Here is a 56,858-nt window from a genome sequence, read left to right on the forward strand (position 1 = left end):
CCCGACGACCTGCAGTTCTCGCTCGTCGAGCCCCTGCGCACGCTGTTCAAGGACGAGGTCCGTGCCGTCGGGCTCGAGCTCGGCGTCCCCGAGGAGATCGTCTGGCGCCAGCCGTTCCCCGGCCCCGGGCTCGGCATCCGCATCGTCGGCGAGGTCACGGGCGACCGGCTCGAGACCCTGCGCGCCGCCGACGCCATCGCGCGCGAGGAGCTCACCAAGGCCGGCCTCGACCGCGAGATCTGGCAGTGCCCCGTCGTGCTGCTCGCCGACGTCCGCTCCGTCGGCGTCCAGGGCGACGGCCGCACCTACGGGCACCCGATCGTGCTGCGCCCGGTGTCGTCCGAGGACGCCATGACCGCCGACTGGACGCGCCTGCCCTACGACGTGCTGTCCGTCATCTCCACGCGTATCACCAACGAGGTCGCCGACGTGAACCGCGTCGTCCTCGACGTGACGAGCAAGCCGCCGGGCACGATCGAGTGGGAGTGAGCACCAGGCTCGGGTGACATCCGGCTCGGGCAGCGTGTCGGGCGGCGCGGGGTCGGGGGACGCCGCCGCGGCTACCATCCGCGCCGCTCGTTCCTCGCGTCGCTCCCGCCAGGCCCGCCACGCCGCGGCGTCGTCCCCCGACCCCGCGCCTTCGCGGTCGGCCCCACCTCGTGGAGGCGGTCACCGGGCCCCGCGGTGGGTTGGTGGTCAGCGGGTGCGGGCTGTGGTGAGCGTGGACGCTCGGGCGTAGGCGGCCTCGACGTCCGCGAGGACGCGGGGCCAGCCTGCGGAGGACGGGACGTCGCGGTTGTGGGCGACGATCTCGTCCAGCAGGCCAGGTTCGGTCGCGAGGCGGACGAGCGCGTCGGTGAGGCCGGCGTCGTCGTCGGCGAGGAGCGCGTCGACGCCGTCGGTGAGGCGCTCGGCGACGCCCGACTGCGAGCGGGTCACGACGGCGAGGCCCGCCGCCTGGCCCTCGAGGGCCGCGATGCCGAACGCCTCCTCCACGGCCGGTGCGGCGAACACGTCGGCGCGCGCGTAGAGGCGCTTCAGGCCGGTCGCGTCGAGGCGCCCCGGCAGCGAGACGACGCTGCCCAGGCCGTGCTCGGTGACGAACCGGCGTGCCGCGGCGAGCTCGGGGCCGTCCCCGGCCAGGGTGACGTGGAGTGCGCCCTCGGGAAGGCGCGCGACGGCGTCGCGCACGACCTCGAGCAGCGGGAGCACGCGCTTGCGCGGCGCGAACCGTGTCGCCGCGACGACGTGCACGGCGGGGCCCTCCATGCGGTCCGCGCGCTCGGTGCGCGGCACGCGCCACGCGTCCAGGTCGAGGCCGTTGTGCAGCACCACGACCTCGCCCCGGTCGCCGACGATGCGGCGCAGGGGGGCGGCCGTCAGCTCGCTCACGGCCGACCACAGCACGGGCCAGCGCGACCACCGCACGACGCGGTCGAGCGCGGCGAACGCGCGGTCGGCGCCGCCCCACACGCTGTGCACCGTGAGCACGGCGGGCAGCCCTGCACGCACCACCGTGCGCAGCGACGCCTGGGTCGAGGGCGTGAGCACACCCATGTGCAGGTGCACGACGTCGGGGCGCGCGTCGCGCAGGATCCTCGCCACGTGGTGCGGGGCGCGCGGGTGGACGGGGTAGCCGCCCGGGACACGCGCGGCGATCCGGTGGACCGTGACCACGCCGTCCTGCTCGGTGGTGACGCCGTGCGCCCCTGGACGCGCCGGTGTCGTGCAGACCACCGAGACGTCGTGCCCCGCGTCCGCCTGCTGCTGCGCGAGCCGCGCGACCTGGGTCTCGATCCCGCCGAGCAGGGGCAGGTAGCAGTCGGTCAGGTGGGTGATGCGCACGGACGGCATCCTCCCATCCCGGGGCGCTCGCGCCGCCGTCGGCCTCCCTGTGGTGCGCGTTCGCCGCGCGCAGGCAGGCCGTCGTCGCTACCGTGGTCCCGAATGGGTGGTTCGACCGTCCTGAGGAGGGGTACCGCGCCGAGCGGGCCGGAGCCGGGACGGCTCAGGTGGGTCCTGACGAAGGGGAGAACGCGCCATGTCGAGCACCGTCACCGTCACACCGGCCAAGGGGGCGCGCGGCATCGGCCTCGTGTCGATCATCGCCGGCATCATCCTCATCCTCGCGGGCATCGGGACGTGGATCGTCGTGTCGAACCAGCTCTCGGCCGAGGAGATCACCGTCTCGGACGACGCGGCGTTCATGGCCGGGCGCCATGTGAACGGCCCGCTGACCGCGTACGCGCAGGCGGAGGTCATCAACAAGCACGCGCTCGAGGCGAGCGACGGCCAGACCTACGCCCAGCTCGACCAGGACGACCCGACGCGCCAGACCGTCATGACGGCCTCCTTCCTCCGCGCCTCCCTTTTCACCTCGGTGGTCGCGTTCGGGGTCGCGGCGCTCGTCGTGGGGCTGGGCGTCCTGTTCGTCCTCGTGGGCATCGCGCTCCGTCGGCTCGCGGGTGGCCCGAGCGTCGCCGTCGAGACGCCCGCCGCGTACACCTCGTCGGGGGACCTGTCGGACGCCGGGCGGCACGTCGCCCCGCCGCACGCCGCTCCCACCACACCGCCCGTGCGGCCCGAGCCGACGCCTCCGGCCGAGTCGCCCCGCCGCACGTCCTCGCTCTCCACACCGGGTGCCGAGGCTCGCGCCGCCGCGGCGGGCGCATCCCCGGGCACGGCGCGCGCAGCCACCACGGAGCCGACCGGAGCACCGGAGACCGGCACCCCGACGGCTCCGGGTGCCTCCCCCGGGACCGCGGCCGGTACGGCTCCGACGACCGAGACGTCGTCCAGCGCCGTGCCGCCGACCAGCCCTGGACCGACGACCTCGCCCGAGCGGCGGGACGACGGACCGACCCCCTGATCTCTCCGGCCGCCCGTCCGGGCGCCGATGACCCGCTCTCGTCGGGTCGCACCGCAGAGAGCGTGCGGGACGGCGTCGCTCGGGCACACCGAAGGGCCGTGACACGAACGTCACGGCCCTTCGGCGTTGTCCGGGACCCTCCGGTCGGAACCCGGTTCTGCAGGTCCGGCGAGGCGCGCGTCAGCCGCGACGGCGGCGTGCGCCCGAGACGATCGAGCCGACGACGAGCGTGACGCCCGCGACGGCGAGCACGAGGATCGCCGCGAGGCCCATGTCGACGCGAGCACCCATCGCCGCGGCGAGCACCACCGCGCCGAACGCGATGATCACGAACCCCCACACGATCGTCGCGACCCGCGGGCCGCGCCGAACCGGGGGTGGCTCGGGGGTCCCGAGCGGGCCGGGCGTCGTTCCCGTCGTCGGCGCCTGGGGCGTCCCGACGGGCGTCACGTCGAGGGGTTGGTCGAGCGGCACCGTCCGATCGGGCGTCGACGGCAACGGCTCGGTCGCCCGGTCGCCGGGCTCGGTCGCCCGGTCGTCGAACAGCTCGTCGCCCAGCGGACGGGTCTCGTCGTCTGCGGCATGCTCACGGTTCATGGGGTCGCTCATCAGTTCTCCTCGATCGTGACCTGGCCGGCGCCGACGACGACCTCCAGGACGAGCAGCGGGTCGGCTCCGGCATCCACCTCGTCGTTCTCGAACGTCACCGGCTGCGTGCTGACGCCGCCGACCTCGCGGAAGTCACCGTCCACCTGCCAGCGGGCGCTGCCCGCGAGCACCTGGACGTCCGCTCGGACGGGCACGCCGTCCGGCACGATCACCCGGACGTCGCCGGCACCGAGCTGGACCGGGACCTCGACCGGGGAGTCGTCGGTCGCGTCCGACAGGTCGAGGTCGGAGAGGTCGATCGTCGGGTCGCCCCAGCGCACCCCGAACCCCTCCTCGGCGACCTCGGGATCGGTCACCCGGTGCAACCCGTCCTCGACCGTCCGCGTGCCGTCGAAGGTGAGGAGCTCCGGCTCCGAGCGCCAGGCTGCGGCCGGCAGGGCGACGACGAGGGCCAGCACCGCGAGCGCCCCGAGGCCCCCGCTCGTGCGGCCGCGCAGGCCGCTCACGACGATGGCCAGACCCGCGAGCACGACCGACGCGCCCGCCCAGGTGAGGAACACCGGCCAGGCCAGGTCACCCTGCCGGTCGACCACGAGCAGCAGCGCGCCGAGCAGCAGGCTCATCCCGACGACGACCCCCGTCATGGCCGAGCCAGGCCCCTTCGGGCGGGGAGGACGGGGAGGCTTCGCCACGGGCGGTGGGACCGGAGCGACCGGCGGCACCGGGGGCCGCGGCGTGGCCGCGGACGGCTCCGAGAGGTACGGGGGGAGCGGTGCGGTCGCGGTCGGACCACCGGCCGCGTACGGCCCGGCCTGCGCGGCCCACGTCGCGTGGTCCTGCACGGGGGCCGGACCGGACGGCGTTCCCGGCGATCCCCACGGGGCGTCGACGGGCGCGGTCGGGGGGACCGGCGTCGGGCCCGTGGGTCCGTACCCGGGACCGCCCGGTCCCTGCCAGCCCGGGCCCTGAGGGCCGAGTGGCGGCGTGGGAGGCGTCGCCCGGCCGCGCGGGCCGCGCTGGGTGATCGCCGAGACCGCCACGACGGCGATCGTCACGATCGCGGCGACCCAGAACAGGCCGGTCAGCCAGCCGAGGTGGAGGGCGTCCCACCACGACCACCAGCCGCCGCTCCAGGAGAGGCCGACGACGACCGACGCGGCGGCACCGAGCAGCGCGACGTCCACGTTCCCGCGCAGGGCCTCCTGGAGATGGATGCGGCCGTCGCGACGCTCGGGGAGCAGCGCCCACGCCACGCCGTAGAGGACGAACCCGGCGCCCGCGAGGAAGAACGTCACGAAGAGGATGCCGCGCACGATGAGCGGGTCGATGCGGAAGCGCTCCGCCACCCCGGCGGCGACACCGCCGATCCAGCGGTCGTCGGACCGGTAGATGCCGACCCGGCGCACGGCGTCGAAGAAGCCGTCCGCACCGGGCGGCCGGGGCGCGCCCGTGCCTGCAGGCGGGGGAGCCGCAGGGCCGCCCTGCGGGCCGGGGCCCGGCTGGGCGCTCGCCGCGGGGTCCGCGGACGGCCCCGCCGCGTGGGCACCGGGCTGCGTGCCGGGATCGGGAAGGTCAGGAGTGCTCATGGCTCCATGCTGGTCCCCGGGCGGCGCCGGCGGTATCGGGTGCCACCCTGAGCCGACCCTGAACCCGTCCCGGGGCGACCCTGGTTTCCCTCCCCGGAGGCCCCGGTGAAGCGCACGACGTGTGACGATCGGGGGGTGACGACACCGGCCACCGCGCGCGACCTCCCGCTGCGCCGCCCCGAGCAGGGGCGGTGGATCGGTGGCGTGTGCGCGGGGCTCGCGGCGCACCTCAAGGTCCCCGTCGGCGCCGTGCGTCTCGCGATGGCGTTCCTCGGGCTCGCGGGCGGGGCCGGGCTGGTGCTCTACGTGTTCTGGTGGCTCACCGTCCCGTCGGGCGACCCCGCGGCGGCGCGCGACGAGCAGCGGCCGGCGTCGCTCTCGCGCCTCGCGCCGCGCCTGCGAGGTGACGTGCGCCGGCTCCCGGTGCGTGACGTCGCGATCGGCGTCGTGCTGCTCGGTGGTGCCGGCCTGCTGGTCGCGCTGCGGACAGGGGTCGACGTCGAGGTGTCGTGGGTCATCCCCGTCCTCATCGCGCTCGCGGGTGCCGCGCTCGCGTGGAGCCAGCTCGACGCGACCGAGCGGGGTCGTCTGCTCACCCGGGCGGGCGGGCGGACGCCGGTCGGCTTCCTGCGCATCGCCGGCGGGCTCGTGATCGTGCTCGTGGGGATCGTGCTGCTCGTCGGCCAGGACGCGCGGCCGTCGCAGATCGTCAGCGCGACCGTCGCCTCGGTCGCGGTGCTCGGCGGCGCCGCGCTCGTCCTCGCGCCGTGGTGGCTGCGCCTCGTGCGCGAGCTCGGGAACGAGCGCGCGGCCCGTGCCCGGGAGGCCGAGCGCGCCGACATCGCGGCCCACCTGCACGACTCCGTGCTCCAGACGCTCGCGCTCATCCGCGCACGGGCGGCGGACTCCGACACGGTGGCGCGCCTCGCGCGCGCCCAGGAGCGCGAGCTGCGCGAGTGGCTCTACGACGACCGGCCGTCGCCCGGGACGTCGCTCGCGGCCGAGCTGCGCGCTCTCGTCGCCGAGGTGGAGGACGGGCGCATCGGCCGGCGGGCTCAGACGATCGGGAGCCCCGACGGCGTGGACGCGGGACCGGTCGTGATCGACGTCGTCGTCGTGGGCGACTGCACCCCGACGCAGGGGACGGCGGCGCTGCTCCAGGCGACGCGCGAGGCGCTCGTCAACGCCGTCGCGCACGGCGGACCGCCCTACTCGGTCTATCTCGAGGTGAGCGACGACGCCGTCGAGGTGTTCGTCCGTGACCGCGGTGACGGGTTCGCGATGGACGACGTCGCGCCCGACCGGTTCGGCGTGCGTGAGTCGATCCTCGGTCGGGTGCAGCGCCGCGGCGGCAAGGCCGAGATCATCAGCCGCCCGGCGTGGGGCACCGAGGTACGGTTGCGCGTGCCGCGCGACGCCGCAGCCCCGCGACCGGAGCCCGCCCGTGCGCCGGACCAGAACCGCGCGCCGGACCAGACCCAGGAGGCCCCGTGACGACGATCCCCGGCCCGACGACGGAGGGCGCCGAGCGCCCCGGAGGCCCGGTCCCGGTGGTGCTCGTCGACGACCACCACATGTTCCGCGCGGGCGTCCGGGCGAGCCTCGACCCCGCGTACGTGACGGTCGTCGGGGAGGCGGACGACGTCGACTCCGCCGTGGCGCGCGTGCACGAGCTGCGGCCCCCTGTCGTGCTGCTCGACGTGCACCTGCCCGGCGGGAACGGCGGCGGCGGCGCGGAGGTCATCCAGCGCTGCGCGGACGTGCTCGCGGACGTGCGCTTCCTCGCCCTGTCGGTGTCCGACGCCGCGGAGGACGTCGTCGCGGTCATCCGCGCCGGCGCGCGGGGGTACGTGACGAAGGCGATCTCCGGGCCCGACCTGTCGGCCGCCGTCGGGCAGGTGGCCGGCGGCGACGCGGTGTTCTCCCCGCGCCTCGCCGGGTTCGTGCTCGACGCGTTCGGCACTGGGGCGGGCGACGTCGCGATGCACGACGACGAGCTCGACCGGCTCTCCGCGCGCGAGCAGGAGGTCATGCGCCTCATCGCGCGCGGCTACACCTACCGCGAGGTGGCGTCCGAGCTCTTCATCTCCATCAAGACGGTCGAGACGCACGTCTCCGCGGTCCTCCGCAAGCTCCAGCTCTCCTCGCGCCACGAGCTCACCCGCTGGGCGGCCCAGCGCCGCCTTCTCTAGCCGCCCAACTCAGCGGGGGGCGGGTCCGACCAGGCGGGGGAGAGGCGCACCACGTCGCCGACGACCGTGACGGCGGGCGGGCGGACGCCGGCCTCGCGCGCGCGGTCGGCGATCGTCGCGAGCGTGCCGACGGTCGTGCGCTGGCGGGGGCCGTAGCCGTCCTCCACGACCGCGACCGGCGTCTCGGGGGAGCGGCCCTGCGCGACGAGCGCGTCCGCGGTCTCACCGAGCCGCGAGACCCCCATGAGCAGGACGACCGTGTGGTCGCTCGCCGCGGGGACCTTGCCGACGTCCTCGTGCCCCGTGAGCACCGTGAACCCGCGCGAGACGCCGCGGTGCGTCACGGGGATTCCCGCGGCCGCGGGCACGGAGACGGCGCTCGTCACGCCCGGGACGACCTCGACGGGGATGCCGTGCGCGCGGCACGCGTCCAGCTCCTCGCCGCCGCGCCCGAAGACGTACGGGTCGCCGCCCTTGAGCCGCACGACCCGGCGCCCGACGAGCGCGTGGTGCACGAGGATCCGGTTGATCTCCGCCTGCGGCACCGGGTGGTTGCCGGGAGTCTTGCCGACGTCCACCACCTCGACGTCGTCATCGAGCTCCGCGAGGAGCCCCCGCGGTCCGAGCCGGTCCACGACGACGACGTCCGCCTCCGCGAGCAGGCGCCGACCACGCACGGAGATCAGGCCCAGGTCGCCGGGACCGCCACCGACGAGCGCGACCGATCCCACGGGCCGCACGAGCGGTGCGGTGATCGCGCCCGCGAGCGGCACGTCCGCCTCGGCGCCTGTCGACGCGGCGGGGGACCCCGACGAGGGTGCGGGCCGTACCGCGCGCAGCGGCAGCTCGCCGGCCTCGAGGAGCGCCGCGACGGCGTCGCGAACCCGCTGGGCGCGACGCGGGTCGCGGCCCGCGTTGACGGACACGGTGACCTCGGCGCCCACCCCCGACGACGGGACGCGCGTCCGCGCGACGGCGGGCACCCAGGCGCTCGCGAGGTCGGCGTCGCCCGCGGCGACGCAGAAGACGCGGTCGGCCTCGGCGTCCGCCGCGACCTGCGCGTCCACGGCCGGGTCGCCCGTGGCCGTGTGCACGAGCCACGCGCCGTCGAGGTCGCCCGTGAGGTAGTCACGGCGCACCCAGGAGAGGCGTGCCCCGCGGCCCGCGCGGTCGACGACGTGCGCCTGCGGTCCGTCGTCACCCGGCCCGAGGGCGACGACCAGGTCCGCGAGGTCCTCGCAGAGGAACGGCGCGACGACGCTCACCACGGCGCCCGCGTCGAGGAGGCCGCGCGTGCGGCGCGCGGCGACGGGCCCGCCGCCGACGACGACGGCGAGCCGACCCTCGAGGCGCAGCCCGAGCGGGTACGTCTCGTGCGCGGCGGAGCGCTGGGGCTCGCTGGTCGGCTCGCTGGTCGTCATGGAACGCCTCAGATCGTGTACGCGCCGGGGCGCTCGGCGGGGCGCCGGACGGCGGCGAGCGCGTCTCCGACCATACCTGCCGCGAGGGTGCCGCCGTCCTGGGCGTCGACGAGCAGGAACGCGCCCGTGCGCCGTGCGACGACGTACTCCTCCGCCGCGATCGGCGCGGCGAGGCGCAGGGTCACGCGCCCGATGTCGTTGAGCTCGAGCCGTTCGGCGGGCTCGAGCTCGGCGGTGTCGAGGTCGAGCCGCCCGACGACGTCGCGCACCACGGCCTGCACGGTCCGGGTCGTGTGCTTGACGAGCACGCGCGCCCCCGGCAGCAGCGGCCGGTCGCCGAGCCACGCGACCGTGCCCTCGACGTCCCGCGTGACCTCGGGGGCTTCCGCCGCGGCGGCGATCAGGTCGCCGCGGGCGATGTCGACGTCGTCCGCGAGGCGGATCGTCACGGACTGCGGGGCGAACGCCTCGGTGAGCGTCTCGCCCGCCGCGAGCGAGTCGGCGGTGTCGATGCCGGCGACCGTCGTACGGCGACCGGACGGCAGGACGACGACCTCGTCGCCGACCTGCACCACGCCCGACGCGACCTGCCCGGCGTACCCGCGGTAGTCGCGGAACCCCTCGGCGGCCGCGGCCTGGGGCCGGATGACGACCTGCACCGGGAAGCGGAACGACTCGGCCTCCGGGTCGTCGCCCGTGGGCAGCTCCTCGAGCAGCTCGAGCAGGCTGGGCCCGTCGTACCAGGGCGTGTTCTCGCTGCCGTGGTCCACGACGTTGTCGCCCACGAGCGCGGACACCGGGAGGGTGTGCACGTCGCCGACGCCGAGCGCCGTGGCGGCCGTGCGGATCTCGGCGGCCAGCTCCTCGTAGCGCTCGGCGGAGTAGCCGACGAGGTCGATCTTGTTCACCGCGACCACGACGTGCGGGACGCGCAGCAGGCTCGCGACGGCGAGGTGCCGGCGCGTCTGCTCGAGCAGGCCCTTGCGGGCGTCGATGAGCAGCACGACGACGTCCGCCGTCGACGCGCCCGTGACCGTGTTGCGCGTGTACTGCACGTGGCCCGGGCAGTCGGCGAGGATGAACGAGCGGCGGGCCGTCGCGAAGTAGCGGTACGCGACGTCGATCGTGATGCCCTGCTCGCGCTCGGCGCGCAGGCCGTCGGTGAGCAGCGCGAGGTCCGCCGTCTCGAGCCCGCGGTCGCGCGAGACGCGCTCGACGGCGTCGAGCTGGTCCGCGAGGACGGACTTGGAGTCGTAGAGCAGACGGCCCACGAGCGTGGACTTGCCGTCGTCGACGGACCCGGCGGTCGCGAGGCGCAGGAGCGTGCCGCGGCGCGAGTCGTCGAGCGGCAGCGCCTCGCCCCCGGTCCGGTCCGTGGCGGGGACGTCGGTCGTGTGGGCGCCCATCAGAAGTACCCCTCCTTCTTGCGGTCTTCCATGGCGGCCTCGGAGAGGCGGTCGTCGGCGCGGGTCGCGCCGCGCTCGGTGATGCGGGTGGCCGCGACCTCGGCGATGACGTCCTCGACGCCGGTCGCGTCCGAGCGCACGGCTCCCGTGCAGGACATGTCGCCCACGGTCCGGTACCGCACCGTCTCGGTCCGCAGCGACGCGGTCTCGGCGTCGGTGCGCGGCTGCGAGTACGGCCCGACGGCGAGCAGCATGCCGTCGCGGTCGAACACCTCGCGCTCGTGCGCGTAGTACAGCTCGGGCAGCTCGATGCGCTCACGGGCGATGTACCGCCACACGTCGAGTTCGGTCCAGTTCGACAGCGGGAACACGCGCACGTGCTCGCCGGGCCGGTGCCGCCCGTTGTAGAGGTTCCACAGCTCGGGCCGCTGGTTGCGCGGGTCCCACTGGCCGAACTCGTCGCGCAGGGAGAACACGCGCTCCTTGGCGCGCGCCTTCTCCTCGTCCCGGCGGCCACCGCCGAACACGGCGTCGAACTTGTGCCCGGTGATCGCGTCGAGCAGCGGCTGCGTCTGGAGGGGGTTGCGCGTGCCGTCGGCGCGCTCGCGCAGACGGCCGTCGTCGAGGTAGTCCTGCACGCTCGCGACCTCCAGGCGCAGGCGCAGGCGCTCGGCCGTCGCGTCGCGGTACGCGAGCACCTCGGGGAAGTTGTGGCCGGTGTCGACGTGCAGGACGGGGAACGGCACCGGGCCGGGCGCGAACGCCTTGACCGCGAGGTGCAGCATCACCACGGAGTCCTTGCCGCCGCTGAACAGCAGCACCGGGCGCTCGAACTCGGCCACCACCTCGCGGATGATGTGGATGCCCTCGCTCTCGAGCGCGTCGAGCTGCGTGAGGCGCCGTGCACCGGGCAGCGCTGCCCCGGCGGACGCGGAGGGCGCGCCGGCGTGCGCCGGTGCGTCGGTCGTCAGGTCGATGGTCGTCATGCCCGTCCTCATACGTGGAGTCCGCACTCTGTCTTGTCGAGCCCCGCCCAGCGGCCGGCCCTCGGGTCCTCGCCCGGCGCGACGCGCCGGGTGCACGGCAGGCAGCCGATCGAGGGGTACCCGTCGTTCAGCAGGGGGTTGAGGATCACCTGGTGCCGCGCGGCGTACGCGAGCAGGTCGTCGAACGACCACGCCGCGAGCGGGTTGATCTTCACGAGCCCGTTCTTCTCGTCGAACGTGACCAGCGGGGTGTTCGTGCGGGTCGGCGCCTCGTCACGACGCACACCCGTGACCCACACCTCGTAGCCGGCGAGCGTGCGGTGCAGCGGCTCGACCTTGCGCATCTGGCAGCACAGCGCCGGGTCACGCGAGAAGAGGTCCTTCCCGTGCGCGGCGTCCTGCTCGGCGACGGTGAGCTCGGGGTGGACGTCGACGATCGTCACGTCCATCTGCTGCTCGACGGCGTCGCGCGTCCCGACCGTCTCCGCGAAGTGGTAACCGGTGTCGAGGAACAGCACGTCGACCCAGGGGACCTGCTGCGCCACGACGTGGGGGAGCACGGCGTCGGCCATGGAGCACGCGACCGCGACGGACGTGCCGAACTCGCGCGCGGCCCACGCGATGACCTGCTCGGCGCTCGCCTCGTCGTCGGCGCCGATGCCCGAGCCCGCGAGCTCGGCCTCGCCGCGCCGCGCGATCTCGCGGAGCTCGTCGAGCGAGCGCTTCGTGCGGCCCGTCCGCTCGCGCTCGGCGTGGTGCGCCGCCTTCGCGGTCTCGCGCTGCTCGGCCTTGGCCCGCGCCGCGGCGCGCAGAGCGGCCAGCGGGTCGTGCGTCGTCTGCTCGGTCACTGCAGTGCCTCCTCGTCGGCCCGGTGCGCCCACTCGGCGAAGGTCTCGGTCCCGTCCTTGTCGGACTCGTAGCGGCGCACGACGCGCTCGACGTAGTCGGGCAGGTCCGTCGCAGTGACCTTGAGCCCGCGCACGGTGCGACCCATGCCGGCGACCTCGCGGTCGTCCGAGGCCAGCCCGCCGCCGAGGTGCACCTGGAACCCGGGGACCTGCTCGCCGGCGTCGTCCAGCACGAGCTGGCCCTTGAGGCCGATGTCCGCCGTCTGGATGCGTGCGCACGAGTTGGGGCAGCCGTTGACGTGCAGCGAGAGCGGCTTCATGCTCGACAGGTCGCCGAGACGCTTCTCGAGCTCGTCGATCGTCGCGGTCGCGGTGTCCTTGGTGTCGACGATCGCGAGCTTGCAGTACTCGATGCCCGTGCAGGCGATCGTGCTGCGGCGGAACGGGCTCGGGTTGGCGTCGAGGCCGTTGGCCTTGAGCGTCGAGACGACGTGCTCGACGTGCTCGTCCGGCACGTCGAGCACGAGCAGCTTCTGGTGCGGCGTGAGGCGCACCCGGTGCGACCCGACGGACTCGGCGAGGTCGGCGACGTTCGCGAGGATCGTGCCGGAGACCCGCCCGACGTACGGCGCCGCGCCGACGTAGCTGAGCCCGTCCTTCTGCTTGTGGACGCCCACGTGGTCGCCGGGCACCGGCGGCTTGGGCGCGGGCGGGCCGTCCGGGAGCCGGTACCCGAGGTACTCCGTCTCGAGCACCTCCCGGAACTTCTCCGGCCCCCAGTCCGCCAGGAGGAACTTCAGGCGCGCCTTGTTGCGCAGGCGGCGGTAGCCGTAGTCGCGGAAGATCTGCGCGACGCCGTGCCACACGTCGGGCACCTGCTCCTCGGTGCAGAACGCCCCGAGGCGCTCGCCGAGCCGGGGGTTCGCCGACAGCCCGCCGCCGACCCACACGTCGAACCCGACGCCGAGCTCGGGGTGGCGGTGCGCGACGAACGCGACGTCGTTGATCTCGTGGACCACGTCCTGGCTCGGGTGGCCGGTGAGCGCGGTCTTGAACTTGCGGGGGAGGTTCGCGAGCTCCGGGATGCCGATGTAGCGTCGCGTGATCTCGGCGATGGCGGCGCTCGGATCGATGAGCTCGTCGGCCGCGATCCCGGCGACGGGGCTGCCGAGCACGACACGCGGCACGTCGCCGCACGCCTCGGTCGTCTGCAGGCCGACCGCCTCGAGGCGGCGCCAGATCTCCGGGACGTTCTCGACCTCGACCCAGTGCAGCTGGATGTTCTGGCGGTCGGTGATGTCCGCGCTGTCGCGGCCGAAGTCCTTCGAGATGTCCGCGATGACGCGCAGCTGCTCGGTGGTCAGGGCGCCGCCGTCGATGCGGACGCGCAGCATGAAGAACTTGTCCTCGAGCTCGTGCGGCTCGAGCGTCGCCGTCTTGCCGCCGTCGATCCCGGGCTTGCGCTGGGTGTACAGACCCCACCAGCGGAACCGTCCGTGCAGGTCGTCGCCCGTGATGGAGTCGAACCCGTCGCGCGCGTAGATCGTCTCGATGCGCTCGCGGACGGACAGCCCGCCGTCCTCCTGCTTCCACTTCTCGTTGGCGTTCAGCGGTTCGGTCCCGTCGACCTTCCACTGCCCGTTCGGCCGGGCGGCGCGCGCCGGGCGCGCGGGACGTTCGTCCGCAGCGCGGGTGGGCCGCTCGGGGCGGGCCGGCACGTCTCCGGTCGCGTCCGGCACCGTCGTGACCTGCGTCATCGGCGTTCCTCGAGTCCTCGTTCGGGGGCGGGGACGCGCGACGGCGAGCGCTCAGCGAGGGTGCGAGTGGCTGAGGACCGACGGCGCGCGCCGGTTCTCAGGGGTTCTCCCGGGGGAGAGGGCGAGCAGGGCTCGCGCTGAGTTAGGCGCGGTTCAGCGACAACAGCTGAGACACGTGTGCGCGCACACCGGCATCCCGTGACGCGAGGTCACGAGGAGGGTGCGGGCTGCCGTGGTCATGCTCGGAACCATAGCCGCGGAGCGGACCTGTGGACACCCCTCGTCCGCATGGTGGGAAACCGGAAAGAGTAGACGAGATCGGTCAAGATTGTCTACCGCACCGAAGCGGGCGCAGATCACCTTGTGCAAAGTTTCACGACACAGGCGTCAGCAAATAGGATGACGGCATGGACTTCCTCTACAACGTCTTCGTCGCGCTGCACTTCATCGGCTGGGCCATCGTGCTCGGCGGCTACCTCGCGTCCCTCCGCTCGCCGGGGCTGTACAAGGGCGTCTTCCACGGTGCTCTCACCGCGCTCGTCGCGGGTATCGCCATGGTCGGGATCGGGGAGGCGTCGGTCTGGCCGGAGGATGGTGGGCCGGCCATGGCGAAGATCGGTGTCAAGCTCGTCGTCGCGCTCGTGATCGCGATCCTCGCGTACGTGGCGAAGCGGCAGGCGGCGAAGTCGTCCGACGGCGCGGTCGCGCCGGGTGTGAAGCACGCCATCGGCGGGCTCACCCTCGTCAACATCCTCGTCGCCGTCTTCTGGAACTGACGACCGAGAACTCCCCGGGGCCCGTCGACGGACGTCCGTCGACGGGCCCTTCTGCGTCGTGAACCGACGCGACGCGGAGCCCTTGACCTCGCACTAGGTGCATGGTCCACTAGTCGCATGGTCCTTCGATATCTCGTCCTCGGGCTTCTCACGATCCAGCCCATGACCGGCTACGACCTCAAGCGCGCGTTCGACTCCTCCGTCAACCACTTCTGGGCCGCCGACCGCTCGCAGCTCTACCGCACCCTCGCAGCGATCGTCGAGGCCGGCCTCGCGGAGGTCGAGGTCGTCCCTCAGGAGAACTACCCGGACCGTAAGGTCCACCGCATCACCGAGGAGGGACGCGCAGCGCTCCGCGACTGGATCGCCTCCCCGCTCGAGCCCGAGGACACCCGGGACCCGTTCCTGGGACGGGTCTTCTTCGGCGACCAGCTCGACGAGGAGGGGGTCGCCTCGCTCCTCGCCGCCCGCCGCGCGCAGGCCGAGGAGGCGGTCGCCGTCCTGACCGCAGAGGCATCCAGGGTCGAGGCGCTCACGGCGGAGGGCGGGCCCGACCCGTCCGGCGTGCGCGGCACCCGCGGCCTCGCGCTGCGCGTCGCCACGCTCCGCAACGGCCTCGCTCACGCGCAGGCGGAGCTCGCGTGGCTCGACGAGACCGAGCGCGAGGTGCTCTCGTGAGCACGCCGGCCGCCGTCGTGCACCACCCCGCCACGCGAGCGGGCGCGCCCGGCGCGGACCGGGCGTCCGTCGTCCTCCTCCACGGCGGGAGCGTCGCCTCGTGGATGTGGGAGCCGCAGGTCGACGCCCTCGACGACCTCGACCTGTGGACCCCCGACCTCCCCGGCTTCGGGTCGAGGGCCGCCGAGGACTGGGTGTCGCTCGACGCCGCGGCCGACGACGTCGCCGCGACCTTCGCCTACCTCGCCCCGGAGCGCGAGCTGCACCTCGTCGGGCTCTCCTTCGGCGGGATCGTCGCCCTGCGGGTCGCGGCTCGGCACCCGGGGCTCGTCACGTCCGTCGTCGCGTCCGGCGCCGTCCTCGACGGCGTCCCGGGCCTCATGGGTGCGTTCGGCCGGGCGCAGCTGCGCGTCTGGGACCGCCCCTGGTACTGGCGTGCCCAGGCGCGCGCCATAGGAATCCCGGCGGACGCGCGCGACCTGTTCGTGCGCTCGGGGCTCGCGATCCGTCGCGACAACGAGGAACGCCTCGTCGACGAGGTCTACGGCGGCTGCTGGCCCGAGGGGCTGGAGCGGTCGGGCGCCCGCATCCTCGCGGTCGCGGGGTCGCGCGACCTGGCAGCCGCGCGCGGGGCGCTGGGCACGGTCGCGCGTCGCGTGCCGGACGCGGTCGTACGCCTCGCGCCGGGGATGCACCACCAGTGGAGCGCCGAGGACCCGGGCCTGTTCAGCGCGATGGTCCGCGCGTGGGTGCTCGACGGCGTGGCGCACCCCCGGCTCGCACCGCTCCCGGGGCGTGCGCGTCGCGCGTGACGTGCGAGGGTTTCCCCCGTGAGCATCGGTGGAGAGGTCCTCGTCGGGCTGGCGATCCTGGTCGGGCTGGTCGGGATCGTCGTGCAGATCCTGCCCGGGAACGTGCTCGTGCTCGGCGCGATCCTCGTGTGGGCGATCGTCACGGGGGGTGCGGCGGCCTGGGTCGTCTTCGGCGTCGCGGCGCTCGTCGTCGTGGCGGCCGAGGTGGCGCAGTACGTCCTCGCGGGCCGGCACATGCGGCGCGCGGAGGTCCCGTGGTCGACGCTCGTGTGGGGTGGGATCGCGGGGATCGTCGGCTTCTTCGTGATCCCCGTGGTCGGGCTCTTCATCGGGTTCGTGCTCGCGGTCTTCGTCGCCGAGCTGCTGCGTCGCCGCGACCGTCGCGCCGCGTGGCGGGCGACCGTCGCCGCCATGCAGGCGACCGGCATCACGATCCTCGTCCAGCTCCTCGGCGGCCTGCTGGCGGCGGCGACCTGGGGAGTCGGGCTCGCGCTCACCTGAGCGCTGGCGCCACGTGGGCTCAGCCCGGCAGCTCCATGACGTACAGCGTGTTGCCGTCGGGGTCGCGCAGCGAGAACATCGGCGGCACGCCGTCCCAGCGCAGGAGCTCGCCGACGTCGGCGCCCGCCCCCGTGAGCGCGGCGTGGTCGCCGGCGGCGTCGGTCGTCGTGAACCGGACGCCCGTGTCGACGCCCGCGGGCTGCCCGTCCCCGGCGGCGACGAGGGAGACGGACGTGGGGGCGCCCGGAGGGGCGACCTCGATCCACCGGAACCCCTCCTGCAGCTCGCCGTCCATGCGGACCTCGAAGCCCAGGGTCCCGGTGTAGTACGCGAGGGCGCGGTCCTGGTCGACGACCGGGATCGCGACGGTGTGCACGCCCGTGAGGCTCGTTCTCGTCATGACGCTCCTCCTTGCTCAGGGCCGCACGCGCGGCCACCCTTCCGACGCCCGGGGGCGGACGAACTCATCGGCCCATCGTGCGTCCTCGGGCCCCGACCGGGCCCCCGGCACCGGTGGGCGTCGGGTGTGGGTGCGGGCGCCTAGGCTGGAGGGGCTATGGCTTCGCTCTTCGAGAACCTCCCGCTGCCCGGCCTCGACACGCTGTTCGACGGCCCGCGCGTCGACCACGGCGGCGAGTCCCGCCTGCCCCGGACCGCCCCGCGCTGGACCGACGACGCCGCCGTGCCCGACGGCACGGGCTCCGCCGTGCCGAGCGCCGAACCGGGCCGCCCTGAGGGCTCTGGCGACGGCGAGTCCTCGAGCGCGGCACCGGGACCGGGGGAGCGGCGCGGACGCTACGCGCACATCGACCCCGACGCGCTGCTCGACGGCATGAACCCGCAGCAGCGGGAGGCGGTCGTGCACGCGGGCGGCCCGCTGCTCATCGTCGCGGGCGCCGGGTCGGGCAAGACCCGCGTGCTCACGCACCGCATCGCGTTCCTGCTGGCGACGGGTCGGGCACGCTCGGGGCAGATCCTCGCCATCACGTTCACCAACAAGGCCGCGGCGGAGATGCGCGAGCGCGTCGAGACGCTCGTCGGGCCGGCCGCGCGGAACATGTGGGTCTCGACGTTCCACTCCGCGTGCGTTCGCATCCTGCGGCGCGAGGCGAAGACGCTCGGGCTGCGCTCGAGCTTCTCCATCTACGACGCCGCCGACTCCCAGCGACTCATCACGCTCGTCACGCGCGAGCTCGACCTGGACCCGAAGAAGTACCCGGCGCGCTCGCTCGCGAACAAGATCTCCGACCTCAAGAACGAGCTCATCGACCCGGAGACGTACGCGCGAGAGTCCGGCGCCTACGCGACGGACGAGGCACTCGCCGCCCGCGGCGCGAGCGTGCCCGAGTTCGACCAGGTGCTCGCCGACGTCTACACGCGGTACCAGGCGCGGCTCGTCGCGGCGAGCGCCCTCGACTTCGACGACATCATCATGACCACGGTCAACCTGCTCCAGGCGTTCCCCGCCGTCGCCGAGCACTACCGCCGCCGGTTCCGGCACGTGCTCGTCGACGAGTACCAGGACACCAACCACGCGCAGTACGTGCTCGTGCGGGAGCTGGCGGGCGTCGGCGAGGACAGCGCGGCGACGGACGCGGCCACGAGCGGGACGGGCGAGGCGCAGGTCCCCGCGCTCGACCCGGCCGAGCTCACGGTCGTCGGCGACGCGGACCAGTCGATCTACGCGTTCCGTGGCGCGACGATCCGCAACATCCTCGAGTTCGAGGCCGACTACCCCGACGCCCGGACGATCCTGCTCGAGCAGAACTACCGCTCGACCCAGAACATCCTGTCCGCCGCCAACGCCGTCATCGCGCGCAACCCCGACCGCAAGCCCAAGCGGCTGTGGACCGATTCGGGCGCGGGCGCGAAGGTCATCGGGTACGTCGCCGACAACGAGCACGAGGAGGCGCGGTTCGTCGCCGAGGAGATCGACCGGCTCGGTGACACCGACGGCGTGCGCCCCGGCGACGTCGCCGTGTTCTACCGGACCAACGCCCAGTCCCGTGCGCTGGAGGAGGTGCTCATCCGCGTCGGCCTGCCCTACAAGGTCGTCGGCGGCACGCGCTTCTACGAGCGGCGCGAGGTCAAGGACGCCGTCGCGTACCTGCGCGCGATCGACAACCTCGACGACGACGTCAACCTGCGCCGCGTGCTCAACACGCCCAAGCGCGGGCTGGGCGACCGCGCCGAGGGAGCGGTCGCGGCGCTCGCGGACCGCGAGCGCATCTCGTTCGGCGCCGCGCTGGCCCGCATCGACGAGATCCCCGGTCTGACGAACCGCACGCTCAACCCGCTGCGCGGTTTCGTCGAGCTCATGACCGGCCTGCGCGAGCTGGCGGACTCGGGCGCGACGCCGTCGGACGTCCTCGGCGCGGTCCTCGACCGCACCGGCTACCTCGCCGAGCTGCGCGCGAGCGACGACCCGCAGGACGCCACGCGCGTCGAGAACCTCGCCGAGCTCCACGCCGTCGCGACGGAGTTCACCGAGCTCGAGCCCGAGGGCACCCTGTCCGACTTCCTCGAGCGCGTGTCGCTCGTCGCCGACGCGGACCAGATCCCCGCGGACGACGCCGACGCCGACGACGACGGGGAGGAGAAGGTGGACCCGGGCGTCGTCACGCTCATGACGCTCCACACCGCCAAGGGCCTCGAGTTCCCCGTCGTGTTCCTCACCGGCATGGAGGACGGCACGTTCCCGCACATGCGGTCCCTGCACGACGACGCCGAGCTCGCCGAGGAGCGGCGCCTCGCCTACGTGGGCATCACCCGCGCGCGCGAGCGGCTCTACGTGTCGCGGTCTGCGGTGCGGTCGGCGTGGGGCATGGCGAACGAGTTCCCGCCCAGCCGGTTCCTCGAGGAGATCCCGGAGGAGCTGTGGGACTGGCGGCGGCGCGAGTCGTCGATGGCGACGTTGCGGGCCGGCGGGTCGGTCTGGGGCCGGGGGTCGGGGTCCGCGTCGTGGTCGGGATCGCGGTCCGGGGCCGGGTCGCGCTCCGAGGGGGTCGACGCCGGATCTACCATCCGGAGCCCTCGTTCCTCGGGCTCCCCCCGCCAGGCCCGCCACGATCCGGCGTCGACCCCCTCTGCGCGCTCTCCCTTCGGCTCCACCTCGGGCTCCGGCTCCGGCGGCGCGAAGTTCGGGTCGGCGACGCCGCGGTCCGACGGGGACGTGCCGAACCTCGCGGTCGGGGACAAGGTGACGCACGACGCCTACGGGCTCGGGACCGTCGTCGCCCTCGAGGGGGCGGGGCCGAACGCGGTCGCGAAGATCGACTTCGGCGCGGACGGGACGAAGAGGCTGCTGCTGCGCTACTCGCCGGTCACGAAGCTCTAGCGGCGCCGGTCCGAAGTGCGCGCCGGGGGCACCGGCGTCCGCTCGGCGTACGTTCAGCCGACGGTGCCGAGCGCGCGGTAGGCGAGGACGAACGCCGTCGCGACCGCCGCGGTGCCCGCGGCCGCCAGCGTGACCGGCAGCGCGCCGCGGACCCGCCGCGCGAGCATCGTGGCGAGCAGGACGAGGGCGACGATCCCGACGGCCACCCAGTAGGTCGCGCCCGTCGTCTCCACGACGGTCGTGAGGCCGTAGACGCTCTCCCCGAGGCCCACGCCGCCGAGCAGCGCGGTTCCCAGGGCGGCGCGCAGGCCCGTGAGACGCAGCCAGGCCGCCGCGACCCCGACGAACGGGCCGACGACGAGGCCGACGACGCCGAACAGGGTCGGGTCGTAGTAGAGGCCGCGCAGGTCGGCGGCGGCCGCATAGCCGAGGACGAGCAGGACGAAGCTCGCCGCACCGAGCGCGGCGGCGGGCCACGTCCGTGCACGCGCCCAGCCGACCAGGAGCGCGGTGAGCACCGTCCAGCCGCTCGCCGAGTTCGCGAACGGCGCCGCGGCGTCGGGCAAGAACCCCTGCGCGAACGACGTGAGGCCGCCGAGGAGGAAGCTCGCTGCCAGCACGGCGACGGCACGGCGCCACCCCGGTCGCGCGCCGTCGTCGCTCGCGCGTCCGGGCGGCTCCGGTGCCGGGCGACGGGCGGTGTGCAGCGCGCGCGACGGGTTCGGGTCTGTCATGCGGAGAACGGTAGGCAGCGCGCGCCGTGGGGTCGTCCGCCCGTGGTCCGACCGCGGAGCCCGCGCGGTCCGTCGCCGGTCGGACGGACGGGCCCCTGGCGCATATCGACTATCGATAGTATCGTCTGTCGATATCACCGATCGTCGGCTCGTGACGGTCCTGGCACTGGGAGGCCCTCGTGTCCACCGCGCCCCGCAAGAGGTTCTCGCTCGTCGAGCTCGACCGCTCCGACGTGGTCGTCACCGCGCTCGTCGCGGCGGCTGTCGTCGTCGGCGCGCTCGTCGTCGCCGTGCGCCGCGTCGCCGAGCTCGTCGGCGGCGGGCCGGTCCCCGTCCGGGTCGAGCTGACGGCCGACGAGGTCGTCCAGGCCCCGCTCGGCCCCGACGGCGCGGACGTCGCCGCGACGTCCGGCTCGGTCGTCGTCGAGGTGCCGCACCTGGCCGGGTTCGCCCGCGCGACCGCGCTCCTGGAGGCCGTGACGGTCCCCGGCGCCTACGCCGTGACCGCGGTGTGCCTCGCGCTGTTCTGCCGTCGGGTCGTGCGAGGGCTGACCTTCACGGCCGCGACGACGCGCCTCGTCCTCGTCGCGACCGTCGCCGTCCTGGTCGCCTGGCTCGTCCAGGTCGGCGCGTCGACGGTCGTCGGGAGCGCGGCGCGCAGCGCGCTCGGGGGAGGCGACGCCGACGCCGGGACGGTCTTCGTGACGTCATTCCCGCTCGGTCTGCTGCTCGTCGCCGTCGCGCTCGGCGCCGTCGCCGGGGCGATGCGCGTCGGCGAGCGCGTCCAGCGCGAGACGGAGGGTCTCGTCTGATGCCGCCCGAGGACGACGCCGGGCGGGTGCACTGCCGCCTCGACGAGCTGCTGGAGGAGCGAGGCATGACGCTCAGCCGGCTCGCCGAGCTCGTGGGGGTCACGGTCGTCAACCTGTCGGTGCTCAAGAACGACCGGGCGCGGGCGATCCGGTTCTCCACGCTCACCGCCGTCTGCGACGCGCTCGGGTGCGAGGTCGGGGACCTGCTGGTGCTCCGACCGCGGTAGCGCGCACCGGTTCGGGTCACCCCGCGGCGATCGAACCGTAGCCGGTGGAGCTGGCGAAGCCACCACCTGCGCCGAGGTTCAGCGTGAAGCCGATCAGGTCGAGCTCGTCCGACATGACGACCTGCACGAACGTCCCGACGCCCAGCAGCCCCGCGCCGAACTCGAACGTGCACGTGGAGCTGTTGAGGTGAGCCGTGTCGACCGCCAGCGCCCCGACGAGGAGGCCGGCCGTCACCTGCGCCCCGACGCCGAGCTTGAACTGACCGTACGTGACGGGGGCCGACACCTTCTGATCGACGACGTCGGACGCCACCCCGCTGCCGCCCCCTCCACCGAGGAGCCCGACCTGCGCCCCGGTGGACCATCCGACGAACATGGTGCGCAGCAGGGAGTCGGCCTTGACGGCGTCGATCGCCGGGCCGAACAGTCCGGAGTCGAGCACCTGGTCGGTGCTGGCGCTGCTCTTCGGGTCGGCCAGCACCGCCGCAACGATCGCCGGACCGCCCGGCGACGTGACCACCGCCTGTGCGCCGGCGGTGAGTGCCGACGCGACCCCGGAGACCTGGGCGAAGTAGCTGCCGCCCTTGCGCGCGATGTCCCACGGCCACTGGAAGGTCGCGCCGAGCGCGACCTGCTCAGCGGCCAACGCGGACCTCAGGGGAGCGAGACCCGGTGCGGCGGCGTCCGCTACCGAGGAGTCGGCCATCAGCCGAAGTTCCAGATGTGCCCGCCGAAGACCGTGGCGCCGCCGCCCAGGCCGACGCCGGCACCGATCGCGAACCCGAGGAGGTGGAGGTCGTTGCCGTACCAGAACGTCTGGAAGGACAGCGAGATCCCGAGGTCGATCGACACCTTGAGGCCGAACACGTCGAAGTTCGTCTGCGAGGGCAGCTGGTTCGTGACGAAGCACTGCACGTTCAGCTCGGCGGCGACCCGGAGACCGACCTCACCGGTGGCGTACCCGTAGCCGCGGGGTCCTTCCCGCTTCGCGATGTCCCACATGCAGCCCAGCCCCCCGGCCCCGCCCACGAAGAACTGGAGGTCCGCGCTGACGCCCAGGCCGATCGTGCTGAACAGCCGGTCGGCGTCGATGTCGTCGAGCGCCGGTTCGAACATGCCGCCCACGGCCGCAGTACTGCCGAAGATCGCGTCGGTGGTCGTCCGCTGCTCGTCCGTGCCGAGCTTCTGGTCCTTCCACCCGTAGCCGTTCATGGTGCTCACGAAGGTGGGCTGGCTCGTGGCTACCGACCTGGTGTTCTGCGTCGTCCCGTCGACGACGGCCGTGTGCGCGCTGTAGAAGGACTTCATCGCGTCGAGGATCTGCTGGTTCGACGGCGGACCCCCCGCGGTGGCGGCGACCGTGCGGAGCGACTCCTCCTGCCCCAGGTCGTCGACGGTCAACGCCTCGATCTGGTCACCGATGGTCGTCGTGGTCATGATGTGCTCCTCGCTGTCAGAACGTCCGCGGGTGGATGGAGCCGGCGAAGACGCCGGTGTTCAGCGGCACGGTCGCGCCGGTGCTGGAGACGAAGCCGACCGGTTCCAGGTCGCCGGTGAGCAGGATTTTGAGGTTGACGGAGACCGGCCCGACGGTGGTGTTGACGTAGAGCCCGACCACGGACCCGTGCTCGGGCGCCGGCTCCAGCCACAACCCGTACTGCAGGTTCTGGCCGGGAGTCACCGTGACGATGTGCCGGAAGATGTCGAGCTCGACCACGAGTCCGCTGCGAGCAGCCGACAGCGGCAGGGGCGCCACGAAGCCGGGGACCTCGGGGCCGTCTCCCGGGCCGCTCTTCGTGAAGACGCCGACCGAGACGGCCCGGCAGGATGCGTCCGCACGGACGGTGTCGAGGGCCGTCGTCACGGCGGTGCCCTCCAGAAAGGGGGCCACGAGGTCCGGCGACACGCCGGACGCCGACCAGTCGGTCGCGTCCAGCGTGTTCCGCGCGTTCGTGAGCCCGGCGTCGGAGACGTCGGAGACGAGCGCGGTCGTGAGCGCGTCGACGGCCTGCTGGTGCGCCTGATAGGCGCTCTTCGACGCCTTGAGGATCTCCTGGTTGCTCGGGCCCGCGGCGGAGCCGGTCGTCGAGGAGTCGGTGCGCGGGGGAAGCTCGGCGTCGAGGACGTCCGAGGCGACGGTGAGTGACATGGGCGATCGCTCCTTCGGGGCTAGCTGGTGACGATGCTGCCGTGCTCGATGGCAGCGTTCACGGGCAGGAGACCGAGCTCCGCCCCGACGGCGATCGTGAATCCGCGGACCTCCGACAGGTCCGGACTGAGATGGATGCCGAACCCGATGGAGGGACCCTCGGCGACGGGCTCGCACGACAGCTCGATGCCGAGAAAGTCTCCGGCGACCTTTTCGGGCGGCTCCAGGAAGATCCCCGCCGTGACATTGATCGCGATGTCGATGTTCATCGAGATCCGTATTCCGCCCCAGGCCATCCACATGGCAGAACCGGAGGGAAACCCGAAACCGACGCCGACGCCACCGAAACCCCCGACGAAGACGTCGAGATTCGCCTCGATACCGACGAAGAAGGTCGCGAAGTCGCCGTCCTTCTCGACGCTCTGGCGCGCCTGCGTCATGTCGGACGCCTGCAGCAGCGGCCGGGTCAGGTTCGGCGCGGCCACCTTCGACGTCCAGTCGTAGGCCTGGGACGCCGCGACGTCGGGGGCGTTCGCCGGGTTCTGCGCGGTCGCGATGGAGCCCGTCGTGGTGTCGTCGACCGCGCTCACGTGCTGGCGGTAGGCGTCCTTGCAGGCGGCGAGGACCTCGGCGTTCGACGGCGCCGCACGGGCCACCGCGAGAGCCTGCGGCCTCGACATCGTCGTGGGATAGGTGATCGGGAGCGCGTCGGGGTCCATCGTGTCGAGGATGGACGAGTACAAGCCGGGCATGGGCTGACCTCCGAGAGGACGGCGCAGCCTTCGTCGAGCCGTGGTCGACGGCGACCCACGGCACGGCACGGTGAAGACCACGTCAACGTCGCCGCGCCGCAGGGAGATGTGCTCTGGCGCAACCTGAGGTTGGGGCGACGATGCTTCCCCTGCCGCCGCGCCAAGAATGCGCGACCCGTCGCTCCGGTGTGGATTCCTGATCAACTCTAGGGACGCACCGTCAGAAGCGCATCGCGGTTCGCGCCCTCGTCGCTCTTTTCACCCGCTCCTTCGGCGGGAGGCCCTGTGGGTGACGTCAGGACGCCGTGCGGTGCTGGTCGGTCAGGGCGGTGCGCAGCTGTGGGACGTCGGAGCCCGCCCCGGCGAGCGCGCCGACCAGGACGCGGTGCGCCGTCGTGCCGTCGAGGCGGGCCACGGCGAGGAGCACGTGACCCGAGTCGATGGACCGCGAGCCGACGTGGATCGCCTCGCGCAGCGAGAGCTCGAGCGCCTTCTTGGCCTCGGGCGTGAACGGGATGTGCGACCGGCGGTTGCGCCGCGCGCGACGCTCCTCGCCGACACGGTCGAGCGCACCCGCGCCGAACGCGGCGTCCGTGTGCGCCCGGATCGCGTCGAGGTCGATCCCGAGCGAGGCCAGGGCTTCGCCGTCGAGATCCGTTTCGCCGGCCGCCGACTCCGCGTGCCGGTCGATCGCGCCGGGACCGACCCCGAGCGCCGCGAGGGCCGATGCACCGGCACCGCCTTCCTGGTGGGCGAGGGCGACGAGCAGGTGCACGGCGTCGATCGAGTCGTCGCCGCGGCGGCGCGCGACCTCCTGGGCGTGGACGACCGTCGCGCGGGCGTCGGCGGTGAAACGTTCGAACATGTTCATGACCTCCTGGTGGACCGGGTCGCCCCGTACTTCTTGTGCACGGCCTGACGGGAGACTCCGAGCCGGTCGGCGATCTCCTGCCACGACCAGCCGAGCGCGCGGGCGTGCTCGACCTGCAGCGCCTCGAGGCGCTCGGCGAGCACCCGCAGCGAGCGCACGGCACGAAGCCCCGTGTCGGGGTCGGTGCTGCTCGCGGCATCCATGTCGACGGGTTCCATGCGTGTCAATCTACGTTGACACGACAGGCCTGTCAACCAGTGTTGACACCAGCGCTCTCGCCACCCGATCCGGCACCGGACCGCAGGAGGCGCCCGTGTAGAGTCCCCGCGGCGCGCCGACCGTGGACCTGTCGACGTGCGCGGCGCACGAGGACGACGCACGGCAGACGCAGCGGGGGACGGCATGACGGCACGTGAGAAGACGGTGGCAGCCCGAGGGATCCGGGGCGCGCGCGGGGTCGCGACGGTGCTCGCGCTCGCGCTGGCCACGTCCGGCTGCGGGTTGCTCGGCGGTGCGGAGGTGGCGGACGACCCTGCACCGACCGCCGAGGCGCCCGTCGAGCGCGCGAGCGACCCCACGCCGGTCGAGGCGTCGACCGTGTTCCAGGGCCTCGAGCTCGACCTCGAGGTCGGGCCGCTCGCCGTGACCGACGGTCTCGGCGTGCTGCGCGTCCAGGTGACCGCGACGGGAGAGGGAGGCCTCCCGCTCGCCTTCGTCTTCGGCGACACGGCGCTCGGGCAGGCGGACTCCTTCGCGGGGCTGCGGCTCGTGGACACGGAGGCGGGAGTCGTCCGCGAGGCGGCGTACGTCGACGGCGTCCCGCTCGGCGCGACCCCGGACGGCGCCGTGGTCGGGGGCTTCGACGACGAGCCGCTGGTCGGGCACGTGGTCTTCGCGGCCCCGGGCGGCGCGACGACGGCGGTGCTCGTCCCGCACGTCGGCCTGGTCGAGGGCGTCCCCGTGGTCGCCGCGGCCGACGCCGCCGACCTCACCGTCCCCCTCGACGAGCTCACGGACGCCTCACCGGAGGACGTCGTCGCGCCCGTCGCGTTCCTCGAGACCTTCACGACGCAGGACGACGGAGCGGTCCGCACGCGCGTGGCGGAGGAGGAGGTCACGGTCGCGGTCGACTCCGACGTCCTCTTCGCGGTGGACTCGGCCGAGCTGGGCGCGGGGGCCGACGAGGCGCTGCAGGCGGTCGGCGCGGAGCTGGCACGCGCAGGCGCGGGAGATCTCCGGGTCGTCGGCCACACGGACGACGTCGGCGAGGAGGCGGCGAACCAGGACCTCTCGGAGCGGCGTGCGCAAGCCGTCGCGGACCGGCTCGGCCAGGTCACGGACCTCGGGGACCTCGCGCTCGTGGTCGAGGGTCGCGGGGAGACCGAGCCGATCGACCCTGGCGCCAGCGACGAGGCGCGTGCGCTCAACCGCCGGGTCGAGATCCGGTTCGTCCCCGCGGAGACCGGGGTCACGACGAGCGCGTCCGACGCCCAGGCGGAGCAGACCGCCGGCCCGACGGTCCAGGGAGCCGGGACGGCGCAGGTCGAGTACGTCGACGACCTCGGGAGCCGGCCTCTCGACGTCGAGCTCCTCGGGGTCCGTCGAGTCGGTGCCTACCTCGTGGGCGACCTCGAGGTCCGCAACCCCGGCCCGGACTACGTCGGGTTCATCGGCGTCCTCGGCTCCGTCCGGGACGGCCGTGGCAACCTCACGGACGCGTCGCTGGGTGCCGGCAACGTCACGCTCCTCGACGGCGGGACCAGGGTCTACCCCGCCGACTACCTCGCCTCGGGCGAGCTCGACTTCGGCGCGCTGGAGCTCGAGCGGCTCCTGCTGGGTGACCGCTCGATGGGGAGCCTCGGCACGGGTCTCAGCACGCACGCGACGGTCGTGTGGCCGGACACGGGGCAGGACGTCGTCACGGTGGACGTGCCCGACGGGTCGCTCCCCGGCGCCCCGGGCAGCGCGCCGGTCCGATTCGTCGACGTCCCGGTCCAGGACTGAGCCCCACGCGTCTCGTCGACGGCGTGACGAAGAGAACACTCCGCGCCGCCGGTCGGCGGGACCTGGCGGATAGGCGCGTTCCCGGCTGAGGGCTACCCTGTACGGGGATGTCTTGATGTCGAGACATCGGTCATGCCGCACACGGCGCATCAGACGGAAGGACGCAGCAGGGTGGACCTGTTCGAATACCAGGCGCGTGACATCTTCGAGAAGCACGGCGTGCCCGTGCTGGGCGGTGTCGTCGCGACGACACCCGACGAGGCTCGCGAGGGCGCAGAGAAGCTCGGCGGCGGGACCGTCGTCGTCAAGGCGCAGGTGAAGACCGGCGGCCGCGGCAAGGCCGGCGGCGTCAAGCTCGCGCACTCGCCCGAGGAGACCGCCGAGAAGGCGTCCGAGATCCTCGGCATGGACATCAAGGGCCACACGGTCCACCGCGTGATGATCGCCGAGGGCGCGAAGATCGCCGAGGAGTTCTACTTCTCGGTGCTCCTCGACCGCTCGAACCGCAACTACCTCGCGATGTGCTCGGTCGAGGGCGGCATGGAGATCGAGCAGCTCGCGGTCGAGCGCCCCGAGGCGCTGGCCCGGGTCGCGGTCGACCCGATCGTGGGCATCGACGAGGCGAAGGCGCGCGAGATCGTCGACGCCGCCGGGTTCGCCGAGGACCTCAAGGCTCCGGTCGCCGACGTCATCCGCACGCTGTGGACCGTCTTCACGGCGGAGGACGCGACGCTCGTCGAGGTGAACCCGCTCGTCCGCACCGAGGACGGCAAGATCATCGCCCTCGACGGCAAGGTCACCCTCGACGACAACGCGTCCGAGGTGCGTCACCCGGACCACGAGGCGCTCGAGGACAAGGAGTCGGCCGACCCGCTCGAGGCGAAGGCCAAGGCGAACGGCCTCAACTACGTCAAGCTCGACGGCGAGGTCGGCATCATCGGCAACGGCGCGGGTCTGGTCATGAGCACGCTCGACGTCGTGGCCTACGCGGGCGAGGCCCACGGCGGCGTCAAGCCGGCGAACTTCCTCGACATCGGCGGCGGCGCGAACGCGCAGGTCATGGCGAACGGCCTCGACGTCATCCTCAACGACCCGCAGGTCAAGTCGGTGTTCGTCAACGTCTTCGGCGGGATCACCGCGTGCGACGAGGTCGCCAAGGGCATCGTCGGCGCGCTGGAGATCCTCGGCGACGAGGCCTCCAAGCCCCTGGTCGTGCGCCTCGACGGCAACAACGTCGACCTCGGCCGCGCGATCCTGCGCGAGGCGAACCACCCGCTCGTGACCCTCGCCGAGACCATGGACGGCGGCGCCGACAAGGCAGCCGAGCTGGCCAACGCCTGATCGCCCGTAGACGTCGAAAGCTGAGACAGAGAACACCATGTCGATCTACCTGAACTCCGACTCGAAGATCATCGTCCAGGGCATCACCGGCGGGATGGGTGCCAAGCACACCGCCCTGATGCTCGACTCGGGCGCCCAGATCGTCGGTGGCGTCAACGCCCGCAAGGCCGGCACCACCGTCACCCACAAGGACCACGAGGGCAACGACGTCACGCTGCCCGTGTTCGGCACGGTCGCCGAGGCCATGGCCGAGACCGGCGCGAACGTGTCCGTCCTCTTCGTCCCGCCCGCGTTCACCAAGGACGCGGCGATCGAGGCGATCGACGCGCAGATGCCGCTCATCGTCGTCATCACCGAGGGCGTCCCCGTGCAGGACACGGCCGAGGTCTGGGCCTACCTGCAGGGCAAGAGCACCCGCATGATCGGCCCGAACTGCCCCGGTATCATCACGCCGGGCGAGTCGCTCGCCGGCATCACGCCGCACACCATCACGGGCAAGGGCCCGATCGGTCTCGTGTCGAAGTCGGGCACGCTGACCTACCAGATGATGTACGAGCTCAAGGACCTCGGGTTCTCCACCGCCATCGGCATCGGCGGCGACCCGATCGTCGGCACCACGCACATCGACGCGCTCGAGGCGTTCGAGAACGACCCCGAGACCAAGGCGATCGTCATGATCGGCGAGATCGGCGGCGACGCCGAGGAGCGTGCGGCGGCGTACATCAAGGAGCACGTCACGAAGCCAGTCGTCGGCTACGTCGCGGGCTTCACCGCCCCCGAGGGCAAGACGATGGGCCACGCCGGCGCCATCGTCTCCGGCTCCGCGGGCACGGCGCAGGCCAAGAAGGAGGCCCTCGAGGCCGTCGGCGTCAAGGTCGGCAAGACGCCGTCCGAGACGGCCGCGCTCATGCGGGAGATCCTCGCCTGACCCGAGCGCTGACTCGAGCACGACCCCGGGTGCCGCTCCGGCACCCGCACGACGCCCCGCTCCGCCCGCCGGACGCGGGGCGTCGTGCGTCGTCCGGAGCCGCGTGGCTCAGTCGGTACGCCGCGCGGACGGTGCGCCGGAGTCCGCGAGCCACGCGTCCAGCCGGACCCACTGCGCGTAGAGCCACGCGGCACGCTCCTCGTCGCCGGTCGGCAGCTCGTCGTGCGGCGTCGCCCACACCTTGAGCGTGATGCGCTTGTCCATGGGCAGCTCGCGCCAGATGTCGCGCACCGTGACGAGGCCCTCGAGCCCGGTGTGCGCGACGACCGCCACGCCCGTCCGCGGGGTCGCGTCGAGCGCCGCGAGGAAGCCGCCGACGTGCGGCGCCATGACGTGCGGCATCTCCGCGGCGAGGTCCGCCTCGGTGTCGTCGCCGGCCGCGCGGAGCGCCGCGATCCGCGCGTCGCGTCGGCGGGGCGTGACGTTGCCGCCCTCGGGGAACAGCAGGACTGCGGAGTCGGGTGCCAGGTCGGTGGCGAGGAGCGCCACGGCCTCGCTGCCCGACGGCGCCCCCGCGCGCCGTCGGACCCGCGGGACCACGAAGTACGCGGGCAGGCGGTGCAGCAGGACGTCGATCGCCGGGTCCCACTGGAGGGTGTCCTTGAGCACGACGCGCGGCTCGCGGCGGGCCGCGTTGAGGATGCGGTCCATGAGGACGAACGAGTCCCCGGGGCCGGCGTGTCGGCTCACGACGAGGACGGGCGAGCCGTCGAGACCGGCGGCGTCGCTCAGGTCCGCCTCGATCCGCAGCCGCAGGGTCCAGCGCACCTGCCAGAACAGCACCGACAGCATCGCGCCGGCCAGGCGCACGTGCGCGTCCCGGAACGCCGGGCGGTGCAGCGCCCAGCCAAACCCGGACGCGAGCCACAGCCCGAACAGCGCGACGACCGCGACCGCGTCCCACACGACGTAGAAGCTCGCGATCCACAGCGCCCGCGTGGTGCGCAAACGGCCGGGCAAGGCCCAGCTCACGATCGCACCGACGAGGATCACGAGCATGAGGCTCGTCGGGACGAGCAGCACCGCGAGCAGCACGACGGCCGGCGCGAGCACGACGCGGCGGACCCACCGGGGCGGGGGAGCGACGTTCATGCGGCACCGAGACCGTCGAGGTAGGCGCTCGCCGCGGCGTAGGAGGCCGCCGCCCGGGTGCGGGTCGCGTCGAGGCGGCGGGAGGAGGAGAGCCGGTCGTCGCCCGGGAGCGGGCCGCCGCTCGGCAGGACGTGCACCGCGACGCCGTCCGGGACCTCGGCGAGCTCGCGCGCGAAGCGGTGCCGGCGCGCGATCTCGAACGTCACCTTGGCGACCTCGACCGCCGTGCGCGGCGGGTGCAGCGGCTCCTCGATCCGCCCGACCTGCAGGACCCACACCGTGCCTGCCCCGCGGCGCACCGCCTCGCCGAGCGGGATGGACGACACCACGCCGCCGTCGACGTAGTGCTCGTCCCCGATGCGCGTGGGCGGCAGGGCGCCTGGCACCGACGCCGAGGCGACGACGGCCTCGACCAGCGGCCCTTCGCTGAACCAGCGCTCGGCCGCGCGCTCGATCGACGCCGCCGCCACGACGAGCGGGACGTCGAGGTCGGCGAAGGTCGTCCGGTCGCCCAGCACCTGGCGCAGGAGCGCGCGCAAGGGGGCCGGGCTCGCGAGATGGGTGCGCGTGCGCGCGAGCCGCCGCACCTGGCGGTACCAGGCCTCGCCGTAGATCTGTGTCGCGGCGGGCGACGACCACGCGGCCTCGAGCCGCGGCACGACGGCGGTCGTCGGGTCGGCGGCGAGCGCGGCCCCGTTGATAGCACCGATGGACGTGCCGACGATGACGTCGGGAGTGATGCCCCGCTCGAGCAGCGCGCGCAGCATGCCGATCTGCACCGCTCCCCGCACCCCACCACCACCCAGCACGAACGCGGTCGGTGCGGGCGTCGTCGTCATGGACCCGATCGTAGGGGCGGGTACCCTGGCGCGCCGGGGAGAATGTCACGAAGCGACCTCTCGATCGACGACGATGGGCACCATGAGCACCACCGGCACGACGCGCGGCGCGCGCACGCGCACCGTGGAAGGCAGCCCGCCGCCCTCGCCGGTGGCACCCCGACGAGCGCCGTCGGGAGTCCTCGCCGCGCTGCAGGCGCTGACGCTGTCCCTCGCGGTGGTGGTCCTGCCCGGGGTCGTGGCGTTCCTCGGGTCCTCGACCGGGTCCTCCGAGGGCACGGGGTGGGGGCAGTCGGTGACGGTCGCCGCCGGGCTGTGGCTGCTCGGCCACGGCGTGCCGCTCGTCGCGAGCGGCACGACGGTCACCCTCGTCCCGCTGGGTCTCACGGTGCTCGCGCTGTTCTGCTGCTTCGCGTCGGCACGGCGCTCGGCGCACACGACGACGTCCGCCTGGGTCGCGGGGACCGTCACCTATGCGGTCGGCACGCTGGGCGTGGCCCTGCTGGCCGGGTCGACCCCGCCCTGGGGCCTCGCCGTCGCGGTCGTCGGGGGCGCCGCCGTCGGGGGTCTCGGGCTGGGCGCGGGCATCCTCGCCCGGCCGGACGCCCCGTTCGTCGGCGAGCTCACGCAGCGGCTCGACCGGTGGCTCCCGCCGTCGGTGCGCCTCGGCCTGCGCGGCGCGCTCCTCGGGACTAGCCTGCTGACCGGCGTCTCCGCCGTCGTCGTCGGGGTGTGGCTCGTGGCGGGCCGGGCCACGTCGGGTGACATCGTCGCGGGACTCGTCCCGGGCACCGTCGGCGGGATCGTCCTCGCCCTCGCCCAGCTCGCCGTCCTGCCCAACGTCGTGGTCTGGGCCGGCGCGTGGCTCGTCGGCCCGGGTTTCGTGGTCGGCCAGGGCAGCACGTTCGCGCCGACCGGCTCGCAGCCGGGTGCGCTGCCCGCGATCCCCATCCTCGGCGCGCTGCCGGGTGAGGACTGGACCAACCCGCTGACGCCGTGGGTCCCCGCGGTCGTCGTGGGGCTCGGCGTCGTCGCCGGGTCGTTCGTGTGGCGCCGGCTGCGCGACGTGACGGGCACGCACCCCGACGACGACGTGCACTGGGGCGACCTCGGGCTCGCCGTGGCGGGCGTGGCCCTCGGCGCGGGTCTGCTCGTGGGCGGGGTGACGTGGCTCGCGAGCGGCGCCGTCGGCCCGGGGCGCCTCGAGGTGGTCGGCGCGGACGCGCTGCTGGTCGGCGCCCTCGCCGCGGCGGAGATCGGTGGCGGCGCGGCCCTCGCGCTCGTCTGGGCGGGCCTGGACGTCCTCGGGCGGCGGCGCGAGCACGGTTCCCCGGACGAGCCGCCGCTCCTCTGAGATCGTCGGGAGCCGTGCCGGGGACCGCGGCTACGAGGCTGCCGGTGCCGGGGAGAGCCGGGAGACCCACTCGTCGAGGGCCTGCTGGCGCTCCGCCTCGCAGCGGTTCGACGCCGAGACGGTGATCGCGCCGTCGAGGCACCGCTGGTGCGCCATCGCGATGTCCCACGTGGCGAGCGTGGCGACCATCTGGAGCGCGAGCATGCCCGCGAGGCCGACGCCGATCGCGAGCGCCGGGACGAGCGCGCCGCGCACGCGCGCCCGCCAGACGGCGACGAGCGCCCGGATCCCGACGACGATCGCGCCGAGCGCGAGGGCGAGGCTCACGGCCTGCCACGGGAACGGCATCGTGCTCACGACGATCACCGCGAGCAGGAGCAGCCCGAAGTGCAGGACGCGTCGGGTGGCACGGCGCGCGAGCTCCGGGTCCGGCTCCGCGGGCTCGGGCGGGGCCTGCGGGGCGGGCGGCTGCGGGACGGGGGGACGCTCGGGGAGAGCCGGCGGGCCGGCGTGCGGCGGTGCCGGGGGTGCCGATGGCGGCGTCGTGGTGCCCTGCCGCGTGGCGTCCGGCTGCTGCGCCTCGGGTCCGGGCTGCTGGGGCGCGTCAGGACGGGGCGGGGCGTACGGGTTGCCCACGGGCAGCTCCTCGGTCGGTCGGGCGGCTCGCGGTACATTCTCCCATCGGACGTGCCGCCGCTCGCACCGCCCGACCGTCCGACTCGTCCACCGATCCCGCAGGAGCACCGTGCAGACGCCGTCCGGCCACACCGTCGAGTCCACCTCCGCCGCACGCGTCGTCGTCCTCGTCTCGGGCGCGGGCAGCAACCTCGCCGCGATCCTCGCCGCGCACGACGACGCCTCGTACGGCGCGCGGGTCGTCGGCGTCGTGTCGGACAAGGCGGACGCCGGAGGGCTCGGCCTCGCGCGCGAGGCAGGTGTCGCGGCGGTCGTCGTCGCACCGGGCGACTTCGACGACCGGGCGGCGTGGAACGAGGCGATCGCCCAGGCCGTGGACGTGTTCCGGCCCGACCTCGTGGTGCTGGCCGGGTTCATGCGGATCCTCGGCCCGGCGTTCGTCGGGCGCTTCGCGGGCCGCACGATCAACACCCATCCGGCCCTCCTGCCGTCCTTCCCCGGCGCGCACGGCGTGCGGGACGCGCTCGCGTACGGGGTGCGCGTGACCGGGTGCACGGTCCACGTGGTCGACGACGGCGTCGACACCGGCCCGATCGTCGCCCAGGTCGCGGTGCCGGTCGAGGAGGGCGACGACGAGTCCTCGCTCCACGAGCGCATCAAGGTCGCCGAGCGTGCGCTGCTCGTCGAGACCGTCGGCCGTGTCGCGCGCGAGGGCCTGCGCCTCGAGGGACGCCGGGCGGTCCTGGGTCGCTAGCTACGCGTCCCCGTCGCGAGGCTCCTGCGCCTCGCCCGGGTCCGCCGGGTCCGCCGGGCCGTGGCCGCCCGTCGGCGCCGGAAGGGTCTGGGGCGCGAGGACCGCGAGCAGCTGGTACGTCTCCCGTCGGGCGTGCGGTGTGGCGCGCGCGGCCTCGAGCGAGCGCTCGGACCAGCGTTCGAGGACGGTCTGGAGCTCGGCGACCATCGCTTCCGCCTGCTCGGCGTCGAGCACGAACGTGCTCAGCGCGAGGATCCGGTCGTCGCGCGAGCGACCGACGTCGTCCGCGCGGACGAACGCCTCCTCGGCCCACCGCAGCGCCGGGAGCACGACCTCGCGCATCGCCGCGGGGGTGCCCGGCTCGACCGCATAGCTCCTCGCGACGTTGGTCCAGACCCGGTCCCGGCGGTCGCGCGCGAGCTCGGGCGCCTCGACGATCATCCCGGCCTTCGCCAGCACGCGGAGGTGGAAGCTCACCGAGTTGGCGGGCTCGCCCGTGGCGCGGGCGAGGTCGGCCGCGCGCGCGTGCCCGAGGGTGGCGAGCTCCACGAGGATCCGCTGCCGCAGGGGGTGGGCGATCGCGCGCAGGGCGGCGGGGTCCTGGACGTGGAAGGTGTCGAGCACCCGACGAGGCTAGCAACGGCGACAGGCGCGCGCGCGAGACGCACAGTGGATATTGCGCACTTAGTATTGCGCAACCAACGTTGCGAAACTAGTGTGCCCGTCATGACCAGCAGCTCGGAGACCCACGACAGGCCCGCCCCGACGAGAACCCCCGAGGTCGAGCAGGCCCACCGGGCCGACGCCCGTGCCGGGACCCGGCTTTTGCACAACCGCTCGTACATGCTCCTCATGACGGGGCTCACCGCCGAGTCGCTCGGGGCCGGTGTCGCCCTGTTCGCCGTGCCGCTCGTGGCGTACGGACTGACGGGGTCGGTCGTCCAGGCGGGCGTCGTCGCCGCCGTCGGGCAGGTCGGGGCGTTGCTCGCGACGCTGCCCGCCGGGGTCGTCGCGGACCGGGTCGACCGGCGTCGGCTCGTGGTGGCCGCGGCGAGCGCAGGCACGCTCCTGTGGGCGACCGTCGCGGTCGCCGCAGGCCTGGGGTCGTTGACCGCCTGGCACCTCGCGGTCGTCCTCTTCGGGGCCTCGGTCGTCGGCGCTCTCGTCGACCCGGCGACCAGCGGTGCGTTCCGCTCGGTCGTCCCCGTGCCGCAGCTCCCGACGGCGCTCGCCGCCGCCCAGGGCCGGGACGCCGCGGCGAGCCTGCTCGCCGGTCCGCTCGGCGGCGTGCTCTACGCCGTCTCGCACGCGGTCCCGCTCGCCGCAGCCGCCGTCGGGCACGCCGCGACGGCGGTGTGCACGTGGCTCGTGCGCGAGCCGCTCAACGGCGACGTCGCCGCGGCGCGCGCGACCCGCCCGGCGACGGCGCTGCGCGAAGGCCTACGGTTCGTCTGGTCGGTCCCGCTCTTCCGCGCGCTCCTCGGGCTGCTCGTCGTCATCAACGTCGCGTTCGGCGGGATGATGATCGGGATCAACCTCGAGCTCGTCCGCTCCGGCACCGCGCCCCTCCTCATCGGTCTGGTCGACCTCGCCGTGGGCGTCGGCGTCCTTGCGGGCGCCGTGCTCGCGCCCCGGCTCGTGGCCCGCGTGCGCGCGGGCGGCCTCGTCGTCGTCGCGCTCGCCGTGCTGGCCGCGGGAGCCGTCGCCATGGCGGCGCTGCAGACCTACCTCGCGTACGTCGTCGTGCTCCCGTTCGCGCTGCTGCTCGTCCCTGCGGCGAACGCCTGCCTCTCCGGCTACGCGGCGGCGGTCACCCCGCCCCAGCTCCAGGGCAGGCTCTCGTCCGTCCTCGGGCTCACCGGCCTGGCCGCGGGGCCGCTCGTCCCGCTCGTCGGGAGCGGGCTGCTCGAGCGGTTCGGGCTCGGCGTCGCGCTCACGGCCCTCGCGGGACTCCTCGTCGCCACGGTCGCCGTCCTGAGCACCGTCAGGACCCTGTGGCAGGTCGGCACGCCCGACACGTGGTCCGACGACGCCCGGGCGCTCGCCGAGCAGGGGACGATGCCCGAGGAGCCCGAGCGCGTCGCGTCCGGCCGGTAGACTGGGCGGCGGCCGCGACTGGCGAGGGTGGGAACGACCACCGGGGAGCGGCCGGATCAACCTGCTGGTGCGTCGACCGCCTGGGCGCCTGGGTTCTGCCACTCGCGTCGGCCTCGGCCGGCGCGGCGACCGCGACCCAGAGGAGCCCCTCGAGATGTCTGCCCCCTCCGCCCCCGACGTCCAGCTCGCCGACGACGCACAGCGCCCCGTGCGCCGCGCGCTCCTGAGCGTCTACGACAAGACCGGCCTCGTCGAGCTCGCCACGGCCCTGCACGGTGCGGGTGTCGAGCTCGTCTCCACCGGCTCCACCGCCTCGACGATCGCGAGCGCGGGCGTCCCGGTGACGAAGGTCGAGGACCTCACTGGGTTCCCCGAGTGCCTCGAGGGCCGCGTCAAGACCCTCCACCCGCGCGTGCACGCCGGGATCCTCGCCGACTCGCGCAAGGCCGACCACCTCGCCCAGCTCGACGAGCTCGGCATCGCGCCCTTCGAGCTCGTCGTCGTCAACCTCTACCCCTTCGCCGCGACCGTCGCGTCCGGCGCCGGCCCGGACGAGGTCGTCGAGCAGATCGACATCGGCGGCCCCTCGATGGTCCGCGCAGCCGCGAAGAACCACCCGAGCGTCGCCGTCGTCGTCGACCCGGCGCGGTACGACGACGTCGTCGCGGCCGTGCAGGTGGGCGGCTTCACCTACGCGCAGCGCAAGGCGCTCGCGGCCGCAGCGTTCGTGCACACCGCGACGTACGACGTCGCGGTCGCGTCGTGGATGGGCAACGTCGTCGCGCCGACGGACGCGGTCCCGGTCGAGGGCGGCGCCGACGGCGAGACCCTGAGCACCGGGTTCCCCGCCTGGATGGGCGGCACCTGGGACCGCGCCGACGTGCTGCGCTACGGCGAGAACCCGCACCAGCGCGCCGCGCTCTACACGCGCGGCGACGGCGCGAGCGGCCTCGCCCAGGCCACCCAGCTCCACGGCAAGGCCATGAGCTACAACAACTACGTCGACGCCGACGCCGCGTGGCGCGCCGCGCACGACCACGCCGCTCCCGCCGTCGCGATCATCAAGCACGCCAACCCGTGCGGCATCGCGGTCGGCACCGACATCGCCGACGCCCACGCCCGAGCCCACGCCACGGACCCCGTCTCCGCGTACGGCGGCGTCATCGCGGCCAACGGCGTCGTGACGAAGGCCGCCGCGGAGCAGATCGCGCCCGTGTTCACCGAGGTCGTCGTGGCCCCCGGGTTCGAGCCCGAGGCCCTGGAGATCCTCCAGGCCAAGAAGAACATCCGCCTCCTCGTGGTCGACGCCCCGCCCGCCGCGACGGTCGAGACCCGCCCGATCAGCGGCGGCCTGCTCGTGCAGAGCGTCGACCGCGTCGACGCGGTCGTGACCGACGCCGAGGGCACCGAGGGCACCGTCACCGGCGGCGACGACCCGCAGCACTGGAACCTCGTCACCGGCGAGGCCGCCGACGACGCGACGCTCGCCGACCTCGCGTTCGCCTGGCGCGCGATCCGCGCCGCGAAGTCCAACGCGATCCTCCTCGCCCACGACGGAGCCGCCGTCGGCGTCGGCATGGGTCAGGTCAACCGCGTCGACTCGTGCCGCCTCGCGGTCGAGCGCGCCAACACCCTCGCCGACGGGCAGGAGCGCGCGCGCGGCGCCGTCGCCGCGTCCGACGCGTTCTTCCCGTTCGCCGACGGCCTGCAGATCCTCCTCGACGCGGGCGTGCGCGCCGTCGTCGCACCCGGAGGGTCGATCCGCGACGCCGAGGTGATCGAGGCGGCGACGGCGGCGGGCGTGACGATGTACTTCACCGGGACGCGGCACTTCGCGCACTGAGGTCGGTTGCTTCGGTTGAGGTCTCGGTCGGGCGTTTCGGTCGGGCGTTCTGGTCGGGGCGGGCCGAGGGGCGGGGCTGCGCGGGGTCTACCCTCCGCGCCTCGTTCCTCGGCGCTCCCGCCAGGCCCACCACGACCCCGCGCGGCCCCGCCCCTCGCCCCTTCGCGGTCGGGTTGCCATGCGTAGCCCCGCCCTCCGCGCGTCTCGCGGACGGATCACCGCGTGCGGCCGACGTTGGTCGGCGACGTCGTCGGCCGTGGGTGTAGGTCAGAGGAGGGCGTCGCGGAGGCGGCGGGTGGGGTCGAGGGCTACGTCGAGGTCGACGCGCAGGGGCGTGCCGCGGTTCATCGCCTTGCGGACCGGGCCGACGTCACGGGGCGAGTCGACGAGGAGGACCGCGCGGGCGGTGACGGTCCGGCCCGCCGTCGGATCGCCTGTCGTCGGGTCGTCCGGCGTCGGGACCGTCCGCGGGTCCGTGCTCTCCGGGGCCAGGTAGAAGGCGGCCCAGCCGTCGTGGCCCGAGGGGCCGCCGTCAGGGTCGCCGCGGAAGACCACCTCGTCGTCCGGGCCGGGCACGCCGAACAGGGCCAGGTCGTGGCCGAGCTGTTGCGAGAACACGTACGGGGCGTGGCCCGTGGTGCCGTCGGGCGTCAGGCCGAGCAGCGCGCGCACCGTCGGTTCGGGGTCGTGCAGGGCCGCGGACCAGTGGCCGCCCGGCACGTCGCCGTGCACGGGATGGCTGCGGACCGCGCAGTCGCCCACCGCCCACAGGCTCGGCCGTCCGACGACGGCGCCCGTCGCGTCGACCGGGATGCCTCCCCGCGCGTCGAGCGGCACCGCGCCCGCGAGCCAGCCCGTCGCGGGGCGCGCGCCCACCGCGGTGAGCACGACGTCCGCCGCGACACGCTCGCCGTCCGCGAGCGTGACGCCGTCCACGTCGACCGTCGCGACCGCGGTCCCGGTGCGCAGACGGACCCCTGCGTCGTCGTACCAGCGGGCCAGGTGCCGGGCGACCGTCGCGCCGAGCTGGCGCAGCAGGGGAGCGGGCGCCGCCTCGAGGACCGTGACGTCGGCCCCGGCACCGGCCGCGACCCCCGCCACCTCGGCGCCGATCCACCCGGCGCCCACGACGACGAGCTGCGTCCCCGGGCGCACGTGCCCGCGCAGCGCCTCGGCGTCCGCGGCGTCGTGGAGCACGACTGCCCCGTCCCACCCCGCGGGCCGCACCGGCACGGAGCCCACCGCGAGCACGACCGCGTCCGTGCGGAGCCGGTCACCGGAGCGCGTCGTGACCACGTGTGCGGCCCCGTCCGGCTCGATCCCGACAGCGGGGTCCGCGAGCCGGACCTCGTCGGCGAGCGCCGCGACGTCGACCCCGAGCTCGTCCGTGAGCCACGCGGTCGCAGGCCGGCTCAGCAGCTCCTTGGACAACGGCGGGCGGTCGTACGGCGGGATGCCCTCGCGACCCAGCAGCGTGATCCTGCCGTCGAAGCCGTGGGCCCGTAGCGCGGCCACGGTCTGGGCGCCGGCGAGCCCTGCTCCCACGACGACGACCGAGCCGGGCCTGGTTCCGGCGGACGTGGCGCGAGCAGGAAGATCGGCGGTCGGCATGCACGCCACGCTAGGGCACGACGGTAGGCTTCCGGACGTGGAACGGGCAGCGGCGTGAGCGATGTCACGGCACCTGGAGGTGCACCGCAGCGGCCGCGCCCGGCGCTCGAGCCGTCGTGGCACCACGTCCACGACGACGACGCCTCCGGTGCGCCCAGACGTCCGCGCCCGGCGCCCGGTCCCGACGCGACGCCCGCACGGGACGAGTCGGCTCTCGACCCGCAGACCCACGGCGGTTCGGACGCGCAGGTGCCGTCCGCCGTCGGGCCGCCGCCCCGACCCGCTCGGGTGCGTCAGCCCGCGATGTGGCTGGTGCTGGCCGGCGTCGTCCTCACGACGGGGGTCGCGGCTCTCGTCGGCGGCAGGGCGGGGAGCCTCGGGCTCGCCGGCGTGCTCACGGTTGCGGGCCTGTGCCGCGCGACCTTTCCCGGGCCCGGTCCCATCGGCATCACCGTGCGCTCGCGCGGTCTCGACGTCTTCTTCTTCCTCGCCCCGGCGGCCGTCATCGCGTTCCTCGCGCTGACGATCCCGCCGGGCGAGATCTGACCGCACGGACCGTTCCGGCACCTCCCTCGAGCGCCTCTCCCGGCGTCACGCGCCCGACGACGGACGGGCCCGGACCGCGCGTGCGGTCCGGGCCCGTCCGGGAGCGAAGCGTGCGTCAGGCCCTGGGGGCCTCGCCCGGGCGCTCGTCGGTGCGCTCGTCGCCCTCGACGACCTCGACGATCTCCTCGACCGCGACGACGTCACCGTCCTCGTCGGTCACCACGACCTCCTCGACGACGACCTCCTCGGCCTCGGGCTCCTGGGTGACCGACCCGGTCGCGTAGGCGCCGGCGGCGGCGCCCGTCGCGGCACCGGTCGACGTGACGGTCGCCCCCGCAGGGAGCTCCGACTCGTCGGTCACGGTGACGACCTGGTCCTCCCCGAGCAGGTCGTCCTGGGCCGGGGCGAACGCGAAGGCGCGGTAGAACAGACCAGCGATCGCCGCACCGAGGAGCGGCGCGACCCAGAACACCCACTGCTGCTTCCACAGCTCACCGTCGCTCGCGAAGACCGCCGACGCGAGCGAGCGTGCCGGGTTGAGCGACGCGTTCGTGACCGGCGCCGCGATGATGATCAGCGCCGTGAGCGCGAGGCCGATCGCGACAGGGGCGAGGCGGGAGCTCGCGCGCTTGTCGGTCACGCCGAGGATGACACCCACGAACACGGCGGTGACGATCGTCTCGACGAGCAGCGCCTGGACGAGGCCGAAGGTCACGCCGCCCTGGGACGCCGTCGACAGGGGTGAGAAGTCGCCGTACCCGTTGGCGGTCCCGACGAACAGGCCGCTCTTCTCGGTCTGGCCCAGCAGCTCCGGCAGAGCGGCCGGGACGGTGCTGAGCAGGACGAGGCCGGCGAGCAGCGCGCCCACGACCTGCGCGACCCAGTACGGCAGCACGTCGCGCCACGCCGTCCGGCCGCCGATCGCCGCACCCAGCGTCACCGCCGGGTTGAAGTGCCCGCCCGAGACGTTGCCGACCGCCGCGATGCCCGCCAGGACGGCGATGCCGCCCGCGAGGGCGACGACGAGGACCGACCCCTGGTTGAGGAAGTTGTAGAGCGCGACGCCCACGATCGCGAGGACGAGGAAGAACGTGCCGAAGACCTCGGCGCCGAGGCGCGCGAGGAGGCCCGGCTGGACGACGGCGACGGTCTCGGCCCGCTCGACGCGCGCGTCGTCGACGGTGCCCGCCGGCACGCCGGGAGCGGTGGTGTCCTGGGACATGATGTTCCTGTCTGGTTGGTTCTTCGGGAGAGCCCCAGCCCGGCGGAGCCACGGGTGCGGCACCGGCGCGCGGTCGGGACGACGGCACGATGCCTGACCGACTGCCCGGCCATTCCGGCATCTTGGGGGCATCTTGCCACCCTGAACCGTGAGATGCGTGGCAATCGGCCGTACAGGGCCTGAGAACGGACGTGACGTCTCACGATGCGGTCGCGGGCGAGCCTCGCCGAAAAGTATCTTGACGTCGAGAAGTCGAGTACCCTGGACGGCGGTCAGCAACGCCCTCGCGTACGACGGACCGGGTGCCGGGCTCCACGGCCCGCACCACGCCGTCACCGTCCCGGGGGCACCCCTCCCCGACAGTTGGAGCGATCTGCGCATGGGCAAGATCAAGGTCGTCAACCCGGTCGTCGAGCTCGACGGCGACGAGATGACGCGCATCATCTGGCAGTTCATCAAGGACCGCCTCATCCACCCGTACCTCGACGTCGACCTCAAGTACTACGACCTGTCGATCCAGAACCGCGACGCCACCGACGACCAGGTGACGATCGACGCCGCGAACGCGATCAAGCAGTACAACGTCGGCGTCAAGTGCGCGACGATCACGCCCGACGAGGCGCGCGTCGAGGAGTTCGGCCTCAAGAAGATGTGGGTCTCGCCCAACGGCACGATCCGCAACATCCTCGGCGGCGTCGTCTTCCGCGAGCCGATCATCATCTCCAACATCCCGCGCCTCGTGCCGGGCTGGAACAAGCCGATCATCATCGGCCGTCACGCCCACGGCGACCAGTACAAGTCGACGAACTTCAAGGTCCCCGGCCCCGGCAAGATCACGATGACGTTCGAGCCGGCCGACGGCTCCGAGCCGCAGAAGTTCGACGTCGTGACCATGCCCGAGGAGGGCGGCGTCGCGATGGGCATGTACAACTTCAACGAGTCGATCCGCGACTTCGCGCGCGCCTCGTTCGCGTACGGCCTCCAGCGCGAGTACCCCGTGTACCTCTCGACGAAGAACACGATCCTCAAGGCCTACGACGGCGCCTTCAAGGACATCTTCCAGGAGGTGTTCGACGCCGAGTTCAAGGACCAGTTCGACGCCAAGGGCCTCACGTACGAGCACCGCCTCATCGACGACATGGTCGCCTCGGCCATGAAGTGGGAGGGCGGCTACGTCTGGGCCTGCAAGAACTACGACGGCGACGTCCAGTCCGACACCGTCGCCCAGGGCTTCGGCTCGCTCGGCCTCATGACGTCCGTCCTCATGACCCCCGACGGCCAGACCGTCGAGGCCGAGGCCGCGCACGGCACCGTGACGCGTCACTACCGCCAGCACCAGCAGGGCAAGCCGACGTCGACCAACCCCATCGCGTCGATCTTCGCGTGGACCCGCGGCCTCATGCACCGCGGCAAGCTCGACGGCACGCCCGAGGTCACCGAGTTCGCGCAGACGCTCGAGGACGTCGTCATCAAGACCGTCGAGTCCGGCCAGATGACGAAGGACCTCGCGCTCCTCGTCGGCCCGGACCAGCAGTGGCTGACGACCGAGGACTTCCTCGCCGCGCTCGACGAGAACCTCAAGGCGCGCCTGGGCTGATCCGGCCCCGGCACGTCCGACGGCGGCGTCCCCTTCGCGGGGACGCCGCCGTCCGTCGTCCGGTCGCCGGTCCGGGGTCGCGTCGTTCTGTCGCCTCCCGCGGGGCCGGAGAGGAGGAGGGCGCGGGTCTACCATCCGGCCGCTCGTTCCTCGCGGCCTCCCGCCAGACCCACCACGACCCGCGCCCTCCTCCTCTCCGGCCCCGCTCCCGGTCCCGTCACCTTCCGCGCCGGGCCGCGAACGACGACGCCCGACCGTCTGGCGGCCGTCGCTCCACCCGCCTCGGCCTCCCAACCCGACCATGCGCCGTCGGGCGGAACCCCCGTGCGCGTTGTGGGAGAGTGAGCGCATGACTTCCCCCGTGAACGTGACGGTGACCGGCGCGGCCGGTCAGATCGGTTACGCGCTGCTGTTCCGTATCGCGTCGGGCCAGATGCTCGGCCTCGACACCCCCGTGCGCCTGCGTCTCCTGGAGATCCCGCAGGGCGTCAAGGCTGCCGAGGGCACCGCGATGGAGCTCGACGACTGCGCCTTCCCGCTGCTCGCCGGGATCGACATCTTCGACGACCCCACGGCGGCGTTCGAGGGGACGAACGTCGCGCTGCTCGTGGGCGCGCGCCCGCGTGGCCCGGGCATGGAGCGTGGCGACCTGCTCGAGGCGAACGGCGGCATCTTCAAGCCGCAGGGTCAGGCGATCAACGCGGGCGCCGCGGACGACGTCCGGGTCCTGGTCGTGGGGAACCCGGCGAACACGAACGCGCTCATCGCGGCGTCGAACGCGCCGGACGTGCCGAAGGACCGGTTCACGGCGATGACGCGCCTCGACCACAACCGTGCGCTGACTCAGGTCGCGAAGCGGGCGGGCGTGCCGGTGTCGGAGGTCCGCAAGGTGACGATCTGGGGCAACCACTCGGCGACGCAGTACCCGGACCTGTTCCACGCCGACGTCGCGGGGACGCCGGGAGCGCAGCTCGCCGAGGACCGGGCGTGGCTCGAGCAGACGTTCATCCCGACCGTCGCGAAGCGCGGTGCGGCGATCATCGACGCGCGCGGTGCGTCGTCGGCGGCGTCCGCGGCGAACGCGGCGATCGATCACGTGCACGACTGGGTGCTGGGCACTCCGGAGGGCGACTGGACGAGCGCGGGCGTCGTGTCCGACGGGTCGTACGGCGTGCCGACGGGACTCATCTCCTCGTTCCCGGTGGTCTCGCGCGGCGGCTCGTGGGAGATCGTGCAAGGGCTGGAGGTCTCGGACTTCTCGCGCGGCCGCATCGACGCGTCGGTCGCCGAGCTGCAGGAGGAGCGGCAGGCCGTCGAGGAGCTCGGCCTGGTCTGACACACCCGTTCCCCGGCGGGGGCCGCGGCCCGACGGCGGTCGGTGCGCGGCCCCGACCGGGGTCGGTGAGCGGGCGCCCGCCGGGGAAATTGCCTGCGTGGGCGTGGGTGGTGCGGCGTAGGGTCGTCGGGCCATGATCGACGCCCCACTGCCGACCGAGCAGCACCCGAACGAACGCCGGGCCACACCGGATCCCACCACCCCGGGCCTCGCCGCGACCGGCGCGTCCGACGACCCGTCCCGCCGTCTCGACTGGCGGCGCCTGCGCGGGCCGCTGGCCGCCGTCGCGCTCGTCGGGCTCGCCCTCGGCGCGGTCGGCGCCGCTCTGGGGACCGTGGTCGCAGGGTGGCTCGCCGAGGACCCGACGACGGCGACGCTGCAGCTCCTCGCCGCCTGCATCGTCGGTGCGGCGCTGCTCGACACCGCCGGTCAGGTCGTGTGGGCCGGCGTCGTCGACCGGGCCGAGGGCCGGCTGCGCGCCGACCTGCTCACGGCGGCGCTGCACCAGCCGCTCGAGACCCTCACCGAGCAGGCCGTCGGCGAGGTGCTGGACCGGGTCGACGACGACACGCACGCCGTCGGCACGCTCGTCCGGCGCCAGCTCTGGGGCGCGGGGCGCACGCTCGTCGGCGTCCTGCCCATGTGGGTCGTGGCCGGCCTGACGTGGTGGCCGGCGTGGGTCCTCTTCCCGGTGCTCGGGCTGCTCGCCGCCGTGCTCGTGCGGCCGATGCTGGGCGAGATCGCCCGCCGGAAGGTCATCGAGGAGATGGCGTGGACCGACCACGCCGCAGCCTTCGAGGAGTCCGTCGCGGCGCGCGACGACCTGCGCACGAGCCTCGGTCAGTCGTTCGCCGTGCGGCGTCTCGCCGAGCGGTCGGCCGAGGTCCACCGGCGGTTCCAGGCCGTGCTGACGGTCGAGTCCCGCATGCTCCGGCGGGCCGGTCTGGTCCTCGCCTCCCTGCTCGCGGGCGTCGCCGTCGCGGGCGCCGCGCTCGCCGCGGACGGGAACCTGCCCGTCGACCGCCTCGTCACGCTCTTCCTCGTCACGGCGATGTTCGTGGGTCAGGTGGACAACCTCGTCCACCACCTGCCCGACATCCAGGAGGGGCTGGGCGCCCTCACCCGCATCCGTCAGATGCTCGCCGTCGCGCCGGAACCGACCGGTGGACGCACGCTGCCCGACGGACCGGTCGGGATCGAGCTGCGCGACCTGCACTTCTCCTACGCCGAGGGCACGTTCGCCCTCGAGGGCGTCGACCTGCGGGTGCCGGCGGGGGAGACCGTCGCGCTCGTCGGGCGCACCGGCTCGGGGAAGTCGACCCTCGCGTCGCTCCTGTCGCGGGCCGTCGAGCCGCCACGCGGCGCGGTGTACGTGGGCGGCGTGGACGTGCGCGACCTCGACCTGCAGGCGCTGCGTGCCGCCGTCGGCGTCGTGACCCAGCGGACGGAGATCCTCGCGGGCACGCTCGCGGAGAACATCGCGCTGTTCGCCGACGTGCCCCGCTCCGACGTCGAGGCCGCGGTCCGCGAGCTGCGCCTGGACGACTGGGTGGCCGGGCTGCCGGACGGGCTCGAGACCCTGCTCGGCCCGGGCGGGACGTCGCTGTCCGCCGGGGAGGAGCAGCTCGTGGCCTTCGCGCGACTGCTGGTCCGGGACGTCCAGGTCGTCGTCCTCGACGAGGCGACGGCGCGCATGGACCCGCTCACCGAGGCCCGCGTTGTCGCCGCCTCGGACCGGCTCCTCGCGGGCCGCACGGGCGTGCTCGTCGCGCACCGCCTCACGACGATCGAGCGTGCCCGGCTCCTCGCGGTGCTCGACCACGGACGCGTCGTCCAGCAGGGGGTGCGGACGGAGCTCGCCGGGGTCGCGGGTCCGTACCGCGACCTGCTGCGGGCGAGCGCCGCCCAGCACGACGCGGACGGCGTCGGGCCGTCGGAGCGTGAGCGGGAGCGGACAGCCGACGCCGGCGAGGCGGTCGGCGGGCGTCGCCGGCGGGGCGAGCCGCCTGCCCTGACCGACCCGGGCGACGGTCCGAGCCTCGCCCGCGGCGTGCTGCACGCGCTGTTCGTGCGGCCCGCGTGGGGCGTGGTGGGCGCGGTGCTGTTCCTCGTGGCCAGCCTCGTCTCCGCGCAGGGCGCGATCACCGGCTTCCTCTGGGGCCGCACGGTCCAGGGCCTCGACGAGGGGCTGCCCGTCGGGCTGCTGATCCCCTTCGTCGTGCTCCTCGTCGTCGCGCCGCTGTGCCTGGCACGCGCGCTGTACGTCTACCCGCGCTGGTGGATCGAGGTGCTCCTGCGCGTGCGCATGGCCGTCATGACCGGCCAGACGCGCCAGCACCGGCTCACCGCCACGCCGCCGGGCGAGGTCGTGGCCCGCGCCATGGACGCCGACCGCTTCGTCCGGTACGCGGACCGCTGGGTGGACTTCGTCAACGGCCTCGTCATCGCCGGCGTCACGGCCCTGCTCAGCCGGTCGTGGCTCGCCGGTGCCGTGCTGCTCGCCGTCATGGTCGTGTCCGCGGCGGCGTCCGCGCTCGGGCGGCCCATCGCCGGTCGCTCGGCGACGCGGTCCTCGGCCGCGCGGGCCCGGTTCGGCCGCGCGCTCGTCTCGGCGCTCGACTCGGCGCGCACCGTCAAGCTCGCCGCCCGCACGCCGCAGGTCCACGCGCACCTGCGCGAGGTCGACGGGGGCCGCGTGCGGGCCGCGATCTTCGAGCACCGCGTCCAGGCCGCGCTCGACGGCGTCCCGCTCGTCATGATCCAGCTCGGCGTCGTCGCCGCATGGGCGGGGCTCCTCACCGGCACCTGGGACCTCGCGACGGCGCTCCTCGTCGCCAACGCCGTGAACGGCTTCGGCTGGTTCGGGGTCGTCGCGGGCGCCGTCGTCACCGAGGCGCCCGGCACGCGCTCGTGGCAGCAGGCGACGAGCCGGTTCGCGGCCGGAGCCGACCTCATGGACGTGCCGCCCGGCGTCGACCTGCTCACCGGCGACGCGCCGACCCCGGCGCCCGGCGAGCGGCAGGCGCTCGAGCGGCTCGAGCTGGCCGGCATGACGGCGCTGCACGACGACGGCACGATCGGCGTCCAGGGCGTCGACCTGGCGGTGCGCCGCGGCGAGCTCGTGCTGCTGCTCGGGCAGGTCGGCGCGGGCAAGTCGAGCCTCCTCTCGGCGCTCGCGGGCCTCATGGAGCACACGGGGCACATCCGCTGGAACGGCACCGACGTCGTCGACGCGCAGACGTTCCTGCGCCCGGGGCAGGTCGCCCACGTCGCGCAGGTCCCGCGCGTGCTGTCCGGGACGTTCGCCGACAACGTGCGCCTCGGGCACGAGCGCGAGCTCCACGGACCGGTCGCCGCGGCGCGGCTGGAGCGGGACGTCGTGGAGGCCGGAGGCCACGAGGCGCTCGTCGGTCACCGCGGCGTCCGGCTCTCGGGCGGGCAGGTGCAGCGGCTCGCGCTCGCGCGGGCGCTCGCGACCGACGCCGAGCTCCTCCTCGCCGACGACGTCTCGAGCGCGCTCGACGCCGCGACGGAGATCGAGCTGTGGACGTCGCTCCGGGAGCGGGGCACCACGGTCATCGGCTCGACGTCGAAGCGCGCGGCGCTCGCCCGTGCGGACCGCGTCGTCGTGCTCGACGAGGGACGGGTCGCCGAGGTCGGGCCGTGGCGCGACCTCGCGCCGCGCTGGGGGCACCTCGCGGGCTGACGTCCGCGCCCGCGCCGAGCCCGAGGGCGTCCGTGCGGCCGGGCAGGGCTACGGTGTGTGTCCTGACCGACCGAGCGGAGGACGACGATGGTGCGCCGGGGTACGAACCTGCCGCGCATGGGCGACTTCAACCAGATGGTCGTGCTGGACCAGATCCGACGCACCGACGACGGGCTGAGCCGGGTCGAGCTCGCCGCGAGCACAGGCCTGTCGCTGCAGACGATCTCGAACATCGTGTCGCGCCTCATCGGCCGCGGCCTCGTCGTCGAGGGCGAGAGGCGCGTCGAGGGTCGTGGCAAGCCCCGCACCATGCTCCACCTCGACGAGCGCGGTGCGTACGCCCTCGGCGTCCACGTGGACCCGGTCGTCGCCACGGCGGTGCTCGTCGACCTGCGCGGCGGCTTCGTCGAGAAGACGATCTTCGAGACGCCGCTCGGACCGGAGGCGCTCGTCGCCGAGGTCGCGAGGAGCACGTCCCACATGCTCGAGGTCGCGGGCGTGCGCCGCGAGGACGTCCTCGGCCTGGGCGTCGCCGCGCCCGGGCCGATCGACATGGCCGCGGGTCGCGTCATCCACCCGCCGTTGCTCGAGGGCTGGGCGGACGTGCCCCTGCGCGACGAGCTCGCCCTCGCGACCGGGCTCCCCGTCATCCTCGAGAAGGACGTGAGCGCGGCGATGGTCGCCGAGCTGTGGCGCGGCAACCGGATGCTCCATGGAACGTCGCTCTTCTTCTACCTCGGCTTCGGCGTCGCCGTCGCGGTCGCGCACGAGGGGGAGCTGCTCCCGGGGTCGTCGCGCAACGCGGGCGAGATCGGCCACCTCATCGTCGACAGCGACGGCCCGCCGTGCACCTGCGGGAACCGCGGGTGCATCGGCGTGAGCGCGGCGCCGGCGACGCTCGTGGGTGAGGCAGTGGCGCGCGGCGTGCTCGACCCGCGTACCCCGTGCACGTCCCCGCGCGAGCTCGACGCGGCGCTCACGGGCGTGTGCCGTGCAGCAGCCGCCGGTGACGACGTCGCGGCGGACATCCTGCGCACGTCCGCACGCCGCGTCGCGCACGGGATCACGATCGTCGCGGACCTCGTGGACGCCCGCGTCGTCGTCTTCGGCGGCCCGAGCTGGGCGCGGCTCGAGCCCGCCTACACCTCGGTGGTGCGCGAGGAGCTGGCCGCACGTGCGACGCTGCGCGAGATGCACCCGGTCGAGGTGCTCGGCTCGGCCGTCGGGGAGCACGTCGGTGCGGTCGGCGCGGCGAGCCTCGTCCTCGACGACCTGTTCACCCCGAGGCCGTCGGGCCTCATCGCGGCACCGGCGGAGCAGGTCCCGCCGGACAGGGCCGGGCGGCCCCCGTCCGGGAGCGCCGCGGCGCGGTAGGTCGCCGATTCGCGTCGGGGTTCCCGGCGTGCTGCTCTTGACATCATTAACTCAATTCGCTTGAGTTAATGCCACCAGGCCGCCCGGGACTCCGGGCAACCGCACGTGGCAAAGGAGCACCATGCGACTGGCACGACCCCTGGCCGCGGGGACCGCGGCGTTCACCCTCGTCCTCACCCTCGGAGCGTGCAGCTCCGGAGGTGGCGGTTCCGACGACGGCGAGGCGACGATCAAGATCGCGTACCAGAAGTTCGGCAACTTCACGCAGGCCGACGAGCTCTTCCAGGACGTCAAGGCGGAGTTCGAGGAGGCCAACCCGGACGTCACCATCGAGCTCGTCCCGATCGAGGCGAGCCAGAACGACTACTTCACCAAGCTCGCCCTCATGAACCGCTCGCCGAACACGGCGCCCGACCTCATGTACGAGGACACGTTCATGATCAAGTCGGACGTCGAGGCGGGCTACCTCCTGCCGCTCGACGACTACCTCGCCGAGTGGGACGACTGGGACCAGTTCGTCGACCGCGCGAAGGAGGCGGGGCTCGGCGACGACGGCAAGACCTACGGCGTCTCCATGGGCACCGACACCCGCGGCCTGTGGTTCAACAAGGACGTGCTCGCGAAGGCGGGGCTCCCGGAGGACTGGGCGCCGGCGTCGTGGGACGAGCTGCTCGACGCCGCGCGCGCGATCAAGGCCGCCGACCCCGAGGTCATCCCCCTCAACGTCTACTCCGGCAAGCCCATGGGTGAGGCCTCGGCCATGCAGGGCTTCGAGATGCTGCTGTACGGCACGGGCGGCACGCTCTACGACGCGGACGAGCAGAAGTGGGTCGTCGGGTCGCAGGAGTTCGTGGACTCGCTCCAGCTCATCGGGACGATCTACTCGGAAGGGCTCGCGCCCACGCCGCAGCAGGCGCTCGACCCCAACGTCGGGAACACCGTGTCGGCCGACTGGCTGCCGAACGGCAAGCTCGGCATCGCGCTCGACGGGTCGTGGATGGCCGGCACGTGGCTCGAGTCGGGCACGGCGCCGTGGCCCGAGTGGACCGAGGTCATGGGCACGGCGCCCATGCCCACGCAGGAGGGCAAGGACCCGGGAGCGGTGAGCATGTCGGGCGGCTGGACGCTCGCGATCGGCTCCGGGAGCGAGAACCCCGACGTCGCGTTCGACGTCCTCTCCCTCGCGCTGAACAAGGAGAACTCGCTGCGCTTCGCGATCGACAACAGCCAGATCGCGGTGCGCACCGACGTCGCCGACGACCCCTCGTACGAGGAGTCCAACCCGACGACGGCGTTCTTCTCCGACCTGGTCGAGGTGACCAACTTCCGTCCGGCGACGTCCGACTACGCGCAGATCTCCAACGCGATCCAGGTCGCGATGGAGTCCGTGATGACCGGCCAGCAGACGCCTGAGGAGGCGGCCGCCGTCTACGACGAGGCCGTCGTGGACGTCGTCGGCGAAGAGAACACCACGGAGGGCTGAGCGTGTCCGCGACCCTCGCCCCGGCGCCCGCCGGGGCGAGGGGAGCGGGACCGGCCCCGTCGCGACGGAACCTGCGTCGCACCACGGGCCGGCTCGTCCCCCTCGTCCCCGCCGTCGTCCTCCTCGCCCTGTTCATGCTGGGACCGGTGATCTGGTCCTTCTACGGGTCGTTCACCAACGCGGCCCTCACGGGCCCGAACGCCGCGAACCCGGAGTGGGTCGGCCTGCAGAACTACGCGGACCTGCTCTCGGACCCGAACTTTCCGAAGGCGCTGTGGCTCACGGTCCTGTTCGTCGTCGCGTCGGCGATCGTCGGCCAGAACGTCCTGGGCCTGCTCCTCGCGATGCTCATGCGCTCGGCGCTCAAGCCCGTGCGCGTCGTGGTCTCGACGCTCGTCGTCACGGCGTGGGTGCTGCCGGAGATCGTCGCGGCGTTCGCCGCCTACGCGTTCTTCCACGCCGACGGCAGCCTCAACGCGCTGCTCGCCGGCGTCGGGATCCAAGGACCCGACTGGCTGTTCGACACGCCGATGCTCGCCGTGATCCTCGCGAACGTCTGGCGCGGGACGGCCTTCTCGATGATGGTCTACTCCGCCGCCGTCGCCGAGGTGCCGCCGGAGATCAACGAGGCGGCGCGCGTCGACGGTGCCAACGGGATGCAGCGCCTGGTGTGGGTGACCATCCCGACGATCCGTCGCTCGATCTCGACCAACCTCATGCTCACGACGCTGCAGACGCTGTCCGTGTTCACGCTCATCTTCGTGATGACCGGCGGCGGCCCGGGCACCGACAGCTCGACGCTCCCGATCCTCGCGTACCAGGAGGCGTTCAAGTTCGCCCAGGTGGGGTACGGGACCGCGATCGCGACGGTCATGCTCGTCATCGGCGGCGTGTTCTCCGTGGTCTACATCCGCAGCCTGCGTCCGGAGGTCGACTGATGGCCCAGACCGTCCCCGTCACGCCCGCCGCGGCGGGCCCGCCCGTCGCCGGGGTCGCGGTGCCCGACGACGGCACGCCCCCGGCGCCGTCGCGCCGCCGCGGCATGTCGCTCGCCGCACCGGGCTCGCGCGCCTCGCGCCTCGCCTCGAACGTCGTGCTCGTCGTCATCGGCCTCTGCTTCGTCGTGCCGCTCGGGTGGATCGTCCTCGCGTCGCTCGACGCGCGCGCGACCCTCGTCGTCGACGTGCCCGACGAGGTGACGTTCGCCAACTTCACGGCGATCGCCACCCCCGAGCAGACGTGGCTCCCGCTGTGGAACGCGTTCCTGCTCTCCGGCGGGACCGGCCTCGTCACCGTGGTCGCGTCCGTCCTCGCCGCGTACCCGCTGTCGCGGTACCGGATGCGGTTCAACAAGACCTTCATGTACGTCGTGCTGTTCGGCACGTGCCTGCCCATCACGGCCATGATGGTCCCGGTCTACTCGCTGTTCGTGCGGCTCAACCTGCTGGACTCGCTCCCCGGCACCATCTTCTTCATGGCGGCGACGTCGCTGCCCATGGCGATCTGGATGACGAAGAACTTCATGGACTCCGTCCCGGTCTCGCTCGAGGAGGCGGCCTGGACGGACGGCGCCTCCGCGATGACAGCGCTGCGCGCCATCGTCCTGCCGCTCATGCGCCCTGGCCTCGCGGTCGTCTTCATCTTCGTGTTCATCGGCGCGTGGGGGAACTTCTTCGTCCCCTTCGTCCTGCTGCTCTCGCCCGAGAAGCAGCCCGCCGCCGTGAGCATCTTCGCGTTCTTCGGCCAGTACGGCTCCGTCGCCTACGGCCAGCTCGCGGCGTTCTCCCTCCTCTACTCCCTGCCGGTGATCGCGCTGTACGTGATCGTCACGCGTCTGGCCGGCTCGTCCTTCGCGCTCGCCGGAGCGGTCAAGGGCTGACGCACCCGCGTCGCCAGACCAGCCCCGGCGGCACCGTCGCCTCCCGCACCCTCAGGAGACCCCATGCACGACACCACCGTCCGCACCACCGCCCGCCTCGAGCGCTTCGTCCGTGAGCGCCTCCAACCGGCCGTCCTGCGTGAGCGCCGCTCGCTCGATGTCGCGGCGTGGGAGGTCCCCGACGAGCCCGTCCCGTTCGACGAGGCGAGGGCTGCGGCCTACGCGCCGTTCGCCGTCGGCTCCCCGTGGGGCAAGCCCTGGGGGACCGTGTGGTTCCACGTCACGGGCGCGGTGCCGGCCGAGTGGCGCGGTGACGCCGCGCCGGAGGGCACGCGCGCCGAGGTCGTCGTGGACCTGGGCTTCACGACGGCGCAGCCCGGGTTCCAGGCCGAGGGGACGGTCTGGTCGCCGGACGGGCGGATCGTCAAGGCGGTCGAGCCGCGCAACCAGCACGTCCCGCTGCGCGGCGTGCCCGGCGTCCCGGGGTCGGGCGCGGCGGACGGCGCGGTCGACCTGTACGTCGAGGCGGCCTCCAACCCGGACGTCCCGGGCGGTGCCTGGACGCGTCCGACGCCGATGGGCGACAAGGCGACCGCGGGCACGGACCCGATCTACGCTTTGCGCGCGGTCGACGTCGTGCTCGTCGACGAGGTCGTCTGGGACCTGCTGCAGGACGTGCGCGCGCTCGCCGGGCTCGTCGCGGTGCTGCCGGCCACCAGCCCGCGCTCGGCCGAGGTGCTACGGGCGCTCGAGGACATGCTCGACGCGGTCGACCCGGCCGACGTCGCGGGGACCGCCGCCGCGGGCCGGGCGGCGCTCGTGGACGTGCTCGCGAGCCCGGCGGCCGCGAGCGCGCACCGCGTCCACGCGGTCGGTCACGCCCACATCGACTCGGCGTGGCTGTGGCCCGTGCGCGAGACCGTGCGCAAGTGCGCACGGACGTTCTCGAACGTCCTGTCCCTCATGGACGAGGACCCCGACCTGACGTTCGCGTGCTCGTCGGCGCAGCAGTACGCGTGGATCCAGGAGTTCTACCCCGAGCTGTTCGAGCGCATCCGCGAGAAGGTGCGCGAGGGCCGGTTCGTGCCCGTGGGCGGGATGTGGGTCGAGTCGGACACGAACATGCCGGGCGGCGAGGCGCTCGCGCGCCAGCTCGTCGCGGGCAAGCGCTGGTTCCTCGAGGAGCTGGGCGTCGAGCCGCGCGAGGTGTGGCTCCCGGACTCGTTCGGGTACACCGCCGCCCTGCCGCAGCTCGCGCGCCTCGCGGGGAGCGACCACTTCCTCACCCAGAAGATCTCGTGGAACGACACCAACACGATGCCGCACCACACGTTCTGGTGGGAGGGCCTCGACGGGAGCCGGGTGTTCACGCACTTCCCGCCGGTGGACACGTACAACTCCGACCTCTCGGCGCCCGAGCTCGCGCGTGCCGAGCGCCAGTTCGCGGAGAAGGGGCGGGCGAACACGTCGCTCGTGCCGTTCGGGTACGGCGACGGCGGTGGCGGGCCGACGCGCGAGATGGTCGCCGCTGCCCACCGCGCCGCGGACCTCGAGGGCTCGCCGCGCGTGACGTTGTCGGACCCGCAGACCTTCTTCGAGACCGCGCGCGCCGAGTACGCCGCGCCGCCCACGTGGGTGGGCGAGATGTACCTCGAGTACCACCGCGGCACGTACACGTCGCAGGCCCGGACCAAGCGCGGCAACCGCCGCAGCGAGCACCTGCTGCGCGAGGCGGAGCTGTGGGCGACGACCGCGGCGGTGCGCGTCGGCGCGACCTACCCGGCCAAGGACCTCGAGCGCCTGTGGCGCCTCGTGCTGCTGCAGCAGTTCCACGACATCCTGCCCGGCTCGTCGATCGCATGGGTGCACCGCGAGGCGGAGCGCAACTACGCCGAGATCGCGGTCGAGCTCGAGGGCATCGTCGACGAGGCGCTGCGGGCGCTCGTCGGGGCGGGGGAGCGTCGCGTCGTGGCGAACGCGTCGCCGTTCGCCCGGGGCGGGGTCGCGGCGCTCGGGGTGGGGGCCGGCACCGACACGGCGGGCACGCGAGGCGCCACGCTCGCTCGCGACGGCGACGGCTGGGTCCTCGAGAACGCGGCGGTCCGCGTCGTGGTCGACGCCGCTGGGCTCGTGACCTCTGCGGTCGACCTCGCGACCGGGCGCGACGCGGTCCTGCCCGGCGCGCGCGCCAACCTCCTCCAGGTGCACCGCGACGTGCCCAACGAGTGGGACGCGTGGGACGTCGACGAGCACTACCGCCGGAGCGTGACGGACCTCGTCGACGCGGAGGTCGTCGAGCCGGTGGAGGGCGACGGGAACCCGGGCGGCCCGAGCACCGCGGCGCTGCGCGTCGTGCGCTCGTTCGGGGACTCGCGCGTCGAGCAGGTGCTCGAGCTCGCCGCCGACGCCCCCGCGCTGCGCATCACCACGCGCGTCGACTGGCACGAGCGCCAGAAGCTGCTCAAGCTCGCCTTCCCGCTCGACGTGCACGCCGAGCGCGCGTCGTCGGAGATCCAGTTCGGGCACGTCCAGCGGCCGACGCACGTCAACACGTCGTGGGACGCCGCGCGGTTCGAGACCGTCGCGCACCGCTGGGTGCACGTCGGCGAGCCGGGCTTCGGCGTCGCGGTCACGAACGACTCGACGTACGGGCACGACGTGACGCGCACTCGGGTGGGCGACGAGGCGGCGGTGACACCGCCCGGCGACTCTGCCGCGACGACACCGCCCGGAGGGCGGACGGGCACGACCGTGCGCCTCTCGCTCCTGCGCGCTCCGCTCTTCCCCGACCCGGACGCCGACCAGGGCGAGCACGTCCTGCGGTGCGAGCTCGTCGTCGGCGCGGGGATCGCCGACGCGATCCGGCACGGGTACGCGCTCAACCTCCCCGAGCGCGTCGTCCAGGGCGAGCGTGACGTCGAGCCGCTGCTCACCGTCGACGACGACGCGGTCGTCGTCGAGGCCGTCAAGCTCGCCGAGGACGGCAGCGGCGACGTCGTCGTGCGCCTGTACGAGAGCCACGGCGGGCGCGCGTCGGCGCGTGTGCACGCGGCCTTCGACCACGACGGCGCGGAGGTCACCGACCTGCTCGAGCGCCGTACGGGAGACGTCCGGACGGACGGCGGTGACGTCGTCGTCGACCTCACGCCGTTCCAGGTGCTGACGATCCGCTTCCGACGCTGAGGGCCCCGCCGGCGTCGCTCGCTCGGGCGCGCCTGCAGCACGTCTCGGCTCCTTCCCCCAGACCGAGCACCACCGAGCAAGGGAGAGAACGATGAGGTTTTCCAGAACGGTCGGCGTGGTCGTCGCGGCGGCGTGCGTCCTGGGCGCAGCGGCCCCGGCGTCTGCCTCGAGCGGAGGCAGGCCGGACGGAGACGGTCAGGGCGCGTCGCACCGCACGCAGGCGGACCGGGCGCTGGCCAGCTACGAGGCGATGCAGGAGTACCTGTATGTCGATGACGGGTCCTCGCTGTACCTGGAGCACTACCCGCGCAAGGCGGACGACCGGCCCTACTCGTTCGAGTGGCCGTTCTCGCAGGCCCACGTCGCGACGCTCGACCTCACGGGCCTCCCCGGGCGCGCCGGGAACCAGTTCGTCGACGACCTCGCCGACCGCGACCGCGGGCAGGAGCACTTCTGGAACGCGGAGGGCGGCACGACGGGCCTGCCGGGCTACGACTCGTACCCGCGGGCGCCCTACGGAGGCGGTGGCGACATCTTCTACGACGACAACGAGTGGGTGGCGCTCGCCAAGGTGCAGCAGTACCTCGACACGGGCGACCAGGCAGCGCTCGAGCGGGCGGAGGAGATCTTCGACCTCGTCGTCTCGGGCT

The 56,858-nt window shown here is 73.8% G+C and carries 50 protein-coding genes and 1 riboswitch (2 of these 51 only partly in view); of the genes, 28 read left to right on the forward strand and 22 right to left on the reverse strand.

What is annotated here, in order from left to right:
• Positions 1–489: the final stretch of a glutamine-hydrolyzing GMP synthase gene (gene guaA, locus ACMXGY_RS06205; RefSeq protein ID WP_483775987.1), read on the forward strand. 1,119 nt of this gene lie to the left of the window's left edge; 489 of the gene's 1,608 nt are visible here — the last part of the coding sequence; the start codon falls outside the window, past its left edge; the stop codon is at positions 487–489.
• Between the two features lie 207 nt (positions 490–696).
• Here guaA and ACMXGY_RS06210 read toward each other — a convergent pair whose 3' ends face one another.
• The gene (locus ACMXGY_RS06210) at positions 697–1,854 is read right to left on the reverse strand and encodes a glycosyltransferase family 4 protein (RefSeq protein ID WP_483775988.1); all 1,158 of its coding nucleotides are present in this window, start codon (positions 1,852–1,854) and stop codon (positions 697–699) included.
• A 187-nt stretch (positions 1,855–2,041) separates the two neighbouring features.
• Here ACMXGY_RS06210 and ACMXGY_RS06215 point away from each other — a divergent pair, with 187 nt between their 5' ends.
• Positions 2,042–2,869, forward strand: a complete 828-nt coding sequence (locus ACMXGY_RS06215; RefSeq protein ID WP_483775989.1) for a hypothetical protein — start codon at positions 2,042–2,044, stop codon at positions 2,867–2,869.
• A 180-nt stretch (positions 2,870–3,049) separates the two neighbouring features.
• Here the strand turns inward: ACMXGY_RS06215 and ACMXGY_RS06220 are convergent, their stop codons facing one another.
• The gene (locus tag ACMXGY_RS06220; RefSeq protein WP_483775990.1) at positions 3,050–3,478 is read right to left on the reverse strand and encodes a hypothetical protein; all 429 of its coding nucleotides are present in this window, start codon (positions 3,476–3,478) and stop codon (positions 3,050–3,052) included.
• The gene (locus tag ACMXGY_RS06225) at positions 3,478–5,064 is read right to left on the reverse strand and encodes a PspC domain-containing protein (RefSeq protein ID WP_483775991.1); all 1,587 of its coding nucleotides are present in this window, start codon (positions 5,062–5,064) and stop codon (positions 3,478–3,480) included. Before ACMXGY_RS06225 ends, ACMXGY_RS06220 begins: the two co-directional genes overlap by 1 nt.
• 135 nt (positions 5,065–5,199) lie before the next feature.
• Here ACMXGY_RS06225 and ACMXGY_RS06230 point away from each other — a divergent pair, with 135 nt between their 5' ends.
• Positions 5,200–6,558, forward strand: coding sequence for an ATP-binding protein (locus tag ACMXGY_RS06230; protein ID WP_483775992.1), 1,359 nt, complete (start codon positions 5,200–5,202; stop codon positions 6,556–6,558).
• Between the two features lie 80 nt (positions 6,559–6,638).
• Entirely contained in the window at positions 6,639–7,256 is a 618-nt protein-coding gene (locus tag ACMXGY_RS06235) for a LuxR C-terminal-related transcriptional regulator (protein WP_483776800.1), read from the forward strand.
• Here ACMXGY_RS06235 and cobA read toward each other — a convergent pair.
• The 5 genes from cobA to ACMXGY_RS06260 all read right to left on the reverse strand — a co-directional run bounded on the left by cobA (position 7,253) and on the right by ACMXGY_RS06260 (position 13,674).
• Positions 7,253–8,677: a uroporphyrinogen-III C-methyltransferase gene (gene cobA, locus ACMXGY_RS06240; protein ID WP_483775993.1), complete on the reverse strand. Its 1,425-nt coding sequence runs from the start codon at positions 8,675–8,677 to the stop codon at positions 7,253–7,255. The two genes, ACMXGY_RS06235 and cobA, sit on opposite strands and share 4 nt — an antisense overlap.
• Positions 8,678–8,685: 8 nt before the next feature.
• Positions 8,686–10,083, reverse strand: a complete 1,398-nt coding sequence (locus ACMXGY_RS06245; RefSeq protein ID WP_483775994.1) for a sulfate adenylyltransferase subunit 1 — start codon at positions 10,081–10,083, stop codon at positions 8,686–8,688.
• The gene (cysD, locus tag ACMXGY_RS06250) at positions 10,083–11,069 is read right to left on the reverse strand and encodes a sulfate adenylyltransferase subunit CysD (protein WP_483775995.1); all 987 of its coding nucleotides are present in this window, start codon (positions 11,067–11,069) and stop codon (positions 10,083–10,085) included. Before cysD ends, ACMXGY_RS06245 begins: the two co-directional genes overlap by 1 nt.
• Before the next feature lie 8 nt (positions 11,070–11,077).
• Complete coding sequence (locus tag ACMXGY_RS06255) at positions 11,078–11,767, reverse strand: phosphoadenylyl-sulfate reductase (RefSeq protein WP_483776801.1); 690 nt, start codon at positions 11,765–11,767, stop codon at positions 11,078–11,080.
• Between the two features lie 146 nt (positions 11,768–11,913).
• Entirely contained in the window at positions 11,914–13,674 is a 1,761-nt protein-coding gene (locus tag ACMXGY_RS06260; protein WP_483775996.1) for a nitrite/sulfite reductase, read from the reverse strand.
• A 407-nt stretch (positions 13,675–14,081) separates the two neighbouring features.
• On the opposite strand from ACMXGY_RS06260, the gene ACMXGY_RS06265 reads away from it, so the two are divergent.
• The 4 genes from ACMXGY_RS06265 (at position 14,082) to ACMXGY_RS06280 (ending at position 16,441) form a co-directional block, all read left to right on the forward strand.
• Positions 14,082–14,450 carry a hypothetical protein gene (locus ACMXGY_RS06265; RefSeq protein WP_483775997.1) on the forward strand — a complete coding sequence of 123 codons (369 nt, stop codon included), beginning with the start codon at positions 14,082–14,084 and terminating at the stop codon, positions 14,448–14,450.
• A gap of 117 nt (positions 14,451–14,567) precedes the next feature.
• Complete coding sequence (locus tag ACMXGY_RS06270) at positions 14,568–15,128, forward strand: PadR family transcriptional regulator (RefSeq protein WP_483775998.1); 561 nt, start codon at positions 14,568–14,570, stop codon at positions 15,126–15,128.
• Positions 15,125–15,940 carry an alpha/beta fold hydrolase gene (locus ACMXGY_RS06275; RefSeq protein WP_483775999.1) on the forward strand — a complete coding sequence of 272 codons (816 nt, stop codon included), beginning with the start codon at positions 15,125–15,127 and terminating at the stop codon, positions 15,938–15,940. Before ACMXGY_RS06270 ends, ACMXGY_RS06275 begins: the two co-directional genes overlap by 4 nt.
• A gap of 18 nt (positions 15,941–15,958) precedes the next feature.
• Positions 15,959–16,441 carry a DUF456 domain-containing protein gene (locus ACMXGY_RS06280; RefSeq protein WP_483776000.1) on the forward strand — a complete coding sequence of 161 codons (483 nt, stop codon included), beginning with the start codon at positions 15,959–15,961 and terminating at the stop codon, positions 16,439–16,441.
• 19 nt (positions 16,442–16,460) lie between these two features.
• On the opposite strand, the gene ACMXGY_RS06285 is transcribed toward ACMXGY_RS06280, so the two are convergent.
• On the reverse strand, positions 16,461–16,841 hold the full coding sequence (locus ACMXGY_RS06285; RefSeq protein ID WP_483776001.1) for a VOC family protein: 381 nt from the start codon (positions 16,839–16,841) through the stop codon (positions 16,461–16,463).
• Positions 16,842–16,997: 156 nt separating this feature from the next.
• On the opposite strand from ACMXGY_RS06285, the gene pcrA reads away from it, so the two are divergent.
• Positions 16,998–19,778: a DNA helicase PcrA gene (pcrA, locus tag ACMXGY_RS06290; RefSeq protein WP_483776002.1), complete on the forward strand. Its 2,781-nt coding sequence runs from the start codon at positions 16,998–17,000 to the stop codon at positions 19,776–19,778.
• Positions 19,779–19,831: 53 nt separating this feature from the next.
• Here the strand turns inward: pcrA and ACMXGY_RS06295 are convergent, their stop codons facing one another.
• Positions 19,832–20,512: a DUF6518 family protein gene (locus ACMXGY_RS06295; protein ID WP_483776003.1), complete on the reverse strand. Its 681-nt coding sequence runs from the start codon at positions 20,510–20,512 to the stop codon at positions 19,832–19,834.
• Between the two features lie 179 nt (positions 20,513–20,691).
• Here ACMXGY_RS06295 and ACMXGY_RS06300 point away from each other — a divergent pair, with 179 nt between their 5' ends.
• Positions 20,692–21,324, forward strand: a complete 633-nt coding sequence (locus ACMXGY_RS06300) for a hypothetical protein (protein ID WP_483776004.1) — start codon at positions 20,692–20,694, stop codon at positions 21,322–21,324.
• Positions 21,324–21,551, forward strand: a complete 228-nt coding sequence (locus tag ACMXGY_RS06305; protein WP_483776005.1) for a helix-turn-helix domain-containing protein — start codon at positions 21,324–21,326, stop codon at positions 21,549–21,551. Before ACMXGY_RS06300 ends, ACMXGY_RS06305 begins: the two co-directional genes overlap by 1 nt.
• Before the next feature lie 16 nt (positions 21,552–21,567).
• Here ACMXGY_RS06305 and ACMXGY_RS06310 read toward each other — a convergent pair whose 3' ends face one another.
• From ACMXGY_RS06310 to ACMXGY_RS06335, 6 genes are all read right to left on the reverse strand, one after another.
• A complete protein-coding gene (locus ACMXGY_RS06310) occupies positions 21,568–22,257 on the reverse strand; it encodes a hypothetical protein (RefSeq protein ID WP_483776006.1) in 690 nt (229 codons plus the stop codon).
• A complete protein-coding gene (locus ACMXGY_RS06315) occupies positions 22,257–22,988 on the reverse strand; it encodes a hypothetical protein (RefSeq protein ID WP_483776007.1) in 732 nt (243 codons plus the stop codon). Before ACMXGY_RS06315 ends, ACMXGY_RS06310 begins: the two co-directional genes overlap by 1 nt.
• 16 nt (positions 22,989–23,004) lie before the next feature.
• Positions 23,005–23,700 (reverse strand): hypothetical protein, encoded by a 696-nt coding sequence (locus tag ACMXGY_RS06320; RefSeq protein ID WP_483776008.1) that lies wholly within the window; start codon positions 23,698–23,700, stop codon positions 23,005–23,007.
• 20 nt (positions 23,701–23,720) lie between these two features.
• Positions 23,721–24,290 (reverse strand): hypothetical protein, encoded by a 570-nt coding sequence (locus tag ACMXGY_RS06325; protein ID WP_483776009.1) that lies wholly within the window; start codon positions 24,288–24,290, stop codon positions 23,721–23,723.
• 457 nt (positions 24,291–24,747) lie between these two features.
• On the reverse strand, positions 24,748–25,317 hold the full coding sequence (locus ACMXGY_RS06330) for a Clp protease N-terminal domain-containing protein (RefSeq protein WP_483776010.1): 570 nt from the start codon (positions 25,315–25,317) through the stop codon (positions 24,748–24,750).
• 2 nt (positions 25,318–25,319) lie between these two features.
• Positions 25,320–25,541 (reverse strand): helix-turn-helix domain-containing protein, encoded by a 222-nt coding sequence (locus tag ACMXGY_RS06335; protein WP_483776011.1) that lies wholly within the window; start codon positions 25,539–25,541, stop codon positions 25,320–25,322.
• Positions 25,542–25,725: 184 nt separating this feature from the next.
• Here ACMXGY_RS06335 and ACMXGY_RS06340 point away from each other — a divergent pair, with 184 nt between their 5' ends.
• The 3 genes from ACMXGY_RS06340 (at position 25,726) to sucD (ending at position 29,596) form a co-directional block, all read left to right on the forward strand.
• On the forward strand, positions 25,726–27,327 hold the full coding sequence (locus ACMXGY_RS06340; RefSeq protein ID WP_483776012.1) for an OmpA family protein: 1,602 nt from the start codon (positions 25,726–25,728) through the stop codon (positions 27,325–27,327).
• Between the two features lie 171 nt (positions 27,328–27,498).
• Positions 27,499–28,668 carry an ADP-forming succinate--CoA ligase subunit beta gene (gene sucC, locus ACMXGY_RS06345; RefSeq protein ID WP_483776013.1) on the forward strand — a complete coding sequence of 390 codons (1,170 nt, stop codon included), beginning with the start codon at positions 27,499–27,501 and terminating at the stop codon, positions 28,666–28,668.
• Positions 28,669–28,705: 37 nt separating this feature from the next.
• Positions 28,706–29,596, forward strand: a complete 891-nt coding sequence (gene sucD, locus ACMXGY_RS06350) for a succinate--CoA ligase subunit alpha (protein WP_483776014.1) — start codon at positions 28,706–28,708, stop codon at positions 29,594–29,596.
• 108 nt (positions 29,597–29,704) lie between these two features.
• Here the strand turns inward: sucD and ACMXGY_RS06355 are convergent, their stop codons facing one another.
• Both ACMXGY_RS06355 and ACMXGY_RS06360 read right to left on the reverse strand, forming a co-directional pair.
• The gene (locus ACMXGY_RS06355) at positions 29,705–30,748 is read right to left on the reverse strand and encodes a 1-acyl-sn-glycerol-3-phosphate acyltransferase (protein WP_483776015.1); all 1,044 of its coding nucleotides are present in this window, start codon (positions 30,746–30,748) and stop codon (positions 29,705–29,707) included.
• On the reverse strand, positions 30,745–31,587 hold the full coding sequence (locus tag ACMXGY_RS06360; RefSeq protein WP_483776016.1) for a patatin-like phospholipase family protein: 843 nt from the start codon (positions 31,585–31,587) through the stop codon (positions 30,745–30,747). The genes ACMXGY_RS06355 and ACMXGY_RS06360 overlap by 4 nt, the downstream gene beginning before the upstream one ends.
• 82 nt (positions 31,588–31,669) lie before the next feature.
• Between ACMXGY_RS06360 and ACMXGY_RS06365 the strand changes: the two genes are divergently transcribed.
• Complete coding sequence (locus ACMXGY_RS06365) at positions 31,670–32,941, forward strand: cell division protein PerM (protein ID WP_483776017.1); 1,272 nt, start codon at positions 31,670–31,672, stop codon at positions 32,939–32,941.
• Positions 32,942–32,971: 30 nt separating this feature from the next.
• On the opposite strand, the gene ACMXGY_RS06370 is transcribed toward ACMXGY_RS06365, so the two are convergent.
• Positions 32,972–33,577 (reverse strand): hypothetical protein, encoded by a 606-nt coding sequence (locus ACMXGY_RS06370; protein WP_483776018.1) that lies wholly within the window; start codon positions 33,575–33,577, stop codon positions 32,972–32,974.
• A gap of 109 nt (positions 33,578–33,686) precedes the next feature.
• Here ACMXGY_RS06370 and purN point away from each other — a divergent pair, with 109 nt between their 5' ends.
• On the forward strand, positions 33,687–34,331 hold the full coding sequence (purN, locus tag ACMXGY_RS06375; RefSeq protein ID WP_483776019.1) for a phosphoribosylglycinamide formyltransferase: 645 nt from the start codon (positions 33,687–33,689) through the stop codon (positions 34,329–34,331).
• Here purN and ACMXGY_RS06380 read toward each other — a convergent pair whose 3' ends face one another.
• Positions 34,332–34,955 carry a helix-turn-helix domain-containing protein gene (locus ACMXGY_RS06380; protein ID WP_483776020.1) on the reverse strand — a complete coding sequence of 208 codons (624 nt, stop codon included), beginning with the start codon at positions 34,953–34,955 and terminating at the stop codon, positions 34,332–34,334.
• Positions 34,956–35,057: 102 nt separating this feature from the next.
• On the opposite strand from ACMXGY_RS06380, the gene ACMXGY_RS06385 reads away from it, so the two are divergent.
• Complete coding sequence (locus tag ACMXGY_RS06385) at positions 35,058–36,428, forward strand: MFS transporter (RefSeq protein WP_483776021.1); 1,371 nt, start codon at positions 35,058–35,060, stop codon at positions 36,426–36,428.
• Positions 36,429–36,432: 4 nt separating this feature from the next.
• Positions 36,433–36,521: riboswitch (ZMP/ZTP riboswitch) on the forward strand.
• Between the two features lie 61 nt (positions 36,522–36,582).
• Complete coding sequence (gene purH / locus ACMXGY_RS06390; RefSeq protein ID WP_483776022.1) at positions 36,583–38,271, forward strand: bifunctional phosphoribosylaminoimidazolecarboxamide formyltransferase/IMP cyclohydrolase; 1,689 nt, start codon at positions 36,583–36,585, stop codon at positions 38,269–38,271.
• A gap of 267 nt (positions 38,272–38,538) precedes the next feature.
• Here purH and ACMXGY_RS06395 read toward each other — a convergent pair whose 3' ends face one another.
• Positions 38,539–39,882, reverse strand: coding sequence for an FAD-dependent oxidoreductase (locus tag ACMXGY_RS06395; protein ID WP_483776023.1), 1,344 nt, complete (start codon positions 39,880–39,882; stop codon positions 38,539–38,541).
• 54 nt (positions 39,883–39,936) lie between these two features.
• Between ACMXGY_RS06395 and ACMXGY_RS06400 the strand changes: the two genes are divergently transcribed.
• The gene (locus ACMXGY_RS06400) at positions 39,937–40,428 is read left to right on the forward strand and encodes a DUF3017 domain-containing protein (RefSeq protein ID WP_483776024.1); all 492 of its coding nucleotides are present in this window, start codon (positions 39,937–39,939) and stop codon (positions 40,426–40,428) included.
• Positions 40,429–40,543: 115 nt separating this feature from the next.
• Here the strand turns inward: ACMXGY_RS06400 and ACMXGY_RS06405 are convergent, their stop codons facing one another.
• A complete protein-coding gene (locus ACMXGY_RS06405; RefSeq protein WP_483776025.1) occupies positions 40,544–41,650 on the reverse strand; it encodes an MIP/aquaporin family protein in 1,107 nt (368 codons plus the stop codon).
• Positions 41,651–42,029: 379 nt separating this feature from the next.
• Here ACMXGY_RS06405 and ACMXGY_RS06410 point away from each other — a divergent pair, with 379 nt between their 5' ends.
• From ACMXGY_RS06410 to ACMXGY_RS06450, 9 genes are all read left to right on the forward strand, one after another.
• Positions 42,030–43,247: an NADP-dependent isocitrate dehydrogenase gene (locus ACMXGY_RS06410; protein WP_483776026.1), complete on the forward strand. Its 1,218-nt coding sequence runs from the start codon at positions 42,030–42,032 to the stop codon at positions 43,245–43,247.
• A 349-nt stretch (positions 43,248–43,596) separates the two neighbouring features.
• Entirely contained in the window at positions 43,597–44,583 is a 987-nt protein-coding gene (locus ACMXGY_RS06415; RefSeq protein ID WP_483776027.1) for a malate dehydrogenase, read from the forward strand.
• A 133-nt stretch (positions 44,584–44,716) separates the two neighbouring features.
• Entirely contained in the window at positions 44,717–48,289 is a 3,573-nt protein-coding gene (locus tag ACMXGY_RS06420; RefSeq protein WP_483776028.1) for an ATP-binding cassette domain-containing protein, read from the forward strand.
• 87 nt (positions 48,290–48,376) lie between these two features.
• Complete coding sequence (locus tag ACMXGY_RS06425; protein ID WP_483776029.1) at positions 48,377–49,663, forward strand: ROK family transcriptional regulator; 1,287 nt, start codon at positions 48,377–48,379, stop codon at positions 49,661–49,663.
• A 121-nt stretch (positions 49,664–49,784) separates the two neighbouring features.
• Positions 49,785–51,146, forward strand: a complete 1,362-nt coding sequence (locus ACMXGY_RS06430; protein ID WP_483776030.1) for an ABC transporter substrate-binding protein — start codon at positions 49,785–49,787, stop codon at positions 51,144–51,146.
• A 2-nt stretch (positions 51,147–51,148) separates the two neighbouring features.
• Positions 51,149–52,084: a carbohydrate ABC transporter permease gene (locus ACMXGY_RS06435; RefSeq protein ID WP_483776031.1), complete on the forward strand. Its 936-nt coding sequence runs from the start codon at positions 51,149–51,151 to the stop codon at positions 52,082–52,084.
• Between the two features lie 104 nt (positions 52,085–52,188).
• Positions 52,189–53,025: a carbohydrate ABC transporter permease gene (locus tag ACMXGY_RS06440; RefSeq protein ID WP_483776802.1), complete on the forward strand. Its 837-nt coding sequence runs from the start codon at positions 52,189–52,191 to the stop codon at positions 53,023–53,025.
• Between the two features lie 63 nt (positions 53,026–53,088).
• A complete protein-coding gene (locus ACMXGY_RS06445; RefSeq protein ID WP_483776032.1) occupies positions 53,089–56,208 on the forward strand; it encodes an alpha-mannosidase in 3,120 nt (1,039 codons plus the stop codon).
• A 91-nt stretch (positions 56,209–56,299) separates the two neighbouring features.
• Positions 56,300–56,858, forward strand: the 5' portion of a protein-coding gene (locus ACMXGY_RS06450; protein ID WP_483776033.1) for a glycoside hydrolase family 76 protein. It continues 638 nt past the right edge of the window; the window shows 559 of its 1,197 coding nt (coding positions 1–559); the start codon lies at positions 56,300–56,302; its stop codon lies off the right edge, out of view.

The organism is Cellulosimicrobium sp. G4 BAM 1002 (assembly GCF_057126935.1).

Bases quoted from the DNA above. Each gene is read 5' to 3' on its own strand.
- ACMXGY_RS06270 (WP_483775998.1), top strand. From the start codon at position 14,568: ATGGTCCTTCGATATCTCGTCCTCGGGCTTCTCACGATCCAGCCCATG.
- sucD (WP_483776014.1), top strand. From the start codon at position 28,706: ATGTCGATCTACCTGAACTCCGACTCGAAGATCATCGTCCAGGGCATC.
- ACMXGY_RS06235 (WP_483776800.1), top strand. From the start codon at position 6,639: ATGTTCCGCGCGGGCGTCCGGGCGAGCCTCGACCCCGCGTACGTGACG.
- ACMXGY_RS06295 (WP_483776003.1), bottom strand. From the start codon at position 20,512: ATGACAGACCCGAACCCGTCGCGCGCGCTGCACACCGCCCGTCGCCCG.
- ACMXGY_RS06360 (WP_483776016.1), bottom strand. From the start codon at position 31,587: ATGACGACGACGCCCGCACCGACCGCGTTCGTGCTGGGTGGTGGTGGG.
- ACMXGY_RS06260 (WP_483775996.1), bottom strand. From the start codon at position 13,674: ATGACGCAGGTCACGACGGTGCCGGACGCGACCGGAGACGTGCCGGCC.
- ACMXGY_RS06320 (WP_483776008.1), bottom strand. From the start codon at position 23,700: ATGTCACTCACCGTCGCCTCGGACGTCCTCGACGCCGAGCTTCCCCCG.
- ACMXGY_RS06285 (WP_483776001.1), bottom strand. From the start codon at position 16,841: ATGACGAGAACGAGCCTCACGGGCGTGCACACCGTCGCGATCCCGGTC.
- ACMXGY_RS06220 (WP_483775990.1), bottom strand. From the start codon at position 3,478: ATGAGCGACCCCATGAACCGTGAGCATGCCGCAGACGACGAGACCCGT.
- ACMXGY_RS06245 (WP_483775994.1), bottom strand. From the start codon at position 10,083: ATGGGCGCCCACACGACCGACGTCCCCGCCACGGACCGGACCGGGGGC.
- ACMXGY_RS06340 (WP_483776012.1), top strand. From the start codon at position 25,726: ATGACGGCACGTGAGAAGACGGTGGCAGCCCGAGGGATCCGGGGCGCG.
- ACMXGY_RS06395 (WP_483776023.1), bottom strand. From the start codon at position 39,882: ATGCCGACCGCCGATCTTCCTGCTCGCGCCACGTCCGCCGGAACCAGG.
- ACMXGY_RS06265 (WP_483775997.1), top strand. From the start codon at position 14,082: ATGGACTTCCTCTACAACGTCTTCGTCGCGCTGCACTTCATCGGCTGG.
- ACMXGY_RS06365 (WP_483776017.1), top strand. From the start codon at position 31,670: ATGAGCACCACCGGCACGACGCGCGGCGCGCGCACGCGCACCGTGGAA.
- ACMXGY_RS06405 (WP_483776025.1), bottom strand. From the start codon at position 41,650: ATGTCCCAGGACACCACCGCTCCCGGCGTGCCGGCGGGCACCGTCGAC.
- cobA (WP_483775993.1), bottom strand. From the start codon at position 8,677: ATGACGACCAGCGAGCCGACCAGCGAGCCCCAGCGCTCCGCCGCGCAC.
- ACMXGY_RS06355 (WP_483776015.1), bottom strand. From the start codon at position 30,748: ATGAACGTCGCTCCCCCGCCCCGGTGGGTCCGCCGCGTCGTGCTCGCG.
- ACMXGY_RS06210 (WP_483775988.1), bottom strand. From the start codon at position 1,854: ATGCCGTCCGTGCGCATCACCCACCTGACCGACTGCTACCTGCCCCTG.
- ACMXGY_RS06310 (WP_483776006.1), bottom strand. From the start codon at position 22,257: ATGGCCGACTCCTCGGTAGCGGACGCCGCCGCACCGGGTCTCGCTCCC.
- ACMXGY_RS06430 (WP_483776030.1), top strand. From the start codon at position 49,785: ATGCGACTGGCACGACCCCTGGCCGCGGGGACCGCGGCGTTCACCCTC.
- ACMXGY_RS06445 (WP_483776032.1), top strand. From the start codon at position 53,089: ATGCACGACACCACCGTCCGCACCACCGCCCGCCTCGAGCGCTTCGTC.
- ACMXGY_RS06315 (WP_483776007.1), bottom strand. From the start codon at position 22,988: ATGACCACGACGACCATCGGTGACCAGATCGAGGCGTTGACCGTCGAC.
- ACMXGY_RS06225 (WP_483775991.1), bottom strand. From the start codon at position 5,064: ATGAGCACTCCTGACCTTCCCGATCCCGGCACGCAGCCCGGTGCCCAC.
- ACMXGY_RS06420 (WP_483776028.1), top strand. From the start codon at position 44,717: ATGATCGACGCCCCACTGCCGACCGAGCAGCACCCGAACGAACGCCGG.
- ACMXGY_RS06335 (WP_483776011.1), bottom strand. From the start codon at position 25,541: ATGGAACCCGTCGACATGGATGCCGCGAGCAGCACCGACCCCGACACG.
- ACMXGY_RS06425 (WP_483776029.1), top strand. From the start codon at position 48,377: ATGGTGCGCCGGGGTACGAACCTGCCGCGCATGGGCGACTTCAACCAG.
- ACMXGY_RS06440 (WP_483776802.1), top strand. From the start codon at position 52,189: ATGTCGCTCGCCGCACCGGGCTCGCGCGCCTCGCGCCTCGCCTCGAAC.
- ACMXGY_RS06410 (WP_483776026.1), top strand. From the start codon at position 42,030: ATGGGCAAGATCAAGGTCGTCAACCCGGTCGTCGAGCTCGACGGCGAC.
- ACMXGY_RS06330 (WP_483776010.1), bottom strand. From the start codon at position 25,317: ATGTTCGAACGTTTCACCGCCGACGCCCGCGCGACGGTCGTCCACGCC.
- cysD (WP_483775995.1), bottom strand. From the start codon at position 11,069: ATGACGACCATCGACCTGACGACCGACGCACCGGCGCACGCCGGCGCG.
- ACMXGY_RS06215 (WP_483775989.1), top strand. From the start codon at position 2,042: ATGTCGAGCACCGTCACCGTCACACCGGCCAAGGGGGCGCGCGGCATC.
- ACMXGY_RS06415 (WP_483776027.1), top strand. From the start codon at position 43,597: ATGACTTCCCCCGTGAACGTGACGGTGACCGGCGCGGCCGGTCAGATC.
- ACMXGY_RS06385 (WP_483776021.1), top strand. From the start codon at position 35,058: ATGACCAGCAGCTCGGAGACCCACGACAGGCCCGCCCCGACGAGAACC.
- ACMXGY_RS06305 (WP_483776005.1), top strand. From the start codon at position 21,324: ATGCCGCCCGAGGACGACGCCGGGCGGGTGCACTGCCGCCTCGACGAG.
- purH (WP_483776022.1), top strand. From the start codon at position 36,583: ATGTCTGCCCCCTCCGCCCCCGACGTCCAGCTCGCCGACGACGCACAG.
- pcrA (WP_483776002.1), top strand. From the start codon at position 16,998: ATGGCTTCGCTCTTCGAGAACCTCCCGCTGCCCGGCCTCGACACGCTG.